General features: G+C 58.8%; 50 protein-coding genes (2 of these 50 cut by a window edge). 19 read left to right on the top strand and 31 right to left on the bottom strand.

The genetic code is table 11. The features are described from left to right. On the top strand, positions 1-909 hold the 3' portion of the coding sequence (locus tag P9292_RS33410; protein ID WP_309963373.1) for a sodium:solute symporter. 330 nt of this gene lie to the left of the window's left edge; only the last 909 of its 1,239 coding nucleotides appear in the window; the start codon falls outside the window, past its left edge; its stop codon occupies positions 907-909. Between the two features lie 8 nt (positions 910-917). On the opposite strand, the gene P9292_RS33405 is transcribed toward P9292_RS33410, so the two are convergent. The 13 genes from P9292_RS33405 to P9292_RS33345 all read right to left on the bottom strand — a co-directional run bounded on the left by P9292_RS33405 (position 918) and on the right by P9292_RS33345 (position 15,287). After that, complete coding sequence (locus P9292_RS33405) at positions 918-1,829, bottom strand: HTH-type transcriptional regulator ArgP (protein WP_309963371.1); 912 nt, start codon at positions 1,827-1,829, stop codon at positions 918-920. A gap of 508 nt (positions 1,830-2,337) precedes the next feature. Beyond that, on the bottom strand, positions 2,338-3,486 hold the full coding sequence (locus P9292_RS33400) for an acyl-CoA dehydrogenase family protein (RefSeq protein WP_309963369.1): 1,149 nt from the start codon (positions 3,484-3,486) through the stop codon (positions 2,338-2,340). A 13-nt stretch (positions 3,487-3,499) separates the two neighbouring features. Further along, positions 3,500-4,696 (bottom strand): acyl-CoA dehydrogenase family protein, encoded by a 1,197-nt coding sequence (locus tag P9292_RS33395; RefSeq protein WP_309963368.1) that lies wholly within the window; start codon positions 4,694-4,696, stop codon positions 3,500-3,502. A gap of 133 nt (positions 4,697-4,829) precedes the next feature. Next, positions 4,830-6,950 carry a 3-hydroxyacyl-CoA dehydrogenase NAD-binding domain-containing protein gene (locus P9292_RS33390; RefSeq protein WP_309963366.1) on the bottom strand — a complete coding sequence of 707 codons (2,121 nt, stop codon included), beginning with the start codon at positions 6,948-6,950 and terminating at the stop codon, positions 4,830-4,832. A gap of 176 nt (positions 6,951-7,126) precedes the next feature. Next, complete coding sequence (locus P9292_RS33385; protein ID WP_309963364.1) at positions 7,127-8,101, bottom strand: nitronate monooxygenase family protein; 975 nt, start codon at positions 8,099-8,101, stop codon at positions 7,127-7,129. Between the two features lie 38 nt (positions 8,102-8,139). After that, positions 8,140-9,078, bottom strand: coding sequence for an FAD-binding protein (locus P9292_RS33380; RefSeq protein ID WP_309963362.1), 939 nt, complete (start codon positions 9,076-9,078; stop codon positions 8,140-8,142). 13 nt (positions 9,079-9,091) lie between these two features. Then, positions 9,092-9,841, bottom strand: a complete 750-nt coding sequence (locus tag P9292_RS33375; RefSeq protein ID WP_309963361.1) for an electron transfer flavoprotein subunit beta/FixA family protein — start codon at positions 9,839-9,841, stop codon at positions 9,092-9,094. Between the two features lie 42 nt (positions 9,842-9,883). After that, entirely contained in the window at positions 9,884-10,660 is a 777-nt protein-coding gene (locus P9292_RS33370) for an enoyl-CoA hydratase (RefSeq protein WP_309963360.1), read from the bottom strand. Positions 10,661-10,668: 8 nt separating this feature from the next. Beyond that, complete coding sequence (locus tag P9292_RS33365) at positions 10,669-11,451, bottom strand: enoyl-CoA hydratase-related protein (RefSeq protein WP_028226342.1); 783 nt, start codon at positions 11,449-11,451, stop codon at positions 10,669-10,671. A gap of 9 nt (positions 11,452-11,460) precedes the next feature. Further along, entirely contained in the window at positions 11,461-12,228 is a 768-nt protein-coding gene (locus tag P9292_RS33360) for a glucose 1-dehydrogenase (RefSeq protein ID WP_309963356.1), read from the bottom strand. A 156-nt stretch (positions 12,229-12,384) separates the two neighbouring features. After that, on the bottom strand, positions 12,385-13,614 hold the full coding sequence (locus P9292_RS33355; protein ID WP_309963352.1) for a CoA transferase: 1,230 nt from the start codon (positions 13,612-13,614) through the stop codon (positions 12,385-12,387). Further along, entirely contained in the window at positions 13,611-14,090 is a 480-nt protein-coding gene (locus P9292_RS33350) for a MaoC/PaaZ C-terminal domain-containing protein (protein WP_309963350.1), read from the bottom strand. Before P9292_RS33350 ends, P9292_RS33355 begins: the two co-directional genes overlap by 4 nt. Before the next feature lie 33 nt (positions 14,091-14,123). Beyond that, complete coding sequence (locus P9292_RS33345; protein WP_309963347.1) at positions 14,124-15,287, bottom strand: acyl-CoA dehydrogenase family protein; 1,164 nt, start codon at positions 15,285-15,287, stop codon at positions 14,124-14,126. Positions 15,288-15,479: 192 nt separating this feature from the next. Here P9292_RS33345 and P9292_RS33340 point away from each other — a divergent pair, with 192 nt between their 5' ends. The 3 genes from P9292_RS33340 to P9292_RS33330 are packed head-to-tail and all read left to right on the top strand — an operon-like array spanning position 15,480 to position 18,321. Next, on the top strand, positions 15,480-16,628 hold the full coding sequence (locus P9292_RS33340) for a CaiB/BaiF CoA-transferase family protein (protein WP_309963344.1): 1,149 nt from the start codon (positions 15,480-15,482) through the stop codon (positions 16,626-16,628). 11 nt (positions 16,629-16,639) lie between these two features. After that, entirely contained in the window at positions 16,640-17,506 is an 867-nt protein-coding gene (locus tag P9292_RS33335; RefSeq protein ID WP_309963342.1) for a MaoC/PaaZ C-terminal domain-containing protein, read from the top strand. Between the two features lie 32 nt (positions 17,507-17,538). Beyond that, positions 17,539-18,321 (top strand): enoyl-CoA hydratase/isomerase family protein, encoded by a 783-nt coding sequence (locus P9292_RS33330; RefSeq protein ID WP_309963340.1) that lies wholly within the window; start codon positions 17,539-17,541, stop codon positions 18,319-18,321. A 259-nt stretch (positions 18,322-18,580) separates the two neighbouring features. On the opposite strand, the gene P9292_RS33325 is transcribed toward P9292_RS33330, so the two are convergent. From P9292_RS33325 to P9292_RS33315, 3 genes are all read right to left on the bottom strand, one after another. Beyond that, a complete protein-coding gene (locus P9292_RS33325; RefSeq protein ID WP_309963338.1) occupies positions 18,581-19,381 on the bottom strand; it encodes a crotonase/enoyl-CoA hydratase family protein in 801 nt (266 codons plus the stop codon). A gap of 59 nt (positions 19,382-19,440) precedes the next feature. Further along, on the bottom strand, positions 19,441-20,253 hold the full coding sequence (locus P9292_RS33320; RefSeq protein WP_309963336.1) for an IclR family transcriptional regulator: 813 nt from the start codon (positions 20,251-20,253) through the stop codon (positions 19,441-19,443). Between the two features lie 175 nt (positions 20,254-20,428). Beyond that, positions 20,429-22,510, bottom strand: coding sequence for an acetate--CoA ligase family protein (locus tag P9292_RS33315; protein WP_309963334.1), 2,082 nt, complete (start codon positions 22,508-22,510; stop codon positions 20,429-20,431). Positions 22,511-22,743: 233 nt separating this feature from the next. Here P9292_RS33315 and P9292_RS33310 point away from each other — a divergent pair, with 233 nt between their 5' ends. Genes P9292_RS33310 through P9292_RS33300 form a run of 3 tightly spaced genes read left to right on the top strand, consistent with a single transcriptional unit; the run spans position 22,744 to position 25,876 of the window. Further along, a complete protein-coding gene (locus tag P9292_RS33310) occupies positions 22,744-23,895 on the top strand; it encodes an acyl-CoA dehydrogenase family protein (protein ID WP_309963332.1) in 1,152 nt (383 codons plus the stop codon). 36 nt (positions 23,896-23,931) lie between these two features. Next, complete coding sequence (locus P9292_RS33305; protein ID WP_309963330.1) at positions 23,932-25,071, top strand: acyl-CoA dehydrogenase family protein; 1,140 nt, start codon at positions 23,932-23,934, stop codon at positions 25,069-25,071. Position 25,072: 1 nt separating this feature from the next. After that, complete coding sequence (locus P9292_RS33300) at positions 25,073-25,876, top strand: enoyl-CoA hydratase-related protein (protein WP_309963328.1); 804 nt, start codon at positions 25,073-25,075, stop codon at positions 25,874-25,876. A gap of 916 nt (positions 25,877-26,792) precedes the next feature. On the opposite strand, the gene P9292_RS33295 is transcribed toward P9292_RS33300, so the two are convergent. Further along, on the bottom strand, positions 26,793-28,016 hold the full coding sequence (locus P9292_RS33295) for an MFS transporter (protein WP_309963326.1): 1,224 nt from the start codon (positions 28,014-28,016) through the stop codon (positions 26,793-26,795). Positions 28,017-28,168: 152 nt separating this feature from the next. Then, positions 28,169-28,516 carry a transposase gene (locus tag P9292_RS43330; RefSeq protein WP_409015438.1) on the bottom strand — a complete coding sequence of 116 codons (348 nt, stop codon included), beginning with the start codon at positions 28,514-28,516 and terminating at the stop codon, positions 28,169-28,171. Positions 28,517-29,112: 596 nt separating this feature from the next. Between P9292_RS43330 and P9292_RS33285 the strand changes: the two genes are divergently transcribed. From P9292_RS33285 to P9292_RS33265, 5 genes are all read left to right on the top strand, one after another. Further along, positions 29,113-30,381, top strand: a complete 1,269-nt coding sequence (locus tag P9292_RS33285) for an FAD-dependent oxidoreductase (RefSeq protein WP_309963324.1) — start codon at positions 29,113-29,115, stop codon at positions 30,379-30,381. Further along, a complete protein-coding gene (locus P9292_RS33280; protein ID WP_309963322.1) occupies positions 30,378-30,695 on the top strand; it encodes a 2Fe-2S iron-sulfur cluster-binding protein in 318 nt (105 codons plus the stop codon). Before P9292_RS33285 ends, P9292_RS33280 begins: the two co-directional genes overlap by 4 nt. A 211-nt stretch (positions 30,696-30,906) precedes the next feature. Further along, positions 30,907-31,461, top strand: coding sequence for a cupin domain-containing protein (locus tag P9292_RS33275; RefSeq protein WP_309963320.1), 555 nt, complete (start codon positions 30,907-30,909; stop codon positions 31,459-31,461). Between the two features lie 389 nt (positions 31,462-31,850). Further along, the gene (locus P9292_RS33270; protein ID WP_309963318.1) at positions 31,851-33,026 is read left to right on the top strand and encodes a porin; all 1,176 of its coding nucleotides are present in this window, start codon (positions 31,851-31,853) and stop codon (positions 33,024-33,026) included. 39 nt (positions 33,027-33,065) lie between these two features. After that, positions 33,066-34,043 carry an NAD(P)-dependent oxidoreductase gene (locus P9292_RS33265; RefSeq protein WP_309964275.1) on the top strand — a complete coding sequence of 326 codons (978 nt, stop codon included), beginning with the start codon at positions 33,066-33,068 and terminating at the stop codon, positions 34,041-34,043. A 703-nt stretch (positions 34,044-34,746) separates the two neighbouring features. Here P9292_RS33265 and P9292_RS33260 read toward each other — a convergent pair. The 9 genes from P9292_RS33260 to P9292_RS33220 form a co-directional block, all read right to left on the bottom strand. Further along, positions 34,747-35,136, bottom strand: a complete 390-nt coding sequence (locus P9292_RS33260) for a PaaI family thioesterase (protein WP_309963316.1) — start codon at positions 35,134-35,136, stop codon at positions 34,747-34,749. 824 nt (positions 35,137-35,960) lie between these two features. Further along, positions 35,961-36,752 carry an SDR family NAD(P)-dependent oxidoreductase gene (locus P9292_RS33255; RefSeq protein ID WP_309963313.1) on the bottom strand — a complete coding sequence of 264 codons (792 nt, stop codon included), beginning with the start codon at positions 36,750-36,752 and terminating at the stop codon, positions 35,961-35,963. Positions 36,753-36,843: 91 nt separating this feature from the next. After that, on the bottom strand, positions 36,844-37,368 hold the full coding sequence (locus P9292_RS33250; RefSeq protein WP_309963311.1) for a VOC family protein: 525 nt from the start codon (positions 37,366-37,368) through the stop codon (positions 36,844-36,846). Between the two features lie 1,216 nt (positions 37,369-38,584). Beyond that, the gene (locus tag P9292_RS33245; protein WP_309963309.1) at positions 38,585-40,603 is read right to left on the bottom strand and encodes an NADPH-dependent 2,4-dienoyl-CoA reductase; all 2,019 of its coding nucleotides are present in this window, start codon (positions 40,601-40,603) and stop codon (positions 38,585-38,587) included. Continuing rightward, positions 40,600-41,967, bottom strand: coding sequence for an MFS transporter (locus P9292_RS33240; RefSeq protein WP_309964272.1), 1,368 nt, complete (start codon positions 41,965-41,967; stop codon positions 40,600-40,602). Before P9292_RS33240 ends, P9292_RS33245 begins: the two co-directional genes overlap by 4 nt. 225 nt (positions 41,968-42,192) lie before the next feature. After that, positions 42,193-43,542: an MFS transporter gene (locus P9292_RS33235; protein WP_309963307.1), complete on the bottom strand. Its 1,350-nt coding sequence runs from the start codon at positions 43,540-43,542 to the stop codon at positions 42,193-42,195. Between the two features lie 89 nt (positions 43,543-43,631). Next, the gene (locus P9292_RS33230; protein WP_309963305.1) at positions 43,632-44,468 is read right to left on the bottom strand and encodes an enoyl-CoA hydratase-related protein; all 837 of its coding nucleotides are present in this window, start codon (positions 44,466-44,468) and stop codon (positions 43,632-43,634) included. A 77-nt stretch (positions 44,469-44,545) separates the two neighbouring features. Continuing rightward, positions 44,546-45,355 carry an enoyl-CoA hydratase/isomerase family protein gene (locus P9292_RS33225; protein ID WP_309963303.1) on the bottom strand — a complete coding sequence of 270 codons (810 nt, stop codon included), beginning with the start codon at positions 45,353-45,355 and terminating at the stop codon, positions 44,546-44,548. Next, complete coding sequence (locus P9292_RS33220; RefSeq protein ID WP_309963301.1) at positions 45,355-46,209, bottom strand: enoyl-CoA hydratase-related protein; 855 nt, start codon at positions 46,207-46,209, stop codon at positions 45,355-45,357. The genes P9292_RS33225 and P9292_RS33220 overlap by 1 nt, the downstream gene beginning before the upstream one ends. A 163-nt stretch (positions 46,210-46,372) precedes the next feature. Between P9292_RS33220 and P9292_RS33215 the strand changes: the two genes are divergently transcribed. The 7 genes from P9292_RS33215 to P9292_RS33185 are packed head-to-tail and all read left to right on the top strand — an operon-like array spanning position 46,373 to position 54,106. After that, the gene (locus tag P9292_RS33215) at positions 46,373-47,173 is read left to right on the top strand and encodes an enoyl-CoA hydratase-related protein (protein ID WP_309963299.1); all 801 of its coding nucleotides are present in this window, start codon (positions 46,373-46,375) and stop codon (positions 47,171-47,173) included. Between the two features lie 38 nt (positions 47,174-47,211). Further along, entirely contained in the window at positions 47,212-47,985 is a 774-nt protein-coding gene (locus P9292_RS33210) for an SDR family oxidoreductase (protein ID WP_309963297.1), read from the top strand. A 15-nt stretch (positions 47,986-48,000) separates the two neighbouring features. After that, the gene (locus tag P9292_RS33205) at positions 48,001-49,149 is read left to right on the top strand and encodes a thiolase domain-containing protein (protein ID WP_309963295.1); all 1,149 of its coding nucleotides are present in this window, start codon (positions 48,001-48,003) and stop codon (positions 49,147-49,149) included. A 2-nt stretch (positions 49,150-49,151) separates the two neighbouring features. After that, the gene (locus P9292_RS33200; protein WP_309963292.1) at positions 49,152-49,559 is read left to right on the top strand and encodes a Zn-ribbon domain-containing OB-fold protein; all 408 of its coding nucleotides are present in this window, start codon (positions 49,152-49,154) and stop codon (positions 49,557-49,559) included. A 7-nt stretch (positions 49,560-49,566) separates the two neighbouring features. Then, on the top strand, positions 49,567-50,715 hold the full coding sequence (locus P9292_RS33195) for an acyl-CoA dehydrogenase family protein (protein WP_309963290.1): 1,149 nt from the start codon (positions 49,567-49,569) through the stop codon (positions 50,713-50,715). A 17-nt stretch (positions 50,716-50,732) separates the two neighbouring features. After that, positions 50,733-51,884: an acyl-CoA dehydrogenase family protein gene (locus P9292_RS33190; RefSeq protein ID WP_309963288.1), complete on the top strand. Its 1,152-nt coding sequence runs from the start codon at positions 50,733-50,735 to the stop codon at positions 51,882-51,884. A gap of 38 nt (positions 51,885-51,922) precedes the next feature. Next, positions 51,923-54,106 carry an acetate--CoA ligase family protein gene (locus P9292_RS33185; protein ID WP_309963284.1) on the top strand — a complete coding sequence of 728 codons (2,184 nt, stop codon included), beginning with the start codon at positions 51,923-51,925 and terminating at the stop codon, positions 54,104-54,106. A 265-nt stretch (positions 54,107-54,371) separates the two neighbouring features. On the opposite strand, the gene P9292_RS33180 is transcribed toward P9292_RS33185, so the two are convergent. The 4 genes from P9292_RS33180 to P9292_RS33165 all read right to left on the bottom strand — a co-directional run. Then, positions 54,372-54,761, bottom strand: a complete 390-nt coding sequence (locus P9292_RS33180; RefSeq protein WP_309963282.1) for a nuclear transport factor 2 family protein — start codon at positions 54,759-54,761, stop codon at positions 54,372-54,374. A 200-nt stretch (positions 54,762-54,961) separates the two neighbouring features. Continuing rightward, positions 54,962-55,738: an SDR family oxidoreductase gene (locus P9292_RS33175; protein WP_309963280.1), complete on the bottom strand. Its 777-nt coding sequence runs from the start codon at positions 55,736-55,738 to the stop codon at positions 54,962-54,964. 248 nt (positions 55,739-55,986) lie between these two features. Then, entirely contained in the window at positions 55,987-56,307 is a 321-nt protein-coding gene (locus P9292_RS33170; protein ID WP_309963278.1) for a 2Fe-2S iron-sulfur cluster-binding protein, read from the bottom strand. Between the two features lie 269 nt (positions 56,308-56,576). Further along, on the bottom strand, positions 56,577-57,671 hold the 3' portion of the coding sequence (locus P9292_RS33165; RefSeq protein WP_309963276.1) for a cytochrome P450. The gene runs 126 nt beyond the window's last position; 1,095 of the gene's 1,221 nt are visible here — the last part of the coding sequence; its start codon lies off the right edge, out of view; it ends in the stop codon at positions 56,577-56,579.

Below are 57,671 nucleotides of genomic sequence, written 5' to 3'. Positions count from 1 at the left end.
CTCCTGACATGCCCAGCAGTGCTAGTCACCGCCGTTGTCTTGCTGGCGGTCTCCTCTGTTAATCTTGGCGTCGCTGCCTGGATTTTCACGGCATGCCTGCTCTGCAGCAATCTGGCGCTGCTGCGTGCTCTCGTCATATCGGACGGCTTGTCGGTCTACATCCATGCGTGGCCATCGTTCATCCACGAAGTACAGACTGGCCCTCCGATTGAAACAGTCGCCACCGTTATCGCCATTGGATTCCTGGTCATCACCGGATCCGACTATCAGCAGTTTGTCATTTCGGCACGTCGTCCGGCAGATGCGTGGCTTGGCTGCATCCTCGCAGGCATCTTTCTCGGCGTTGTCGGATTTCTGCCCGCCGCGACCGTCGTAGCGGCATTGCATAGCGGAGGACTAGCTGGCCTGACTGACTACGCTGGCGCAATTCCCTGGATCATGCTCCGCGCGGGAGGACGTGTCGGCGCACTATGTCTCGGCGTGATCGTGCTGGCGGCACTCGGATCGGGCGCGGCTCTGACACGTGCGATGACAAGTGCCCTGGCGGATCTGCACCCCGTCATCGATCGGCACGCCATCATCTCGCGGTTTCTCATCGTGGCGACCTGCTCTGTCATCGCCGTGGACGGCCGGTCAATTATCTCAACCATCATCTCCCTGAACACGATCTATATATCCGCAGTCGCACTCCTGTTTATTCTTGATCAGACAGAATACCGGGTCACACCGCAGTGCGCATGCGCAACGATGCTTTCGGGCACCGCATCAGCCGTGATCACTGCAATGCTGCCCTGGGCCCACATCGCCGACGTGCCAGCCTGGACTCCACTCGCGGCAGGGCTACTCGCGTCGTCCCTGCCGCCGCTAGCGCGGTATGTCACGTCCAGTCGGCATGGCGTCCGGCCCTAGGCGATGCCTCAGGTACTTTCGCCGGAGGTCGGGATCTCCTGGACAAGGGTACGGCGTGCGTGAGCCATCACCATTGCCGTGATCTTCGCAAGCGGTTCGGGCTCCGATTCCCAGTGGTGCCAGTAAAGCTCGAGTAGAAGGCTGTGCCCTGGCGTAAGATCCACGAGCGCACCCGATTCCAGCAGCGATTCAATCTGCATCTCTGGCACCAGCCCATAACCGAGCCCGTTCAGGATCGCGTTGAGCAATGCCACTGGTGACGGGAAATAATGCTTCCGGTACCGGCCTACGTCTACCTCAAAAAAGGTGGACAGAAATTTATCGTGGATCGCATCCTTGCGATCAAACAGTATTGCTGGAGCGTCCAGTACGGTTGGCAGCGTCATGCCCTTCGGCAGATGGGTCGCAACGAATTCAGGAGTGGCGACACAGCGGTAGCGCATTCCACCAGCGTAATCGGCTTCGAATCCGGTACGCGGCTCTCGCTGGGTAGAGATACAGCCTTTGACGTCACCGCGCACCAATGCGGTTACCGTGTGGTCCTGATCGTCGGCGATAATTTCCAGTCCGATGTGCTGCGCAGCAAGTTGCCACGAAACCGGCTCAAACCACGTTGCAAGCGAGTCTGCATTGACGGCGACAGCAATATTGACTGGCGGAAACCTACCCGGCTTGATCACCTGGAACGCTTCCTCCTCGAGCAGGCGCACTGCCATGATATAGCGGAGAATCGCTTCGCCGGCCTGAGTCGGAATAATAGCTGGTTCGCGTAGTAACAGCGTCGCTCCGATTGCGTTTTCCAGGCTCTTGACCCGTTGGGACACCGCACCGGGGGAGATGTGGAGTATCGACGCCGCCTTTCTGAAATTGTGGCACTCCAGTACTGCGGCAAATGTTTCCAGTTGCTGCCGATCGAGCATGCCGGGGCTCCTTCAAAACCTTCAATCTCGAGAGCCCATATGCCCGTCTTTGGCCTCTGAGCGTTAGCAGCAGACGACCGCTGCACTCCACTTCCTGACGCTCCAGCCAGGTCGAACCAGCCTGAAAGGGCTCATCTGACTGCGCGGCCAAGCGAACTATCATGAGCTTCACTCATTTATCTGATGATAGTACGAGAGCGATCAGGATTGGGACGGGGCAAAGAATTTTTTCTTAAAAGCAATTGATACAGTCGTAGCTTGGGATGGGTGCTTTTGCATCCATGCATTCAATAGCTTCACGTGCGAGCCGTTGGTATGCACGACATGCCGCAGTTGGGCTGCGCGCCCGATTAACTTGCCAAATTGGCTGGTAAATGTTTGGCCGGCTCAAGATCCAGCCGTTGATTTCGCGTGATCGCATGTCGCGCCAGCGCCCTCGCAGCTACCGGAAAGTCGTGGTGTTGTTTGCACTGGCATTCAGAAGGAGGTATGCGCTCTCCGGGCCGGATCAGAGAGACAGTCCTTCCGCGGCGTTCGCGAACGAAATGTACCGCTCCAGATGATGGTCCTGATCACCAAGCTGATGATCGATCATCACTAGGCGCTTTGCGCAGTGCGATAACGGTAGTTCCCACGTCATTCCGATGCCGCCGTGCAGCTGGATCGACTCTTCGGCTACCCGTGCGCCGGTGCGCCCGACTGTGTATTTGGCTGCAGAAAGCCCGCGCTCGCGTTCGATTCGCGGCGCCATGATCATCGCTGCCGCGTTGATAACCGCCGAACGAGCCTGCTCGATCTCAAGCAGCACGTCGGCCATGCGGTGCTGCAGCGCCTGAAAGCTGCCGATGGGTGCACCAAACTGCCTGCGTGTACGGAGATATTCAAGCGTGTAGTCGCGCGTGACGTCCATTGCTCCCACGGCCTCCGCTGCGAGCGCGAGCACCCCGTATCCAGTCGCATGCTCAAGGGTCGGAAATCCGCGGCCCTCCTCACCGACGAGCGCATCCATGCTTATCTGCACATTCTCGAACGTGACATCGGCCGCCCGGCCGCCGTCTATCAAAGGATATCCGCGCACATGGACACCAGGCGCGTCACGGGGTACCAGGAAGAGCGAGATGCCTGCCTCGTCGAAGCTCTTGCCGCTGGTACGCGCGGACACGAGCAGTACATCGGCGTGCTCCGCGTGATGCACGACGCCCTTCGCTCCGTTCAGCACCCAGCCGTTATCGCGCTTTTCAGCGCGCGTCATCACGTGCGACACCTCGTAATGTGAGCCCGGCTCATCGTGCGCGAATGCGGCGAACTGTGAGCCATCGATAAGCGTCGCGATTTGCGCCCGCTGCGCGGCGCTGCCCTGCTGCGAGAGCGCCCGTCCGACGATCAGCGTATCGAGGAAAGGTTCAACCACGAGCCCGCGCCCGAGCGATTCGAACACGACGGCAATATCGAAACCATGGCCACCAAATCCTCCATCCGCTTCGTCAAACAGTGCGCCGATCACGCCAAGTTCCGCAAATTGCAGCCACAGGTCGCGGCTCAGGCCTTTTTCGGACCGCGCAATACGGTCTCGCACCGTGAAGCCGTACTGTTCCGCGATGAAGCGATTCAGCGTATCGACAAGCATCCGGCGGTCTTCAGTGTGCTGGAAGTCCATACGACGTTTTTCCTTACAGACCGAGAATCATCTTGGAAATGATGTTCTTCTGGATTTCGTTGGAGCCACCGAAAATCGACAGCTTGCGGTTATTGAAGTACTGCGCCGCAGCACTTACGGCCCCGTCCGGGCCGACCGCCTCGCCCTCGTAGCCGTCCTCGAGCGCCTCTTCCACGAAGGGCGCTGCGTACGGCCCCATCGCACGACGCAGAAGCGATGAGATTTCCTGCCGGATTTCGGTGCCTCGAATCTTCAGCATCGAACTCTCCGCGCCCGGTGCGCCACCGCCCGCCACGGTCGCGATCACACGCAGGTTCGTGGTCTTCATGTTTTCCAGATCGATCTCGACTCTCGCCAGTCTGGTGGCAAACTGCGGGTCTTCCGTAAGCGGTCGCCCGTTGCGTTGTACCTTCTGCGCGACCCGCTTCAGGCGGGCGAGCGCTGCCACCGAAAAGCCGACGCCAGCGAGATTCGTACGCTCGTAGGTGAGCAGATACTTTGCGTAGGTCCAGCCCTTGTTCTCTTCACCTATCAGGTTATCGAGGGGCACGCGCACGTCGGTGAAGAAAACTTCGTTGACCTCGTGCTCGCCATCGAGCGTGATGATCGGCCGAACCTCGACGCCAGGGGTCCGCATGTCGATCAGCAGGAAGCTGATTCCTTCCTGTTTGCGCACATCGACATTGGTGCGCACAAGACAGAAAATCATATTTGCGTAGTGACCAAGTGTGGTCCACGTCTTCTGGCCGTTCACAACATAATGCTCGCCGTCTCGCACCGCGCGCGTTTTCACGGATGCGAGGTCTGAACCGGCGCCCGGCTCAGAGTAGCCCTGGCACCACCAGTCAGAACCGTCAAGGATGCGTGGCAACCAGTAGCGTCTCTGAGCCTCGCTTCCGTATTTGATCAGGACCGGCCCGAGCATGTTGACGCCGTAAGGCACGATGCGAGGTGCGCCTGCAATTGCGCATTCGTTCTCGAAAATGAACTTCTGTACCGGAGTCCAGCCAGGTCCGCCATACTCCACTGGCCAATGGTTCGCGAGCCAGCCGCGCTCGTTGAGAATCGCATGCCATGTTGCCATGTCTTCACGCGAGACCCGGCGACCACTTTGCACCTTGCTGGCGATGCGCTGAGGCAAGCGTTCGTTTAGAAAATGGAGGACATCGCTGCGGAACGCCTCCTCTTCATCGGTGAATCTGAGATCCATCTTCCATGTTCCTTGCGAGCTTAAGCACCTTCTTCGAGCGGACGTATCCGTTCCTGCGGCCGGCGAACTGGGCAGAGCTATCCGTGCAGGCGTCCCTCACGTCTGGTTTGAGAGATATGACAGCCGCGCAAAATCAATCCATCCCGTTAAGACTGCCGAACTCCGCACCGCGCTCCACCAGTTCCTCAAGCAACGGCGAAGGGCGCCAGAACAGCGGGTCGGCCTTCGCGAACTCCTGGATATCGGCGAGCACGTTAGCGAGGCCGACCGTATCGGCATACTTCATCGGACCGCCGCGGTAGCGCGGAAAGCCATATCCGTAAAGGAAGGTCACGTCCACGTCGAGGGGGCGCAGCGCGATCTTTTCGTACACCACGTTCGCGCCTTCGTTGATCATCGCAGCCATATAGCGACGGATGATTTCCTCGTCGCTGAAGTTGCGCGCCGTGATACCCACGCGCTCGCGCTCGGCCGCGATGATCGCTTCGACTTCGGGGTCGGGCGTGCCTGTCCGTGCGCCTTCTGCGTAGCGATAGAAGCCGCGGCCCGTCTTCTGGCCAAACCAGCCGCGCTCGCAGAGGCGATCGGCAATCTGCACATAGCGCGCCTTCGGATCGCGCGTGGCGGCGCGGCGCTTGCGTGTCGCCCAGCCGATATCGCCGCCCGCTAGGTCGACCACCTGGTAAGGGCCCATCGGAAAGCCGAAGTCGCGCACGGCCTGGTCGATCTGGTACGGCGAAGCGCCGTCTTCCATCATGTGATCGGCGGCTGTGCGATAGACCCCGAGGATGCGGTTGCCGATGAAGCCGTCGCAAACGCCCGCGCGCACTGGCACCTTGCGCAGCTTCTTCGCCAGCCCGAACGCCGTGGCGACAACGTCGGCCGAAACCTGCTTCGGAACCACTATCTCGAGCAGCTTCATGATGTTCGCAGGCGAGAAAAAGTGCAGGCCAACTACGTCCTGCGCTCGCGTGATGCTGGCCGCGATCGCGTCAATGTCGAGATAGGAGGTGTTGGTTGCGAGCACGGCACCCGGCTTGCAGACGCGATCCAGTTCGGCGAACACGGCCTGCTTCACGGCCATATCCTCAAACACCGCCTCGACCACGAGATCGACCTGCGCAAGCGCGTCGTAGGACGTGCTGCCGGAAAAGCGCGCGAGCGTCTTCGCCTTGGCCTCTGGTGTCACGCGACCCTTCGCAATCAGGCTGTCATAGACCTTCTCGACATGCGCGCGGCCGCGCGCGAGCGAAGCATCATCGCGCTCGATCATCGTGACAGGCAGGCCCGAGTCGAGCATCGCGACGGCGATGCCAGCGCCCATTGTGCCGCCGCCGACCACTCCCACGGTCCCGACAGGACGCGGCACCGCGTTCTTTGTCTCCGGTGCTTTCTGCACTTCACGCTCTGCGAAGAATGCGTGAACAAGCCCTGCACATTGAACACTATCGAGACATTCGAGGAACTGGCTGCGTTCAAAACGCATGCCGGTTTCAAACGGCTCATTCACCGCGGCCTCAACGCAATCGACGATCTTCAGCGGCGACAGCAGACCGCGACTTTTCTTCTCGGTATCGGCTCGCGCCGCAGCAACGGCCGCTAGCGCAGCATCGCGATCGGCAAGCCCTTGCGCGTTGCGTGTACGACGCACCGGCGCGCGGCAGGCGAGCAATTCCTGTGCGTAGGCGAGACCCTCGGCAAGCACGTCGTCACTCTGGCCCACACGATCCACTAGCGAGAGTTTTAGCGCTTCCTGCACGTCGACATGACGGCCGCTTAGCATCAACGATAGAGCCGCCTCGGCACCCATTAAACGTGCCGCGCGCTGCGTGCCTCCTGCGCCGGGCAGCAGGCCGAGAGTCACTTCGGGCAGGCCCAGCCTGGCACCTGCGACAGCGAGCCGGTAATGCGCAGCGAGCGCGACCTCCAGCCCGCCGCCGAGCGCCGCACCATGAATGGCTACGATGACAGGCTTGGCACATGCCTCGATACGATTGCATACATCCGGCAGAGCAGGTGGCAACGGCGGTTTTCCGAATTCGCGCATGTCTGCCCCGCCGATAAAGGCGCGGCCCGCACCAACGACAAGAACCGCGTGTGCTGCGTCGTTCGTTCTCGCATGGTCGATTGCAGCAGCAAGGCCACGCCGCACATCCACTCCCAACGCATTTACAGGTGGGTTGTCGATCGTGACCACGAGCACTTTCCCGTGCAGTTGATACGTCACCGTTGGCGCTGCAACATCAAATCCCATTGTCTCCTGCCTCCAGATGTCCCGCTTGCCGGCTGGCCAGGGCCACGTTGCGACGCGCGAGCCCTCGCTTCCCATTGTGAGAATCATCGGGCTGTCCGACCGGTCTTTCTTAAAATCCCGCAGCGAATCCGTTTGGCTGCGGGCAATGTTCATGCACAGCATCGCCCGGCACTGGATCAGTCGTCCATTTCGGCGGTGCGTTTGCGCAGGATGTCCGTGCATTGCGAAACCATGCGCGCCAGCAGTTCTTCACACGTCGGGATGTCGTCGATCAGCCCGACTACCTGACTCGCCCAGACAAGCCCCGCGTCCGGATCACCGCTTTCCAGACCCGCGCGTCCCCTCGCACCCGCGACGAGATGATGGATGTCCTTGAACTCGCAGCCGCCCGGTCGCGTCTCGATCTGCACCACTTCTTCGGATACCGTATTTTTCAGCACGCGCCCCGTATTACGCAGCGTACGGAAGATCAGTTTGGTATCGCGCTCGGAGGCGCGCAGCAGTGCCTGTTTGATGTTCTCGTGGATCGGTGCTTCCCGGGTCGCGCAAAAGCGCGTGCCCATGTTCACCCCTTCCGCTCCCAGAACGAGCGCAGCGGCAAGACCGCGGCCGTCCGCAATACCCCCGGAAGCAATCAGCGGAACCTTGACCTTGCTCGCCGCAGCCGGAAATAGCACAAGTCCGCCGACGTCATCCTCACCAGGGTGTCCGGCGCACTCGAAGCCGTCAATGGAAATGATGTCGACACCATGCCGCTCTGCCGACAGGGCATGACGCACGGACGTGCATTTGTGGATGATGCGGATACCCGCCGCCTTTGCTCGCGCGACAAAACGTTCCGGACTGCTGCCCGCTGTTTCCAGGATGGTCACCTTGCCTTCGATGACGGCGTCCAGAAAGGCATCGTAGGGCGGCGGCGATGCAGTCGGAAGAACCGTAAGATTGACGCCGAAAGGACGGTCGGTCATCGTTCTACAACGATGGATTTCTTTTAGCAATGCTTCAGGCGACGGCTGTGTCAAAGCAGTCAGAATGCCGAGCCCCCCAGCGTTGGAGACCGCCGACGCCAGTTCGGCACGGCCCACCCATTGCATGCCACCCTGAACGATCGGATAGCGGATCCCCAGCAACTCAGTAACCCGGGTTTTCATGACTGCACTCCCATTTTTCGAACAATCTAATACGAGGATCAATCTTCCAATGCAGCGACCAGTTCCGGTATTGCCTGGAAGAGATCTGCCTCCAGGCCATAATCGGCGACGCCGAAGATGGGTGCTTCCGGGTCCTTGTTGATCGCGACGATTACCTTCGAATCCTTCATGCCCGCCAGGTGCTGGATCGCACCAGAGATGCCGACTGCCACATACAGTTGCGGCGCGACGATCTTCCCGGTCTGGCCGACCTGATAGTCGTTCGGAACGAAGCCAGCATCGACTGCCGCCCGAGAGGCGCCGAGCGCAGCACCGAGCTTGTCCGCGAGTGGCTCGAGTACCTTCGTGTAATTCTCGCCGCTACCGAGCCCACGGCCGCCCGAGACGATGATCTGCGCGCTCGTCAACTCCGGTCGGTCAAGCTTCGTCACTTCGCGGCTCACAAACTGCGACAGGCAGCTGTCCGCCGCTGCGTCGATCTTCTCGACAACCGCGCTGCCGCCTTCGGCCGCCACCGCATCGAAGCCGGTCGTGCGCACTGTGATCACCTTGACAGGGTCTGCCGACTGCACCGTTGCAATCGCATTGCCCGCGTAGATCGGGCGCTCGAACGTGTCGGCACTATCGACGGCCGTGATGTCGCTGATCTGCGCGACGTCGAGCCTTGCGGCGATGCGCGGCGTGACGTTCTTGCCCGACGCGGTCGCCGGTGCAAGGATATGCGTGTAGGTTTTGGCGATCTTGAGAACCGTCGCCTCGACATTTTCCGCGAGGCCAGCTTCGAGTTGCGGCGCGTCGGCCAGCAGCACCTTCGCGACGCCCGCGAACTTCGCCGCCTGCTCCGCAGCGCCCTTTGCGTTGTGCCCCGCGATCAGTACATGGACGTCGCCGCCAATCTTTTGCGCGGCGGCGACCGTGTTCAGCGTCGCAGCCTTCACCGAAGCATTGTCGTGTTCGGCAATTACCAGAATCGTCATTTCCAATCGCTCCTTACAGCACCTTGGCTTCGGTTTTCAGCTTCTCGACCAGCGTCTTCACGTCCGGCACCTTCACGCCGGCGCCGCGCTTCGGCGGCTCCGCAACCTTAAGCGTCTTCAGACGCGGAGTCACATCTACACCGAGGTCCTCCGGCTTGATAGTTTCAAGCGGCTTCTTCTTCGCCTTCATGATGTTCGGCAGCGTCACGTAGCGCGGCTCGTTCAGACGCAGATCGGTGGTCACCACCGCCGGCAGCATCAGCGACAGTGTTTCCGCACCGCCGTCGACCTCACGCGCGACCGTCGCCCTGCCGTCCGCAATCGTCACCTTCGAGGCGAACGTTGCCTGCGGCAGATTTGCGAGCGCCGCGAGCATCTGGCCAGTCTGGTTCGAATCGTCGTCGATCGCCTGCTTGCCGAGGATTACGAGCTGCGGCTGCTCCTTGTCGATCAGCGCTTTCAGCAGCTTGGCCACTGCGAGCGGCTGGAGGTCTTCGCCCGTTTCGATCAGGATGGCGCGGTCCGCGCCGATCGCGAGCGCCGTGCGCAGCGTTTCCTGCGATTGCGTGACACCGCAGGAAACGACGATCACTTCCGTCGCGATGCCCGCTTCCTTCAGGCGTACCGCCTCTTCGGTAGCGATTTCGTCGAACGGATTCATCGACATCTTCACATTGGCGAGATCAACGCCCGTGCCGTCTGACTTCACGCGAACCTTGACGTTGTAATCCACGACCCGCTTTACGGGAACAATGATTTTCATAACGAATGCAACAGAAATGTCTGGTCAACCGTACCCGCGCCCTTACCGGCCGCGGAAAACGGGCTTACGCTTTTCCATGAACGCCGCCATGCCCTCTTTCTGGTCTTCAAGGCCGAAGGTGGAATGGAACAGCCGGCGCTCAAAGCGGATACCTTCCGCCAATGTTGTCTCGTACGCTCGCGCCACAGCCTCCTTTGCCATCATGACGACGGGGCGGGAGAACGCCGTTATTCGCGTTGCGGTTGCCACAGCCTCTTCGAGCAACTTCTCCGCAGGAATGACCCGCGAAACGAGGCCGCAGCGTTCCGCCTCGGCGGCATCCATTGTGCGTCCGGAGATAATCATCTCCATGGCCTTCGACTTTCCCACCAGGCGCGTGAGACGTTGAGTGCCGCCCGCTCCTGGTATCGTGCCAATCGTGATTTCCGGCTGTCCGAATTTCGCGTTGTCGGCCGCAAGAATGAAGTCGCACATCATCGCGAGTTCGCAGCCGCCTCCCAGGGCATAGCCAGCCACCGCTGCAATGACCGGCTTGCGAAAGGTAGACAGCCTCTCCCACGTCGTGGTGATGAAGTCCGACGTATAGACGTCCGCGTAGGACCAGTCCTTCATCACGCCGATATCAGCGCCCGCCGCAAATGCTTTTTCGTTCCCGGTGAGAACGACAGCGCCGACAGATGCATCGGCCTCGAGTTCGTCAAGCACATGCTGGAGCTCAGATGTCAACTCCGGCGAAAGCGCATTCAGAACCTCGGGCCGGTTAAGCCTCACGACAACGACCGGGCCCCGGGCTTCCAGCAATAGATGCTTCAGAGTCATCGCACGCCTCACTCCGGACGGAAGCGGGGCTTGCGCTTCTGCATGAATGCCTGCACCCCTTCGTGCGACTCCTCGCTCTCGTAGAACAGCGCGAGCGTCTGCATACCCAGACTGCCGATACCTCGAATCGACTCCGAATCAGCGTTGAATGAACGCTTGGCAATGGCAAGAGCCGTAGGGCTCAGGGCAAGCATCTCCTCGCACCAGCGGTGCACTTCGGCGTCCAGCTCTGCTGCGGGAACTACCGCGTTCACAAGACCCCATTCAAGCGCCTCCCTAGCCGTATACCGCCGGCAAAGGAACCAGATCTCGCGCGCACGCTTTTCACCGATGATGCGAGCCAGATAGGCGGTTCCGAAGCCAGGGTCGACCGATCCCACCTTCGGCCCGACCTGGCCGAACTGGGCGGTTTCAGATGCGATTGCCAGGTCGCAGCATGTGACAAGAACGTTTCCGCCACCGATCGCGTATCCGTTCACGCGGGCGACCACTGGCTTCGGTACATCGCGAATGGTCGTCTGCAACTCTTCGACCGGCAGGCCGATCACGCCTCTCCCGCCGTAGCCGCCGTCGTGCGACGACTGGTCTCCGCCAGTGCAGAAAGCCTTCTCGCCGGCACCCGTCAGCACGATAACCCCGACCGACTTGTTCCAGCCAGCCTCGTTGAGCGCGTGGATCAGTTCCTCACAGGTCTGCGCCCGGAAGGCGTTGTATTTCTCCGGACGATTAATCGTGATGCGGGCAACGCCGCCCGTAACTTCATACAGAATGTCTGAGTATTGACTGGTCATACTGGCTCCTTAGCCATGCATCGTCAGGCCACCGGAGATGCTGATCACCTGTCCGGTTGCAAACACGGAATCGTCGCTCGCGAGGAAGGCGACGATACCTTCCAGGTCCTCGGGGCGCCCGAGGCGCTTGAGAGGGATGGCGCGCTTGAGGCCCTCGTATACCTTTTGACCGTACTCTCCCTCGCCGACGAAAGATTGAAGCAACGGCGTATCGGTCGGACCAGGACAAACCACGTTGAGCCGGATATTGTTTCGCGCACACTCGCGTGCCATCGTTTTGGTGAACGCGATCACTCCACCCTTGCACGCGGAATACACGGCTTCTCCTGACGAACCTACCCGACCGGCATCGGACGCGATATTGACCACGGACCCGCCATCGGCCGCGACCATGTGGGGTAACACCGCCTTATGCAGGTTCAGCGGTCCCTTCAGGTTGATTGCAATAAGCTTGTCCCAAAGCTCGGGGGAAGTCTCCAGGAAGGGCTTGGCAACATCCCAGCCGGCGTTGTTGACCAATGCATCGATCCTGCCGAAGCGCTCAACTGCCCTGGCGACGGACGCCTCGACGACCGACAGGTCCGTGATGTCAGTGACCAGATGCAGAATCGGCCGACCAAGCGGCGCGAGTTCTTCGGAAAGACGGGTGAGCCGGTCCGCATCCAGGTCCAGCGCCACGACCTGGGCGTCCTCTTCCACGAACCGCCTGCACAGTGCACGTCCAATGCCACCCGCCGCGCCCGTTACGATGACAACCTTCTCCTTCAAGCCACGCATGATCCTCTCTCCTCTGTGATTCCATCCTGGTACCTCTCTCGCCCGAACCCCACTAGACGGATATCCCGGTCACAACCGCATGCACATATCAATTCCGGGAGCAGCCCATCGACCTTCCACGCCAGTCTGGCTGCTCATCAGGCGCTTATTCGCAAGTCAGCTCGTCGTTGACGTCGCAGTCCCCGCGATACGCGCAGCCTCTTCAGGTTCGTAACCGACCTCGGACAGGATTTGCTCGGTATGCTCTCCTAACCGGGGCGGAGGCAGCCTATAGGTGCCCGGCGAAGCTGAGAAATGAACCGGAATAGCGGTCATCACGAGCTCGCCTTCGCTGGGATGCTGATATTTCCGGAAGAAACCCGTCTCCTCGAGATACGGATCGGACAACAGGTCCTTCAACGAATTCACCGGACCATGCGGCACGTCAGCTTCGACGAATCGCGCCTCCCAGTACGCCGTCGTTTCGTGCTGCAAGGCATCCGCGAGAACACCGTACAGTTCGTTGATGTGGCGCATACGCACAGTCATGTCCGAGAACTTCGGGTCGTTGAGCAACGCCTCCTGCCCAACGACCCGAAGGAGCTTGCGCCACTGCACATCATTAACTGCGAGTACGCAGATGTACCCATCCTTCGTCGGATAGGGCCTGCGGTGAGGCGAGAACATCCGGCTATAGCCAATACCCTCGTCCTTGCTACCCAGGGCTCCCTCCCAGAGATGCTCGAAGAGGTTAAATTGAAGGAGCGTTTCCAGCATGGGAACCTGGACGTGCTGACCTTGCCCGGTGCGCTCCCGATGCAACAGCGCCATGCTGATCGACGACGCCAGCACATAGCCGCAGAACTTGTCGGCGATCACGGTCGGAAAATAGCGCGGTACTCCGTCCGCACCGGCGTTGACGGAGGCCAGCCCGCTTGCCCCCTGAATCACGTCGTCAAATGCGGGATCGTCACTTTTCGGCCCGGCGGGGTTATAGCCTGGTGCATTGGCGTACACGATGCGCGGATTACGGGCACGAATCTGTTCGTAACCGATTCCGAGTCTCTGTGCTGCCGTGTCGCGCATGCTATGAACGAATACGTCAGCGGTTTCGACGATCCGCAGCAACGCTTCGAGACATTCCGGCCGTTTCAGGTCCAGCACAATGCTGCGCTTGTTGCGATTCATGATAAGGAAGAAGACGGACATTGCCGGATTACGGCTCGGTCCATTACGCCGGTTCTGGTCTCCTATCGGCGCTTCAATTTTTATCACGTCTGCACCCATGTCCCCCAGGATCTGTGTCGCAATGGGGCCAAGCACGTTGATACTGAGATCGACCACCTTCAGCCCGTGCAGAGGGCCGTTGCAGGACGACTGCGCGTTCAGCTCCCGATCGCTCATCATTCGGCCTTATAGTTCTTGCCTTTCACGAGGCGTACAGGCTTGTAGATCTGGACCACCGTCCCGTCCTGCTTGATGATCTTGTTAAGCGAGCGCACCAGGCCCAGGCCGGGCTTGCTCTTGCTCTCGCGACACTCAAGCACTTCACATTCGACGTGAATTGTGTCGCCAGCAAAGACCGGCGCCTTGACTTCCTGCTCCATCGACAGGAACGCAAACCCTACGCCCTGCATGACATACTGCGTCAAAATCCCTTCGGCGAAAGTGTAGACAAGCGCTCCAGGTGCAAGCCGACCCTTGATCCTGGACTCGTGCTTCTGAAACTCGACGTTGGTAAAAAGCACTTCAACCATGCCAGTGCAGTTGACGAAGTTGATGATGTCGGTCTCCGTTACCGTTCGGCCGATCGTCCGGAACTTGCGTCCGACGGGCAGGTCCTCCCAGTGGATGCCGATGCCAACCGTCTCGATCTCTTCCATGGTCACTTCCTGTGGTTTCTGTTGTTTGAATTACTAACGGCGCGCGACGCGCCCGAGCAGGCTGTCGGCAATGATATTGCGCTGGATCTGGTTGGTTCCCTCGATAATCTGGACGACCTTCGCGTCACGGAAGTAGCGATTGATCGGATATTCAGCCGAAATGCCGGCTGCGCCGAACAGTTGGACAGCGTCGGTCGCAACCTGCATGGCGACATCCGAGGCGTGACACTTCGCCATCGCCGCCATAGGAGCCAGTGTTTTGCCGGACACCCCGGCGTCGGCCATGGCGGCCGTTCGGTAGACGAGCTGCCGGGCGGCCTCGGTCTTCATAGCCATGTCGGCTAGCATCCACCGCACGCCTTGGAAATCGGAGACCATTTGACCGAAGGCCATGCGCTCGCGAACAAACTCGATGGAATGATCGATCGCGCCTTGAGCAATGCCTATGGCTCGTGCAGCAATGATCGGCCTGCTGCTGTTCAGCGCTTCCATTGCGACCTTGAATCCCGCCCCGCCTTCGACGCCAAGGCGAGCCGACCCCGGCAAACGGACCGAATCGAAGAACAACGGACATGACGGCACGCCGCGCGCACCCATCTTGTCCTCTTCCTTTCCGATCGTCAGCCCCGGAGTGCCCTTCTCCACGATGAACAGGTTGATCCCGAGCGGCTGACCCGTTTGATCGAGCGTTTTCGCTGCGACCAGAATGAAATCGGCAAGCGGAGAATTCGAGCACCAGATTTTGGAGCCATTCAGGATGTATCCGTCGCCGTCCTTGCGAGCATTCGTCTTGATGCCTGACACATCGGAGCCGCTCTGCGACTCCGTGAGCGCCAGCGCACCGCGTAACTCCCCTTGCGCGAGGCCAGGCAACCAGCGCTGCTTTTGATCCGCAGTTCCTCCGGCAAGAATAGCGCCGAAGGGGACCCACTGCACGACAAGAAGGTAGGCGGTGTTGTAGCAAACACGACCGAATTCCTCGACGGCGATGCACGCCGAAAGCAGGCTACCTGTTCCGCCGTACTCCTCGGGAAACGGCAGTGTGAACATTCCGAGTCCCTTGAGCAACTCGAACATGTCGTGGGGATAAGCCGCCTCGCGGTCAATCTGGGCCGCGCGGGTCGCCACCTTTTCGCGTGCGACCCGGCGCACGAGTTCCTGGATCTGTCGCTGATCTTCGTTGAGTTCGTAAGTCACGGCGCTATCTTTATGTGAACGATGTTCTAAATCATAAACGAGAGGCCGGTTTATGGTCAAGGCAATCAGGGCGGTCACGTATCGGCTGATTCCCTAGGATTCAACGCTACCATCGTTTTAGGTAGAGTGGATCCCGCAGATTGACTACGGCGCCAATGCGTGTTTATTATTCGAACGGAGTTCAGATTGGAAATGAAAGCAATCAACGAAACCAACGATCACGCGGCCAGTACCCGCGGCGGACCGCTGCGCGGGGTGCGGGTCATCGAAATGGCCGGTATCGGCCCCGGCCCGATGTGCGCGATGCTGCTGGCCGATCTGGGCGCGGACGTATTGCGCATTGAAAGGCCCGGTGGACTGAACGTGGGCATCGAAAGACCGTTACAGTACGACCTTCTACGCAGAGGCAGGCCGGCCATAACGGTTGATCTGAAAGACCCTGCAGGAGTCGAAAAGGTATTGCGGCTCGTGGAAAATGCAGACGCGCTGATCGAAGGTTTTCGTCCCGGAGTGATGGAGAAAATCGGACTAGGCCCGGAGGTCTGCGTGGCACGCAATCGCAGGCTGGTCTACGGCCGCATGACGGGTTGGGGCCAGGACGGTCCTCTCTCCAGAGCCGCGGGCCACGACATCAACTACCTTGCAGTGACGGGCATTCTGAATGCGATAGGTCGCGAAAACGATGCACCCGTTGCGCCCTTGAACATCGTCGGCGATTACGCAGGCGGAGCCCTCTACCTCGCTGTTGGTCTGCTCGCAGCGATTCTGCATGCCCGCCGCACCGGCCAGGGCCAAACAGTGGATGCCGCCATTGTGGACGGGGCAGCGCATCTGTCAACGATGTTTCACGGAATGGTAGCTGCGGGGCTCTGGCAAAAGGAGCGAGGCACGAATGTTCTTGATTCTGGCGCCCCCTTTTACGATGTGTATCGCTGCAGCGACGGACTCTGGGTCGCGGTGGGACCTATAGAGCCGAAGTTCTTTGGGCAACTCCTGTTGGGGCTCGGCCTTGATTCAACCTCCGGTATTGGCCAGAGCCCGGAGGACTGGCAGACCACACGGGAGCGCATCGCCGCTCGATTTGCCACCAGGACCCGCGAAGAATTCTGTCGACAGTTCGAGAACACTGACGCCTGCGTTTCGCCGGTGCTTGATTGGCACGAAGCAACCGAACATCCTCACATGCGCGAGCGTGGTACGTATGTCGACGTTGCTGGGGTGCTTCAGCCTGCGGCAGCGCCCCGTTTTTCAGCGACGCCCTGTTCCGTTCCAACGCCTCCACAACCAGTCGATACGGACCACGAAGCCGTGCTTTCTGCATGGCTATCTAGGATTCTTTGAAAGAGGCCATCATGCTGAACTACGAAGCGGTCAAGAACTATGAATTTCCAGAAGTCACCCAGAGTTACACTGAGCGCGACACGATCCTGTATGCGCTCGGCATCGGATTCGGTGACGATCCAGTGCACCCTGGACACCTCCGGCATGTGGTCGAGGGCGAGCTGCGCACTGTCCCGTCAATGGCTACCGTCCTGGCTAAGCCGGATCGCTGGGCGACGGATCCGCGCACCGGCATCGACTTCGTCAAGCTCGTCCACGGCGAACAGGAGATCGTGATGCATCGGCCCATTCCGGCGGCAGGTACGCTGCGGGCGCGCAGCCAGATCGGAGCGATTTGCGACAAGGGCGCTGGAAAAGGAGCCGTAGTGGAGGTGAGCCGCGAACTTCGCGACACCGACGGCGTGCTGTATGCAAACGTACGGCAGACGGTATTCCTGCGCGGCGATGGCGGTTATAGCCAGCACGGCGGCACGAGCGATGAACCGCCGGCGCCACTGCCTGCCGCGCCGACAGCGCCTCCCGATTTAGAGGTCGATCTTGCCACCCTTGAGCAGTCTGCCCTCATCTACCGCCTGTCCGGCGACCTCAATCCGCTGCACAGCAACCCGGAGACGGCACGCAAGGCCGGCTTCCCGCGCCCGATCCTGCACGGCCTGTGCACTTACGGAATGGCTGCGCGCGCCGCAATGCAGGTACTTTGTGAATATGATGGCGCACGCATTCGCCGGCTCGCCGCGCGGTTCAGTAGCCCTGTGTTTCCCGGCGAAACCATCCGCTTCCGGCTCTGGCGTCACACCGACGGTACATTTCAACTCGACGCTTCGGTTCCGGAGCGAAACACCACTGTACTGAGCCACGGTGTTATCGAGCTTGCCTGAGAAAACAGTATTCCCCGATACGGCCGCCCACCATGAATACAAGTCCACTGCTCGTCACGCTGCAGAAGCAGGAACGCATTGCGATCATCGAACTCAATAATCCAGCAAAGCGAAATGCGCTGGGCGCGCAAGTGCGCGAGTTGCTTCATGCCGCAGTTCGAACTGCGGTCGACGACACTGAGGTCAGGGCCATCGTGCTAACTGGAGCGGGCGGTCATTTCAGTGCCGGCGGCGACATCAGCGAAATGCGCGAGCGAAGCATTCTTGAGCACCGTACCCGATGGGATCTACTAAACAGCCTGACTCGCATGATTGCACGCGGCCCCAAGCCCGTCGTCAGCGCAGTCGAAGGAAGCGCTATGGGCGCCGGCTTGTCCTTGGCGGCACTTGCTGACTACGCCATCGCTGCCGAGGGAGCTAAGCTGGGCGCCGCGTTCGTGCGAATGGGACTGGTGCCCGATCTCGGCGCCCTTTGGAGCGTGCAGCGACGGGTTGGCCCCGCGCGAGCGCGGGAAATGCTAGGGCTCGGTCGGATCCTGAGTGCGGAACAAGCGGAGCGTATCGGGCTGGTCAACGAACGATGTGAAACAGGCCACGCCCTGGAAAGGGCGATCGAGGTGGCACGCGAGTATGCCCAGTTGCCTCCACTGGCAGCTGCATTGCTGAAAGCGGCCTTGGCGGAGGGCGCCGACACGCTTGACGCCGCGTTGCGCACCGAGATGGAATGCCAGAGCGTTGCCATGACGACGGCTGACCACCGCGAAGCCGTCACAGCCTTCCTTGAGAAGCGACAAGCGGTGTTCAAAGGTAACTGAGGTCTCCCCGCCGATGCAGTCAGCAGGCTCCTCTCCTTTAGCAGACTGCGCGGCGGCGAAAAATAAGGTGACGCGGGGAGCGGACAATATAGCCGCTAGTACAGATGATTCCACAGGGACACAGTTGCGCAGGATGGTTATCGCTGCCGCGGTACGTACCATGCGGTGACGAGCCCCGCGCCCAGCAGGCCTGGCGCTGCATTTTCGAAGAATATTTCCAGGTCGCACATCAGGCGGCGCCGCGACGTAACCTTTTCCTTCACGCCCCGGTGTACCTCGCCGGCCGCTTCTCGACAAACGCTCGCACCCCTTCCTGCGCGTCAGCGCTGTTGTACAACACCTTCTGTGTGGACTCTACGTGGGCAAGTGCCGCCGTCAAACCGTTCGTCTGAGCGATCCGCGCATTCTCGAGTATGGCACGCACGGCAAGCGGCGCCTGCACGGAGATCACCTGAGCCCATTCCAACGCACGTGCAAATTCAGTCCCGGCCGGTACAACCTCCTGGGCGAAGTTCAGTCTGTATGCTTCTGCTGCACCGAATTCCGTACCGGTCAATAGCAACTTCATCGCATTACCCCACCCAGCGCGCTCCACCATCCGAAACGTTGCTCCGCAACCTGGCATGATCCCGCGCATTGCTTCCAGTTGCGCAAACCTGCAATCCTCGGCACAGATGGCGATATCGACACTCAGCATCAACTCGACCGCCAGTGTAAAACTGATGCCCTTGAATGCTGCCACCACAGGCTTCTTTCTAAAAGGCTCGCGAAGATTGAACGGGTCGACTTCGCCCGGAGGAATCAAGAGCTCGCCGCGCTTGCGCATCTCGGCAACGCTTGGCAGATCCAGCCCCGCAGAAAAGTGATCACCGAAAGCATGGACGAGCCCCGCGCGCAAGTTATCGTCGCACTCAAGACGCGTAAATGCCGTTGCCAGCTCACGAAACATCTTCGGGGTGAAGCCGTTTCGTTTCTCCGGTCGGTCCACGCCGATAAGGAGGACGTGGCCGTTCTCTTCCACCACGATACGTCCGGCCGGGTCGCGACCTGATTCCACCATAAAGCACCTCAAACAGGAACCGGGACACCCCCGCGCAACAAAAACCTCTCCCGGTTTATTTAAAAGAGACTCAGACTCCCCACCATTCCCGACGCCTTGGATGCCACTTCCTTCACTACCGACTTCAGGAAGTCGAACTCCGCACGGAAGCGGTCGGTGGGACCCGCAACGTTGAGCGAAGCAATGCACTTTCCGTTTGCATCGAAAACAGGCGCGGCGACCGAAGCAAGACCCTTCATGTACACATCGAAGGAGGACGCCACACCTTCACCGCGAATGGTTGCGATCTCCCTGGTCAGCATGGGGCGGGTGTACGTCACAGCCATGTTCTGTTTGAAGACCACTGTCGCGAGATATCGCCGGACCCAATCGCGATCCGCATACGCCAGCAGCAGCCGTCCCGCCGAACTGGCGTAAAGCGGCCGCGAAGTGCCGACCGGCACCTGGTAACGTATTGGATGTGGGCTTTCCAGTATCTCCACATAAGTGATGACCTCCGCCTCAGGTACCATCACGCCCAGCATGATCGTCTCTTCAGTTCGTTGTGATAGGTCTTCCATGAACGGCCGGATCTGCTTCGGGAAGTTCCACGCCGTCATGACCCCAGCTGCGAGGCGAAAAATGGACGGACCGAGCCGGTACATCCCTCCCGAGTGCGACAGATAGCCTTCCGCGACTAGTGGCCGAAGCAGGTTAAGCAGACTGCTCTTCGGTGACTCAAGGGCAATGCTCAGTTCAGCTAGGGATAGGCCCTCGCGCGCCTGGGAAAGGACATCGAACATACCGAGGAGACGCGTCAGCGACCGCGGCCCCGAGTTCTCCGTGACGGCAGCGTCGGGGGGGCTTTTTTCAATGGAGGCGGTCCTGGCCATAACGAGGATTTCAGACGTTCGAATAGATTACGGGTAGTGGTCGCTTGCGGCACCGGGATAAACCGGCGTCGGCCGCCAAGCATACCAGAACCCGTCGTCTGTTGCGGGTTTTTGAACGCTGTTCGAAAGGCTCCCGCTGCCATGTATCATTCCCTACCCCGTTATCCCACTCACACTATCGCAGCACAAGCAGATTGTCGACTGCGACACAACCTGCCGGTGACGCTAGCACGGGATTGAGGTCCAGCTCACCCAGCCGCGCGCCCGCCGCCGCACCGAACCGCGATACCGCCGCAATAAAGCCACACAGCGCCTGACGGTCTACGGGCTTTTTGCCGCGCACCCCCGCCAGCACCGCCGCCCCGCGCAGTTCGTCAAGCATGCGTCCCGCTTCGGCCTCGCTCACGGGCGCACGGCGGAACGCCACGTCGCGGAGTACCTCGATCAGGACGCCGCCAAGGCCAACCATCACCACGGGGCCAAAGACCGGATCCTGGTTTAGGCCGACGACAAGTTCTACGGCATCCGGCTGCGAGATCATCTTCTGCACGATGACCCCGTCAACTTGCGCTTTCTGGTCGTATTCGCGAACGTTATCCATGATCCGTCCGAAGGCCGCACGCACCGCATCTGCGTCGCGCAGGTTCAGTTCAACGCCCTTGGCCTCCGTCTTGTGCAGGATTTGCGGTGACTCGATCTTCAGCACGACGGGATACCCGAGTTTCTCGGCGGCCACGGCAGCTTCGTCCGCCGTGGTCGAGAGCGCGAGCGGTGCGACAGACACGCCAGCGGACTCCAGCAATGTAGCAGACGCCTGAGTGCCAACCACGCCGGTAGTTGCAGGCAGTGGGAGGGACAGACGGGCAACTTCCGTGCGGGTCACTTCCCGGGCGGCCTGGTCGGCTTGCCAATGACGACGCATTTCGGCATACCTAACAAGTGCGGCCACCGCATCGACAGCCGGTTCCGGACCGCGGAGCACTGCAACATTCTCGGCCGCAAGGCGCTCTACCGCGTGGTCTTCCGCGCCTACCCATGCGAGCACGAACGGCTTTTGGACGCGCGCCCGAAGGTCTGCAAATGCCTTGACCATAAAATCGACGTCCCGCGTCGATCCCATCCACGCGATCCCGATATCAATGTTCGGATCGTTCAGCACAAGTTCAAAGGCGTCGCATATGAGCCCCGGACTGAACATGCCGACAGCTGTGACATCGACCGGGTTGGCGAACGAGCCAAATTCCGGAAGGATGGCCTTGAGTGCAGCAGTGGTCTCCCCGGTGAGCGAAGAAATCTGCAGCCCCGTTTCCGCGGCGCGATCGACCATAAGAGCGCCCGCCCCTCCTGAACGCGTCAAGATCCCCACCCTGTTTCCGGCGGGCAGCGGACAGTTAGAAAACGCGTTAGCAAAATCGAGAAGTTGCTCGTCACTTCGCGCCCGGATCACCCCGTACTGCCGCGACACTCCGTCGAATATCGCGTCAGAGCCTGCCAACGAACCGGTATGTGATGCGATCGCCCTGGCTCCTGCATCGGTGCGGCCCAGCTTGGTCAGGACGAGCGGCTTCCCTTCCTGCTGCGCCTGCTCGGTCAGTTCGACAAAGCCGGCACCGTCCCGCACGCCCTCTACAAATCCCGCGCAAACCCGGATCCGGGAATCAGCCATGACTTCCTTCATCGCCTCCACGAAGCCAATATCAGCTTCATTTCCGATAGTCACCAGATAACCTACATGGAGGCCGCGCTTTTTCCCAACGCCGATAGTGGAAGAGCCAAGCGCACCCGACTGTGTGACCATACCAATCGGGCCACCCGGTGTTGGCTCCAGCGCGAACTTTGCGAACGATGCCATCACCTTTTCGAAGGCGTTCACCATGCCAAGGCAGTTCGGACCCAACACCCGGACGCCGGTCTCCCGCGCCACTTCGCTCAATTCGCGTTGCAGCGCGATACCTTCCCCGCCCACCTCCGCAAACCCCGATGCGAAAACAACCGCCGCACCCACCCCTTTACGCCCGAGTGCGCGAATGCTCTCAATGACACGCGTATGCGAAACGGTGATGACTGCAAGATCTACCTCTCCAGGAATCGCTTCCACCGTCGGATAGCACTTCAATCCCGCGATTTCCTTGTACTTCGGGTTAACCGGGTAAATCGGCCCGGCGTAGCCCTTGTCAAGGAGCGCCTTCAGCGGTATGCCATTAAGCTTCCTGAAATCCTCAGAGGCTCCCAGGATAGCAATTGAGCGCGGCTTCAAGAGCGCCGCCAGGTTCGCTCGCTTCGTCATCGTTTATCTTTCGCTCCTCTACGTTCCATCGTTCGACAATACAAACTTCGTTCATAATCCTATTCTGCGCCGAACAAAAGGTCAACTGCGAAACGGGCTTCATCCCGGTGCCCACGGGAGCGCACTCTATTGACAGTGATGGGTGCAGCGCCTAGTATCGAACTCGGTCTTCAGAAAACCAACGTTGTTCACATATTCGAACTATGGAAGCACAGCAAAGCAACTCGTCGGACCCAAGCGTCGGTCTCGCAGATACCTCGAATGGAAGTGATGATGTCTCGCGCCTTTTGTTGGAAGCTGGTGAGCGTGCGTTCGGCGGTCTTTGCACGAAGGATCTTCTTGACCGCGCCGAGGCGGGTGAGTGGCCCGTCGCGCTTTGGGAGCAGCTCGATCAGCTTGGATTTTCGAGAGCGGTATTGCCTGAAGATGACGGTGGCGCGGGGCTCAGCCTGGCCGACTCCATGCGGCTCGCTCGCCTTGCGGCGCACTACGCCGTGCCGCTGCCACTTGGGGAAACCTTGGTCGCGGCGTGGTGCCTGCAACAGTCGGGGCTCAGTGTGCCGGAGGGCCCGCTCGCCTTTGGCCCGCTTGGATCAGAGAGCGTACAGTTGGAAGCGGATGGCGAACACTGGCGCCTTGGGGGCACCATTCGGCGCATTCCTTGGGGTGATCGTCTGGCGGCAGTCGTGCTGCTCCTGCCCGCAAAGAATGGCATTAATGTAGCACGGGTAATCCGTGAAAATTACAGCGTGAGAGACCACCGCAACATCGCCGGAGAACCACGATGTGACCTGCACTTCGAGGGGGTACGGCTGACGCATGCCGATGTGCGCCAATGGTATGCAACAGCATTGCCGGTCCGGGACTCGGAGCCTGGAATTGTACTGGGTGCCATGCTGCGTGCTCAGCAGATGGCGGGAGCGCTCGAACGCGTGCGGGATCTTTCCGTCCAGTATGCGTCGGAGCGAGTGCAGTTCGGCAAGCCTCTGAACAGATTGCCGGCCGTACAGCAGAATCTCGCGATCATCGCCGGACAGGCAGCGGCGGCCAAGGTCGCCGCCGACCTGGCGTTGGATGCCCTTGCCTCCCCTGATCGCGACCTCACTGATTCTATTGCCGCCTCGAAGACGCGGACCGGAGAGGCCGTCGGAATTGCCGCCCGGCTCGCACACCAGGTACATGGCGCCATGGGCTTTACCTACGAGCATCAGTTGCATCATTACACCCGGCGACTATGGGCCTGGAGAGATGAATGCGGCAACGAACGTCACTGGGCCGCGTTGCTTGGACGCCATATCATCGCCGCCGGCGCTGATGCCCTTTGGAGCTACGTCACGCGGATCGCCAGGCTCTGACTTGAAAACTACAAAATGATCTCCTGAGGATTTCGCATGACTTATTCCTTCGAGCTTCCACCTCGTTCTGCAAAACTCGACTCCCTGCGCGAGGAGGTTCGTGAATTCCTGAAAAAAAATCTGTCCGGTATCCCAATGCCCATGCGTGCGCATTCGTGGCACGGTTTCGATGCCGAGTTCAGCCGGAAAGTCGGGGAGCGTGGCTGGATCGGTATGACGTGGCCGAAAAAATACGGTGGCCAGGACCGCACCATGCTTGAGCGCTACGTGGTACTCGAAGAAATGGTGGCCGCAGGCGCGCCTGTGAACGCACACTGGACCGGCGACCGACAAAGTGGACATCTTCTGCTGCGATACGGAACCGAGCAGCAGAAAGAATCCATCCTGCCCAAAGTCGCGCGCGGAGAGGCGTTCTTCTGCATCGGAATGAGCGAGCCCGACGCTGGGTCGGATCTCGCAAATATTCGAACTCGCGCTACCCCGACACCCGGCGGGTGGACCGTGAACGGGACCAAGATCTGGACTTCGGGCGCGCACCAGAAGCACTACATGATCATGCTGGCTCGTACTCGCCCCGCCGGCGATGATCGACATGCAGGTATGAGCCAGTTTCTCGTGGATCTGAGTCGGCCAGGCATCGAGATTCGACCTATCCGTAACATGGCTGGCGAACTGCACTTCAATGAAGTTGTTTTCACCGACTGCTTCCTTCCAGACGACTGCCTGCTCGGAACGGAAGGCGAAGGCTGGAAACAGGTAATGAGCGAGCTGTCATTCGAACGAAGCGGACCGGAACGGTTTCTGACCGCGCAGGTCCTGCTCCGCGAGTTCCTGCGAGTCGCTGGTGAGCAGCCCAGTCACGAAGTTGCAGCGGCAATCGGATCACTTGTTAGTCAGCTTGCCACCTTGCGTCGCATGTCGTTTTCGGTCGCGAGCGCGCTGCAGGCTAATCGTGAGGTGGGAACCATCGCTTCGATCGTCAAAGATCTGGGCTCTGTATTCGAGCAGTCAATTCCGGACACTGTCCGGCAGGCACTTCCGATGGAGGAGATCGACGACGACGAGTTCCAAGGCGTGTTCCGCTATGTAATGCTGGCATCTTCCTCCTTTTCCATCTACGGCGGTACACGCGAAATCCTGCGCAGCATCATCGGAAAATCCCTGCAGGCGGCATAACATGAGCACAGACAGCGAATCACCCACCATTCTTTACACCGAGCATGAGCAGGTCGCGCTGCTGACACTTAATCGCCCGGATCGACTGAACGCGTTCACTACGCCTATGGTGCAACTCTGGGCCGCACTACTCGAACGCGCCGAATCTGACCCGAACATTCGCGCAGTGATAATTACCGGAGCCGGACGTGCTTTCTGCAGCGGCGGTGATACTCAGGAGATGGGCACGTCTGATTCCAATACTCCGCTGGCAATCAAGCGGCGATTAACCGACGGCGTACAGAGGATTCCCCTCCAGCTTGAGCGGATGGCCAAGCCTGTCATTGCCGCGGTGAACGGCCTGGCAGTTGGTGCAGGGATGGATCTCGCGCTGATGTGTGACGTCAGATTTGCCGCCGAGAGTGCGAAGATGGCTGAGACATATGCACGCATCGGCCTCGTACCTGGTGCCGGTGGCGCATGGTTTTTGCCGCGCCTCGTTGGCACCGCCAAGGCGTTGGAGCTGTTCTGGAGCGCGGAAAGTATCGAAGCCCCCGAAGCGCTGCGCCTAGGACTCGTCAACAAGGTTTGTCCTGACGATGAGCTGCTGGATCAAACCATGAGCTTCGCGCGGCGTGTGGCCTCCGCACCACCGTTGGCGGTACAACTGATCAAGCGGACCGTATATGAAAGCGGCCGCCTCGAGCTGAAAGCCAGTCTGGATCTGGTGTCGTCGCACATGACAATCGTGCGAAACAGCGAAGACCACGCCGAAGCCTTATCCGCATTGAGGGAAAAGCGTCCTGGTATTTATCACGGCAAGTAATGCGCAGCACCGCGGGTCATAGAGCATGAGGAACCACAAGTCTTGCGGACAATGGGGCGGACCACCTCTTCACGGTGTCAGTATTCCGCGCTTCCTGATATCCGGCCGGCGCAAAAGCCATCGTCAATCAGACGGTTAGTCGGTTCTCAGTATCTGGTCGGCCGTCATTGATAAGGCGCAATTCCCATGCTCGCGACGTCGCGCGCGCGTGCTCCCGCTTTCAAGCGACGCTGCTGGCAATCCCCCGGCATCCCGCACGAGAATTTCCGCTGGCTTACGTAACCCGCCTTGCATCCCGACATATCGTTGACTCGCCCTTTTCGGCAAATCCGATGCGCGGCGCACGCAATGAAGCTGCTCCGCCGCCTCAGGAACATCGGGCAGGAAAGGGCGAACCCGGCTGTTTCGCACTAATGCTCTCCTGTAGCTTGAGATCGGTCCCGTCCGGGTCGCGGCCGCAGGTTGCTATGACAGATCGAAGCGACTGGGGTGGACAACGAATTCGACGCTGGCAGCCTTCAGCTGCTCATACTCGGCATTGATGTCCGTCACGTCTATGCAGATGCGGGCGAGGCGCCCGGCTCACCACCTTCGATGACTGCTCTTTCGTCGATGGTCGCGCCGAAATTGCTACCGTCCAAGCCGAGCAATGGATCACGCAGTCCGGTTTTACAATATTCCGCCTTTTCATGTCTACTGCCCGCCTTCCCTGCCCCCGTCGATGCGAGGTTCGGGATTGCACAATCAGCAGGCATATCACATCATCGCCCTGTCCGCATTCCATGTCAGACCGGCCCGCTGCTATAAGCGCGGGTGGAAAAGCACACGGGAACGAAATAATACGCATCGCGATATAGCGCAAATTGCACTAAACGTTCATAGAGTGACTTACTCGTTTTTCTCCGATAAGTGTGCCTTATCGGAACCTTTGAATTGGCCCTTCCCGGACAGTCAGGATTAAAGCACTTGACAATAGCGGTCCAGCCGCGAGCGATATGAATGACAAGAAAAATGACGACGTCTCGTGGAAAACAATCCCAACAGCCACTGGCATGATTACCGCTGAAATCTGCGTAATAGCGGTACTCAGGCCAACGGCACTCGCAGCGAATTCGACACCAACAAGTTCAGTCATGATGGTCACGATGAGTGCAATCCACCCGAACGAGGTGAAACCAAGTATTGCGGCCACCACCCACATCGGGGGCAACGCCGCAAGCCCACCAAACACCGCCAGACCTAGGGTCATCACAAGAAACACGCCGCCAGCTAACCATTTTCGGGGACGACCAAGCCAATCCGAGCATGTTCCGACCACCGGTGGACCAGCGATTGCCGCAACTCCATAAACCGCTGCTACCGTTCCCGCTTGAACAAGCGTGAAGCCAAGCTGCTTGTGCAACAAAGCGTTAGTCCAAAACAGAAATCCGACGAGTGCCCAGTTCCCACCAAATCCCGCTAGCGATACGATCCAGAAATTGCGATCTCTGAGAAATGCAATGAAAGCTTGAGCCCCACATCCGGCATCCGTCGCCACCAGCTTACTTGGCGCATCGCGAACGAGAAGAAGACAGACCAGCGAAAAAATGACTGTCGCTCCTCCCACCACCCGATAAAGGCTATCCCACTCAAGGTGCAAAAGCATCTCGGGAAACAACATGTTAGCCACTACGATACCGGTCGGCGAGCCCGTACTCACGATACCAACGGCACGACCACGGTTCTCGGGTGGAAACCATGCCGAAACTATCTTGATGGCAGTGGAAAAATCGATTCCCGCCGCAAGTCCCATCAGACACTGGATAACCATACCCGATGGTACAGACTTGACTGCACCGAACATGTACGTCAACACCCCAAGTGAGAACACCGCCCCAGGCAGGATGAAACGTACCCCGAACCGGTCCGCTGCGAAACCGTTGATTGCATTTGCCAAAACGTAGCCAACAAAAAACGCAGTAACGAATCCTCCCAGCGCCGCAATTGGCAAATGAAACGCCTCGCTGGCAACAGACGCAACGTTGGCCCATGCGAGCCTGCACAGGTACGTCATGAACATCGCGACCCATGCAAGCGCCAGGACTACCCATCGATACGGACTGAGCGAGAGGACCACATCCTGTCGGTCGATTGTAGCCATATCCTGTTGCCTCGAAATATTAAGTTTCTCACTTCACATATAACAACGCCATTCACTTAATTGTCTTGCTTGAGTATATATTGCATATTTGACACGGAAGATCGAGGAGTCAACGCCGGACAACACCAATTGACAGACATCCAGCCGGATGGTTACAAAGAACGACATTCATATATACGCACGCGTTTGATGCGGCATCCGGGACGTTCTTCCTTCCCAGAGTCTGGCGCCAGCGTGCATTGCCGGCAACGATCACCTACTGCGCAGCGATAGCACGTCAGCGTCTCGGCAAGGTTGTCTTCCACCCAATCCACGAGCTTCGGATATTTGCCCTGCCACTTGATAATCCACGCCGTGAGATCTGGCAGCGCCTCCTGTAGATCGCGCCGGTCATACGTCCAGAGCAATTCCCGCAGGCAGTCGTCATCGGCCTTCCGGACATTGCTTTTCCAACACCGATTGCGGTTATTTATTCGAGCGCCATGGCCGACAGCTGTCACCCGTGGCTTCAGACCAAACCAAGACGTGCGGCGGCGCGGCAGTATCCGCGCGGCGGAAGAATCACGGCGTGGGCTGCGGCCCGACAACGGGCTCAGAATACCCAACGGTCAATGTGCAGCCGCAAGCGACGGAGAGCTCCAGCAATTAGCAGCCAGCCAGTACGCCCGCTGAAGGCATCATTCCGCTGCTGAACATGAACCGCGTTCAGCTTCAAAAGGGAAATACGCAAAAAATTAACAGCGCCAGGAGGTACGCACGAAGATCCCGCCTGGTACACGATCGTGTCCATGCGACTCAAGCGACCCAACTGAGTCTGGCTTGCGCAAAGTCTGTCGTAGAGACGGGTCGACGAACACTATTGCCTTTTTCCAATGACAATCCGTATTGACAACCTCGGATTTCGAGTCAGTATACGAACATCATTCTAAAAATCGAACCTCGGTATGCGCTCGACGCGACCGGCCAAACGCGCACTATGGGCGGGTCTTGCGCTGGCCGGCTTGCCGACGGACAGCAAAGCTAGCCGGGGCGGTTCTGGTCGTGAAAAGTCAACGTCTGTAGCAGAGCAGTAGACCGTATCAGGGAGGAGACATAGATGAGTTTGAATCTGGCGTCCGGAGCCGATCGCCATGTGCTCATAGTGGGAGCGGGACATGCTGGCGTAAGTGTCGCATCGCTGTTACGTCAATACGGCCATACGGGCAGGATTACAGTAGTCGACGCGGAGGCTGGCCTACCGGTGCAACGACCGCCGCTCTCGAAGGCATATTTGAAGGGCAACGCTGAACCGGCTGCCATACTCATCAAGCCAGCTTCCTTCTTCGACGCCCAGCGCATCGACTTTCGCCCTTCAACGTGCGTTACACGGCTATATCCGGAGCGCAACTCGGTCGCGCTCGGCGCCGAACTCGTCCGATACGACGCTCTGGTGCTAGCCATGGGCGTCACTCCGCGGCGACTGCCAAGCGGTTGTGCATCCGCGGCGAATGTCTTCGAACTCAGGACAATGGCCGATGCCGATACATTGAAGACCGCAATCGGCCCGAACCAGCACATCGTCATAGTGGGCGGCGGTTACGTCGGGCTGGAAGTCGCGGCCTCTGCGCGGGCGATGGGCACACAGGTCACGCTCGTCGAGCGAGAGTCCCGGCTGCTACCCCGTGTCGCGAGCGAGCAACTATCTGCCTACTTTCTCAACGTACACCACCAGCATGGCGTCCACGTACTCCTCAACAGCGAAATCGAGCACGTCGATACGGGGTCGTTGGGCACTGTATGTGGCATATCGTTGCGCAGCGGCCAACATGTGGCGTGCGACGCTGTGTTGGTAGGAATCGGAGCCATTCCAAACGACAAGCTCGCCCGTTCAGTCGGGATAGTTTGCAACAACCGTGGAATCGTGGTCGACAGCCAGGCACACACCTCAGTTTCCAACATCTATGCCGTGGGTGACGTGACCTGTCGTCCGGTCAACCTGTACGGGGGTCTTCAGATGAGACTCGAAAGCATTCAAAGCGCCACGGAACAAGCGCGTCAAGTGGTTCACTCGCTGATGGGTAAACCACCGGCCGAACCGGAAGTACCCTGGTTCTGGTCCGACCAGTACGACCTGAAGCTGCAGATCGCCGGAATCGTTGCGGAGTCCGACACGACAATAGTGCGCGGAGACACGCACGGCGGTCGTGCAGCCTTTTTCCATCTGCGCGACTCCCGCGTTGTTGCGGTGGAGGCAATTAATAGCGCATCGGAATTCATGGCGGCCAAGCAAATGATCAAGGCTTCCTGCCCCGTGGACCCCATAGCACTGGCAGATTCTGGCGTGTCTCTCAAAAACCTCATTTCTGTATCAACGCCGAACAAATGACAACGATCATCTTCAAGTCCCACGGTGGCATGGAATTTCTCGTTAAAGCGGCAAACGGTGCGTCGGTAATGGAAGCCGCAGTGAGCAGCAACGTACCCGGAATTGACGCGGAGTGTGGCGGCGTCTGCGCCTGCGCAACCTGCCATGTGTACGTAGACCCCGAATGGAAGGACAAGCTTGATGCGCCCGGAGAAGCCGAAAAAGCCATGCTTGAGTTTGCCGAAGAGGCCAGAGAAAATTCTCGCCTCACTTGTCAGTTGACCACAAGCGACGCACTCGATGGGCTGGTCCTTTGGTTGCCGGACAGACCGTAGGTATCCAGAACAAGGAAAGAGAGAGACAAGGTCGAAGCAGACGTCCGCTGTCGCCCGTGCACTAGGAACGCGATCGTCGAATCCACCGCGACGCCCGGATCCCGAGAAATCACGAGATGCCGAACCAGAGCCTCTGATAAGCCCCACGTGCAGTGATCATGCAGCGCCATACGCAAGAAGAAGTTGCGTAACCCCCAATCAGGAGATAGACATGAGCAGTCCCGACACCACCGAAAGCAAGTCGACTGAACGCACACGTCGCGGCATCACCATTTTCCGGGAGAAAGAAGCGCCGTTGGTTCACGAGACGGGAATAATGGTCCATCACAGTCCTCCCAATGGGCTAGCGGGAATTCAGAGAATGAGGGCGGCCGGCCTTGACGATGGCAACGTACTGAAGTGCCTGTACAGATCGCCGGACCCCAACGGCTTCACGCTCGTCTACGTGTGGTTCAAGGGAAACTTTCCGCTTCCGGTGCACACCCACGACACGGACTGCCTTTACTACATTATCTCCGGCGAAATTCACCTGGGCAAGAATGTGCTGACGTCAGGCGACGGCTTCTTCCTTCCAGCCGCGACCGCCTATACGTATCAGGTGGGACCACAAGGCGTCGAACTGCTGGAGTTTCGCGGTGCGAATGCGTTCGACATCGTGATCCGTGATGCGCCGGAACGTGCCTGGGAGCGCATGGTGGCCGCATGTACAGAGAATCGTGAAAGTTGGAAGGATCAGCGCCCTCCGATGCGTGAACCAAAAGTCTGACGACCCGAATGGAAGTCGCCAGACTTTCGATCTTTAGAAATTCGCAACTATCGGAAGGAGGCAGCCGACGGAGACGAGGAGACGGAGACATATCGATGATCGAAAAAGGAGACGCACCGCCTGCACTCGAAAGGTGACGGACTCACGCGTGACGAAAGGTGCAGTCCTTCGGCACGTCGTTATCTGGATCAACGGATCGGACTGTCAGTATCATTGCCAACGTCCGTTTCTTGGCCATGCACCCGGACGTCACACGGAAGGGTGACCTCGAGCGTAGTTGACGCATAACAGCATTGGCTGAATTCCCTTCAGTTATGACTGTATTCACCTATTCGTCAGGCGACTGCCATATTAACGGATTCCATTAAATACGATTCGTACTGCAAATTATGTATAAATATATCAATGCGAGATCGGTCGGTGTGCTATTTCTTGGCGCGCTTTCTTCAATAGCCCGTGCTCAAAGCAGCGTTACGATTTATGGCATCATTGATCAAGCGGTCCAGTACACTTCGAACGTGGCCGGAGGCAAGAAAATCGCTTTGGATTCCCTCGCCGGTCAGTTTGGCAGCCGGCTGGGGCTGACTGGAAGCGAAGATCTCGGCAACGGGCTTCACGCGATATTTACGCTTGAAAATGGCTTGAACATCGACAGCGGCTCCATACCTCAAGGTGGAACGCTTTGGGGACGCCAGGCATTCGTCGGGCTTTCGAGCGACCGTTATGGTGCGGTGACGTTCGGCCGACAGTACGACACGATACTGTACTTCGTCTGCCCCCTAACTGCGGCATGCAATGTTGGCGGTGCCGTTTCCGGCCCGCCCGGCGATATCAATAATGTCTATATCGATCTTCGCTGGAACAACTCAGTTCGTTATATGAGCCCGTCGTATCATGGATTTACATTTGGCGCAGAGTATGCCTTCGGAGGAACGCCGGGCGATTTTACCAAAAGCAGCGGTTACTCGCTAGGTGCCGGATACACGATGGGCCCGGTGAAACTCGGCGCAGCATTCGCTTATTTCAAGAATCCCGCGTCGACGCCCGGCTCGGGGCTTTTCACTGGAAATGCAAATGGTTCATCTCCCGTCACCTGGGCATTGAATAAGGCATACGCCAACGCGGGAGCATGGCAATCTGCGAACCTGGCTGCTACCTATACGCTCGGTGCAGTAACATTCGCGGGCTCCTATTCGAATGTTCAATACGCAAACCTAGGGCCAACTTTCTCGACGCAGACTGCGATCTTCAACAACTTTGATGTCGGCGCGAAGTATCAGGTAACACCAGCCTTCTACGTCGCGCTCGCGTACGACTACTTGATCGCAGACGGCGTCGAAACCGCAGGCGGGCACACCGTCGGTAACCAGCACATCAATCAACTCGCGCTCCTCGGAAGCTACTCCTTGACCAAAAGGACTTCCCTGTATCTCGGAGGAAGCTACCAGCGCGCGTCGGGAACATCGTCGCTTGGTACAGCAGCGGTAGCAAATATCGACAACCTTGGCGATTCGTCCAATAATCATCAGTTTCTCGTGCGCGCTGCAATCATGCACAAGTTCTGACGTGCGGCACGGCCCCTTCCGGGCGTGTCCTTTACTTATATGTACTCCACTAAAGATCTGTACTTGTTCACACTCCGACGATGGCTTTCCGTCGACCGCCGTCACTGGAGGACGGCCATGCCGCAGGAACGGGGGACGCTGGCCTCTAGCGACCGGAGTGCGACGCAGTACAGAACGAACAGGCAGATATATATTCACTACTGGAGAAACGGAATGAAATGCGGATTTATTGGCCTTGGTGATCAGGGCGGTGCAATGGCAACCATGATGTTGCGGGCCGGACTGCCGCTGACTGTTTGGACACGCCGTCCGGAGGCCGCAGCACCGTTCGTTTCAGAGGGAGCGAAAGTCGCGAAAAACCCGTCGGCCCTCGCAGCACAGTGCGACCTTCTGAGCCTGTGTGTCACTGACGGCGATGCAGTCCGGCAGATCGTCCACGATATGGGCGTGTTACGGGCACTGCGCCCGGGCGCCGTATTGGCGATTCACTCCACGGTTCTGCCCTCCCTGTCTGAAGAGATCGCCGCAGAAGCACTTCCACTCGGCGTGGAAGTGCTCGATGCACCTGTCTCAGGTTCGTCGCGCGCGGCCTTGAACGGGACATTGCTCGTGATGGTCGGCGGAAGTACCACTGCACTAGACAAGGCTCGACCGGCATTCGAGACCTATGCGGACCCGATCCTTCATGTTGGTAAGCCGGGGACGGCGATGCGGGCCAAATTGATCAATAACCTTGTCTGGGCAGCAAATCTGGGCGCGGCCGTCCGTTCGCTGAATGCAGCTGGAGATGCCGGGCTCGATCACGACGGTGTACGGCGCGTTCTTTTATCGGGTACCGGTCGAAGTGCCGCCCTCGAATTCACCAACGCTCTTACCTCTTCGCGGGCCCACCACGCAGCGCCTCTCGTACTCAAGGATATGGTGCTGGCCCGCGAGGCACTCGCCTCGGAGGAGCTTTTGCCGTTGTTCGACCTCGCAGACGGGGCGATCAGCTGGATGGAAGGACTGACCGATTAAGTGACGCGGTCGAAGAGTTAGCGCAGACCCAATCGGTGATGCGCCCATGCATCTGTGCAGCGGGAGCAGCATGACTGCGTAGCAAATGGCGCTACGCCGAACGACGACAGTAAGTACGCCGGCTGTTCATGATAAGCGTTTCCATACTGGGAACGCTTACCTCTTCACGACCAAAGACGAATGGCACTATTAGAGCATTCCGAGGACACCCAGAAGGCAGCCCGGGAGTGACCTCTACGAACCGAGTGGCTCCATTCATACTTTCTCCGTCTCCGCTGACGCGAAAGAAGCCGCCGAAGGCTTTTTCATAGTTCACGGCGCCAATGTCACCTTCGACCAAGGACAGTATAAAGGCATGCTCGACGCTGGTGCCGTCAAAAAGGTGATCCCGGGTGCGGCGCGATATGGCAGATGTCATTCCGCAATACATTCGCCCTGGCGAATCGTCTCTATCCAACAACCAAATGGAACACGTGAGGCCGTCGTACTAGCGAATTTTGCATGATCTTCCCAACGCCGCCAAGCCGGCGGTCTTCCGCATATCCGCTCTCCGGAATGCGACGTCGAAGCGTCCGCGAGCCCAGCGCCGCCGACCGGCGGCAGGGCCTCGGCTGCACGCAGCAGCGCCAGCCCACGCTACGGACTCGAAAACGACTCGTTGCAAGCACTCGTTCCATCGCAAAACTGGTCGGTTCCGCCGCCGTCAGGCACCTCTTGGACGTATGACACGAAACGTACCTGAAGCGCGAGCGATGATTGTGCCGCTATCGTTGCCTACAGTCGCTTCGGCGATTGCAATCGTCGCGCCCGCTCGGACAACTGAACCGGCTCCTTCTAATGTACCGGTCCCAGGTTCGAGATAGGTAAGATTGAGGCCGATTGTCGCGATGCTGACATCTTCGGGTAATACCGATCGTATTGCCCTCGATAGTGCGATATCGACGATCGACGCAATCGCCCCTCCGTGCACGTTGCCGCGCCGATTTGCCAGAAAATCGCTCCAAATGAGTCTCACCCTTGACTTTCCATCACTGGCCTCCACCACTTGCACCCCGAGATGTTGCTGGTACGCCGTTTCTGGCATTTCGATCATCGTCCCTCCGTTAGAGTCGCGCAGAGATCTCTCACTCGCTGAATGGCGTCCTTCACCAACCGCGTCGTCAGCCGCTTCGAACGCGCCGAACTCGACCTCGTGTCTCGTGTTCGCGACGTCACCGAAGGACATTGCATACGAGCACGGTCACTGCTTCAATATCAAATAGCCGCAGGGCGGAATACTGTTAGCACACGCCACCATCAGCAGGCTAGATGACACCTCCGCAACCGTGCACAAGGGACAACGACTCTGCGTCGATCCACTTAGCTCCATAGCGCAACCTCAGAATAGCTGTCAGCGTACTCTCGTATCGTTCCTCTGCGCGTAGCGGCCCGCTGGCAGCTGCCGCACATAGCTATCCCGCCGAGCGGCCGAGCAGGATTTCAGAACGAACTCAATGCCGCAGACGCTAAACAGGTGCCACTAAACGCCGGCCGACACACTAACGACCTCGAGATTCGACTCGGGGCCGCTCGCCAGTTCACCAGGCTCTTCGACAAGTTTGACAAGGACAGGGGCGCTTCGGCGGTCAGCGCCTTGTCCGCCGCGGAAGCTACGCGATGTCGCCTCCGCCGAAATCCATTTTAGCAATGTCCCGCCAGTGCGAAGGACATACAGTCTCGCGGCAAGTTCGCTTAGACGGAAAGTTCCGACCTCACTGTTCATTACGACCTTCGCAGCCACTCCATACTTCACCGGTCTTGCTCGCTCAGTGCCCGATGCAGTGAGCTATTGACCATATCGATGCGTAAGGCAAGATTCCGACACAACGCCGAATCCTGTGCTCCTAGAACCGATGACGATGTCAAGCCGCGACGATGTCAAGCCGCGGTCAGCCCCCCGTCAATCGTGTAACAGCCCCCATTGCAAAAAGCTGCAACATCCGATGCCAGAAAAGTGACCATCTCTGCGACCTCGGCCGGACGTCCGAAACGTCCCGCTGGAATGCGGGCCTCGATTCGCCGGAGTTCCGCACCTGGATCCTGGCTACGCTGTTCGAGGATGGAAAGCATCATCCGCCCTTCGATTGGCCCGGGGTTGATACAGTTGACCCGCACTCCGTACGAAGCTGCCTCAAGCGCAGCTACGCGAGTGAGGCCCACGACACCGTGCTTGGATGCACAATAAGCGACCATGCCAGCACCTCCGACCAGGCCCGCAGTACTCGATGCGTTAATCACGGCCCCGGACGATTGTCGATACATTACGGGCAGGATGCTCTTAAGGCCAAGGAAACAACCAATGAGATTCACGTCCAGAACGCGTCGAAATTCAGACAGTGAATAGGTGTGTAACGCTCGAACTTCGCCTTCAATTCCCGCATTATTGAAAAACACATCGATTCGTCCCAATGCTGCCTGCGCTTCCTGCACATATTGCGCGACGCCTGCCTCGTCGACTACGTCAGCAACGTAACAGATCAAATCGGCAGCTTGCCGGCCGCGCAACAGCTTCAATCGTGACCAGTCTGCCTGCTCTCGGTCCACTGCAAAAACGCGCGCCCCCTCGGAGAGAAACTTTATGACAGTCGCACAACCAATGGTCCCTGCGGCACCTGTGACAACTGCGGTCTTCCCTGCGAGTGTTCCCCGCTTGGATATCGATTCGGTCATGTCCGTGTCCTCGATACTCGGCTATATCAGTCAGCGCCGACTGCAAGACCAACTGATACCCGCCCTATGCAAATTCCAGGCGCGATTTTTCCTATTCGCGACCCTCAGCACTCGGCTGAGGATTTGAGGGATACCAATAGTCCGGTTCCGGGCGTGTCCAGTCACTTGGGAGATAACAGACTTCTATCGTCGTGGCTAGCGAAGCCTCTGTTCCGTAGTACTCGAATTGCGCACCCAAAAATTTCCCTTCCATAATCGAATGCCATCCCCGCTCCAAAAATTCCTTTGTCACATCGCCGCGAGTCCTTCCTGTGTCGACCATGACATGGTGAATACCTTCACCATGTTCGCGGAGAAATTCCGCATAGATTGAAGGGCCGTCCAGTGGCTGGATCAGCTCCCACATGGTGTCCTGGGTCACTGCAAGTGCGAGCTTCATGCTGAAGGGGACAGGGACTCCGCGCACTTTGGTATCAGTCAGCTTCGGCGGAGCATAGGTATACACCCGCCACGGGCCGATCCCAAGCTTGTCTGCGTACTCGCGGAGGGCCGCATCCAGGTCTCGAACGACTAGTCCAACCTGCGTCACTCTCTTTACCAGCTGCGTGGATTTCATCTGAACTCCTGTAGACGTTTTACCGCTATTCCAAAAGACAACGGCCGCGAGGGAGAGACTCAATGGTCGCGAGCAGATTCAGTACATGGGCCGCCCTTGGCGAACGGCGGATCGGGTGCAATCAGTACTGCTTTCTTGTTAGTATTCCTGATTTATAATCGGTTACCCTATCGCCCCCCACGCCCCATTGTTGGTTCAAGGGCGATATACAACCATTACGGGATGAGCTTATGGGCAGTCTGCACAGCACACCGCCCCCTTGCCTACTGGCTCGCGGCACCCGGTTTCGCTGCTCTTTTCTCAGCGCTCTGCAGATCGTGCGGATAATTTTCGTCGTTCCCAGCGGGCGGGTTGTAGCCAGCGCCTTTCAGCTTCTCCAGTTCAGTATCCCGTTTCGCATGCGCTTGCTTCCGCGCGGCCTTACGTTGCGCCTTGCGCTGTGCCTTGTTTATGCTCGCTGCTGAAGGTACCGACGTCGAAGCGGTGTCCTCCTGCGATTGCACAGCGGATGAAGCCGCGATTGAAACTGAAGTTATTGCGACCACAAGCAGCCCACGTGAGGTGTTTCGCATGATTATTCCCTGTCGTTGCTAATGTCGGCCTCAAACTCGCTTGAATAGCCCGCATCTCTTTCGGCCGCTGGTCCGTGATCGAACGAACGCAACAGAGACTACCCCCAGTGGCCGCACAAGTCACACGGGCAGTCCTAATAAAACAAGGTCTCAGGGAAGATGAACGCCGAGTCGCGCGGCGCGCACCATGATGAAAGGGCGTGCATCAGCGGGTTTCTTCGATGCGTGCTTCCCATGGTATCGCCTTTCTGACGGAACCTTACCGCCTTGACGACATTCCATTGCCAACGGCTTGTCGACCTCGACAGCAAACGACGGGTTCGCAGATGCGAACAACAAGGATGGCGCAATCGTGCCAGACCAACCGAACATCGTCCTTGACGCGGAAACACCGTTCGAACTATGTAGCGTTGCAAACGGTAGATGCGTCGGCGCACATAACCCGTGTTGAGAAACATGCCGATCTCCAACTATGTAGCGTGTTATCCGGAAAACGTCCGCTTCTTCCATTGTGAGCAGTGACAGCCCGTCGATGTACGACTGATCTCACACAAGATGAAATCGGACCTACGCCCGGGTAGCAAATGACTCCCCTCAACGACCCCTCCTAAACACGATGTTTGGTATAAGCATCACCCGTGACGTCACAAAGAAAGCGCCAGGCGGGTTGCCTGTTCGATGGCGCGGCTCGCATCCAACTCGTCTGCAATGTCCGCACCGCCAATTAGCCGCGGCCGCATTCCGCGTACTAGCAATTGGCCGTAGAGGTCGCGGTTGGATTCGTGCCCAGCGCAGATCACCACGTGGTCCACCTGGAGCGTATGAGGCTGTCCACTTATGCTGTAGTGAAGTCCTCCGTCGTCGATTGCATCGTAGGTCACTCCAGCGGTCATCGTAATGTTCGCCCGGCGAAGCTTTGCCTTTGCGATCCAACCAGTCGACTTGCCTAGATGCTTTCCAAACGGTTCATCGCTGCGTTGAAACATATGGACGACGCGTGCGGCCGTGATCTGCTCGTATTCCTTCTCCAGGCCTCCGCGCCGCTTGCTGATGGGATCGACACCCCAAAATCGGAAAAATGCACTCGCGTCGAGCGACTGGTTTGGATCGCCGACGAGGAACTCTGCCACGTCGAATCCGATCCCTCCGGCGCCGATAATCGCGACGCGTGGACCGGCTACCAATCTTCCCGACAGTATGTCGACGTAGGAGACAGTCTTCGGATGTTCGATACCGGGAATTGAAGGCACCCGAGGCCTAACGCCTGTTGCCAGTATGATTTCATCAAATCGGCCTTCACCGAGCCGTTCGGCCGTCACAGCTTCACCCAGACGCAACGTCACCTCCAGCTTTTTGAGCCGTGCATCAAAATAGCGCAACATTTCCTGAAACTCGGCCTTACCAGGCACAATCCTGGCGAGATTGATCTGCCCGCCCAGTCGGCAGTCGGCTTCGAACAAGGTGACTTCATGACCGCGCTCCGCCGCGTTGACTGCGAAAGACATCCCGGCTGGTCCTCCGCCCACAACTGCAATGCGCCTGCTCAGATCGCTCCTCTTCGAACGAGAAAACTCGATTTCCCTTCCCGCCCGCGGATTGACAAGGCATGTCGTCGTCCGTCCGGTGAAAATCCGGTCCAGACATGACTGGTTGCACGCTATGCATGTGTTGATTTCGTCGGCGATACCCAGGCGTGTCTTCCTCGCGAATTCGGGATCTGCCAGCAGAGGCCGCGCCATTGAGACCATATCTGCTACCCCATCCGCTATCAGTTCATCCGCGAGTTGAGGTGTGTTGATCCGGTTGGATACAATGACCGGAATGCCGACGGCACGCTTGACGCGCAAAACCGAATCGCGCCACACTGCGCGGGGTACCGAAGCGGCGATCGTTGGGACTCTGGCTTCATGCCACCCAACGCCAGTGTTGATTGCGTCCGCGCCCGCGCTCTCGATCCATCTGGCGAGCGTCGTAATCTCGTCTCCGGTCAGTCCTCCCTCGACCAGGTCGATCGCTGAGATCCGATAGATCAGTATTGAAGGTGCACCAAGACGTGTTCGTATTGCGCGCACTATTTCCAGCGGGAACCGTACGCGCCCCTCAAAGTCTCCGCCGAACTCGTCGTCGCGCTGGTTTGTGCGCTCTGCGGTAAATTCATTTATGAGATACCCCTCCGATCCCATGACCTCGACTCCGTCGTATCCGGCTTCTATGGCGAGTTCGGCGGTTCTGACAAAGTCAGCAATAGTGGCCCAGACCTGCTCTGTAGTGAGAACCCTGGGAGAAAATGAATTCACTCTCGACATACCGGCAGATGGAGCGACACAGGTCGACACCTTGGCGTATCGCCCGGCATGTAGTATCTGCATTATGATCTTGCCGCCGCATTCGTGGACAGCTCGTGTAATGACGCGATGCCCCTCAAGTTGCGACGTGCTGTTAAGCAGCGGCCCACCCTGCTCCATCACGCCCTCGGCGTTCGGCGAAAAACCACCACTGACAATTAACCCTACCTCTCCCGCCGCTCGCTCCGCGTAGAACGCTGCAAGGCGTTCGTCCGGGCGTGTCAGCGTCTCGATCCGCGTGTGCATCGCACCCATTACCATCCGGTTGCGCAATGGGACTGAACCGACCTTGAGGGGCGCGAGCAGGTGCTCCATCATTGCAGACCGGAGACTACATCAGCAGCCTTCGCCAGAGGCGCCGGTCGACCGGACCGGATAATGCCCAAGAGGAAAAGCGAGCCTGTCGCGATGATCGCGGGTACGGTCAATGTCAGTATGATTTCGCGCAGATGCATACCGATTCCCATTAGTGCACCGCCGGCCATGGACCCTAGGGTCGCACCAATCCTTCCGATCGCATTGGCCCACGAAACGCCGGTCGAACGACTGCTCGTCGGATAGTAATTGGCGACAAGCGCGTATCCTCCGATCTGCCCGCCACTGACGAGAAATCCGAGGGCAAACACAGCCAGCACCAACAGCACCTTGACACTCCCCGAATATGCACACACCACAATCACCGGAACAGCGGTCAGATAGGACCATGCCAGAACGCGCTGAGGGTTGAATCTGTCCATTTTTCGCCCCAGCCAGATACTGCCAAGCGCCGCGCCTACCTGATGCATCATCGATATCAATGCTGCCGCCTGCAACGGAACGCCGGCACCGGCTAGCATCACGGGCATCCAGCTCGTCAGGAGATATATGATCAGCAAGCTCATGAAAAACAATGCCCAAATCAGCAACGTACCCGGCAGTACACCCTGATCGAAGAGGGTTTTGACAGGCGATCTCCTCACCGTTTCGTCTGCACGCAGTGCGGGAACAGGTTCCCCAAGCAAAACTAACTTCGACACGATTTCGCTTGCCCGAAAATCCGCATTGCTCTTTCCAAGCAATAATAGGAACCGGATCGATTCGGGAAGGTAAAGAACAAGAACTGGCAAGAGCACCAGTGGCAGCACACCTCCTGCCGCAAACACGCCCTGCCATCCAATCGTTCCAACCAGTTGCGCCGTCAGCATTCCTCCGGCGGAAGCGCCGATCGTAAAACCACAAAACATCAAGGTCACATATCCGGAGCGTCTTTTGGCCGGGCAGTATTCGGAGGTCAGGGTAATCGAATTCGGCATCGCACCGCCCAAACCGATCCCTGTCAGGAATCGCATCGCGACAAGGAAGCCAACGCCCGGCGACACCGCTGACGCAAGGCTTGCGAGTCCAAAGAGAAGCACCGACGCCACAAGAACGGTTTTGCGTCCGTACCTGTCGGCCACCGGACCCAGCATGATTCCACCCACCATGGTTCCAAACAACCCCGCACCAAAGACCGGCGAAAGCGCCGCGGCAGTTAATTGCCAGTGCGCTCGAATCGCAGGTCCAATGAAACCGACACAGGCCGTATCGAGCCCGTCAAGAGCGGCTACGAGGAAACAGAGGAAAACTATCCTTTTCTGAAATCCCGACATTGGCCTTGAATCTATGAAGTCGTCGATTCGTTGACATTCAGTTTCTAGCGCCATTCTTTCCTCGTTCTGAGTTCCAATACTGCTCGCCAGCCCGTGTATCATTCGCGGCCCAGAGACGTGCGCAGCTTCAAATGCAGCTCGCGCCATGCTTTGTTGGCCCATCGATTCGGCCACCGTCGCGCTCCGAAGATTGGCGCCGAAATCCCGACATTTGACCGCACGAGTTAAACGGTCACATTAAGGCGCCCGCTTCCAGGATGACAAAATAAGCAATCGGACTCATCTTCCACTGTTTTCGATCAGCCCTTCACGTACTGTCATGACCAGGACGGTTGACACGAGAGGCCCCGCTGCGAGCGTCACAAATGCCCAAAAAAACGACGACGTCTCGCGGAACACAATCCCAACCGCGAGTGGCATGATTACGCCGGCGAGTTGTGCGAAGGCATTGTTTATTCCCACAGCACTGGCAGCAAGATCAACTTCGATCAGTTCGGTCAACATCGTTACGACAAGGGTGAAGCACCCAACTGAGCAGAAACCGAGAACACCGGCCACGATCCACATGGAATGCAAATCGGTAAGCCTGCCGAAGACCATCAAACACCCTGTAATCGCCAGGAACACTACGGCGGTGAGCCACTTTCTTGGACGACCAAGCCAGTCCGAACATGCACCGAGTACGGGCGGACCGACAATTGCGACGGCTCCATATACAGCAGCCACCAGTCCCGTCTGCACGGCGGTGTATCCAAGGTGCTTCTGCATAAGCGCATTTGTCCAGAACATAAATCCGGTAAGCGCCCACACTCCTCCGAATCCGGATAGACATACGAGCCAGAAATTCCGGTTGCGGAGGAATGGAACAAACGCTCGGAGCCCGCGTCGCTGCAGTAGAGGTGCGGACGACGTTTGGGGCGCATCCCGCACCACGAGAAAACAGATCAGCGACACGGCCAGGGTTGCGACACCGAAGATGTGGTAGACGTGCTGCCACGTGAAATGGAGAAGCAACGCAGGAACCAGCATGTTTGCAGCAACGATCCCCGCTGGCAGGCCGGTTATCACAATGCCGATCGCACGGGCGCGGTACTTCGGCGAGAACCACCCCGAGACCATCTTGATACCGGTGGCGAAATCGACACCCGCAGCCAGGCCGAGAAGCGCCTGAACCGCCATACCGGTGGGCACAGTCCTTACCTCGCCGAAGAGGTAAGTGAAAATGCCGAGACAAAAGACAGAGCCGGGCAGAATGAATCGCACACCAAAGCGGTCAGTCGCTATACCGTTGACGGCGTTCGCTACGACGTAGCCGATATAGAACGCGGTAACGAAGCCGCCCAGCGCAGCAATTGGTAAATGGAAGTCTCCGGTGGCGGTGGCCGCGACGTTAGCCCAGATCAGCCGGTTCAGTACACTAAGAAACAGAACGCTCCAACCCACGGCCAGCACAATCCAGCGATAGCGTCGCGCAGGAGTGACACTCTGATCTTCCATCAATGTTGACGCGTGCCTTTCTAACATGTCGTCTCCAGAATTTATCTCTTTTAAGTAATACAGTCGTTGAACCGCAACTGAAATCTGTGTGGCGCGAATTGCCACAGCGCCGGCGTCGTGACGACCAGCCAAAGCTTCCCGCCATCGGCCTCTCGCGCTAGGGCAGGGGCACAAACCTTCCGTACCGATGTTAAGAAATTAAGGCAGTCATGTTCCGGGAATCAGTGCTCGTCATATTCTGACCCTCTAGCGATCACCGTACCGGCGGCGGCGTCCCTGGCAGGCAGCGGATGGAATGAAGGCGCGCGCCGTTCGCGCAGGCTGGCTGCACCTTCCGGAAAGTCGGCGCGGTGACCAGGCAAATGCCCAAGTGCCTTCGCCCTGTCCTCCGACTCGACACGAGTCGCAAACCAGTCGGCATGGACCTGTACCTTAGCGTCCGCCATCGCGATGGGCGAACAGTGTGTCGCAAGTTCCCTGGCGTAACTGATTGCGTGGTCCAGTAGTTCCGCATCTGGCAACACACGAGCAACGAGCCCGATCTGAAACGCCTCATTGGCATCGAAGCGGCGACCGGACAAAAGAAGGTCCATTGCGCGTGCATGGCCGACAATGCGCGGCAACAACCATGAGGAGCCGTATTCCGCGTTTAATCCGCGACGAACAAAAGCCGTGGTGAAGATTGCGCTCGCGGCCGCAAATCGCACGTCGAAATGCAGTGCCTGCACGAACCCGAACCCGGCGCAACCCCCATTGATTGCACCGATCAGGGGTTTCCGAAAATTGGCGGCATGCGACATTCGACGCCCTTTGGCGGGCTTTCTCTTTACCCCCGACGCGGAACTGGCAAGCGATTCCGCGTCCAGGCCGGCGCAAAAGCCCCGTCCGGCTCCGGTCACGACAACAGCGCGAACCTGCGGATCCGCGTCGGCCTCATCGAGCAGATCGAAATAGACGTCGCCGAGCGGATATGTCCATGCATTCAGCCTTTCGGGCCTGTTGAGGGTGAGAATCGACACCGGGCCTTCTCGCCGCAGCAAGACCAAATCCTGTTCCATCTAGAACTCCGTGTGTGCAAGGCGCACGGCCGTGAAAGGCGCGCACCGTTAAAATTTTTCAAGGCTAGCTGCCGCGATCATTGGCCAGTCCAGTTTGGCGCCCGCCCTTCCGACTTGGCGCGGATGCCTTCCACGCGGTCTGAGCTTGTATAAGGACTCGGACCGGGATCCAAGGCCAGCGCAGCCTCAGCAGGCAAAGCCGCACCATGTTTCGCAAGCGCCTTGACCCGTCGTACCGACAGCGGCGCGTTAGCGGCGATGGTTCGTGCCAGACAGAGCGTGGTTTCGAGCACTTGATCTGCCTGCACCAGATGGTTAAGGAGCCCGATCTGCGCGGCCCTCTGCGCGTCAACGAGCTCGCCAGTCATCACCATCTCCAACGCAACTGCCGGTGGCACGATGCGAGGCAGTATCACCGACCCGAAATGGGCACCAAGACCTATCCTCGCCTCTGGCAAGCCAAATTTCGCGCCCGGATGCGAAACGCGGACATCGCACGCAAGTGCGAGTTCAAGACCGCCACCCACGGCACTACCATTGAGAGCCGCAAGGACTGGTTTGCGCAACGCGTGCACGATCTCGAACACGCTGCGTTCAATCCTTGCGCGTGGGGGACGAAATCTTTTGCCTTCCTCGTCACCCTCGCGCATCTCCTTGAGATCGGCCCCCGCACAAAACACGCGTGTGCCGGTTGCCGTCAGGACCACCACATCGACCGATGAGTCTTCATCGGCTTCCAGTGCGCGCTGACCGAGTTCGATCATCAACCCGCTGGATAGCGCATTGCTACGTTCCGGGCGATTGATACAGACAATTCGTACCCGCCCGTCGTCGCGAACCTGTAATCCAGACGAAGCGGCCGAATCCGCAGCACTCTGCGTGGGCATCACTGCCACCAGGTCCGCAGAAAGGACAGGTCCCGACTCGGCAAGCTCTTGAACTCCGGCGCACGCTTCTGCACGAAGGACTGCGCCCCCTCGCGCGGATCGCCTAGCTGCATCAGGCCAGTGAGGCCACGCGCTTCAAGCGCAGCAGCCTGCGCGGGATGGTCAGCCGACAGCATGCGCCACATAAGCCGCCGACTGATTGCGACTGCGCTCGCGGAGGTGCTTGATGCGATCTCGTGTCCGAGCGCCAAGGCCCGCGGTAGCAATTCATCTGGCGTGCAGACCGCCGACGTAAATCCTGCTTCCTGCAATTCAGCGGCAGTCAGCATCCGGGCACTCGCCACCCATTCGACCGCGCGGGAAATACCGACAACCCGGGGCAGAAAAAAGCTCGAGCAGCACTCGTTACAAATGCCGCGCCGGGCGTAGATGAAGCCAACCTTCGCACTGTCGGAAATCAGACGGACGTCCATCGCAGCAAGAAAAGAGGCACCAAACCCCACCGCTGCACCGTTGATTGCACCGATTACTGGCTTGTTCATGTCGAACAGCCTGAAGGGAATTTTCGAGGAGTGGTCCAGAGGAACATTCTCACCGCTGGCGGGGTCCCCTTCCCGCGTGGCCCACTTGCTGGATCCGCTGAGGTCGGCCCCCGCGCAAAATGCCCGGCCCGCTCCTGTGACGACGATGGCGCGGACCTGGTCGTCCTCGTCGAGACGCACCAGGACATCATGGATCGCGTCTATCGTATCCCGCGTCACCGCGTTGAGAACCTCTGGCCGGTTCAGGGTGACGAGGGCCACGCCTCGATCAACCGCGACGAGCACCTGCTGGCTTGAAGTATTGGCTTCCATTTTTCCAAAATATGAACGCAGTTCTATAAACCTGAAGCGGACGTCTACCTTATAGCTAAGATACTTGTCGACTTGTCCCGCTGAGTCAACGGCTGAGAACCCGTATTGACAGCTATGACATTCGATGTATTATCCGAATGTCATTCATATACCTGCACCGACAATGTACGAAAACTATCGCAATCTGACAGTGACGCTGGAAGGCAAGGTGGCCACCGTCACACTCAACAGACCGGACGCATATAACGCGGTGGATATTGCGCTGCATGACGAGCTGGAACGGGTGTGGCTTGACCTAGACCGGGACGAACGGGTCGGTGCAATCATCCTGACTGGCGCGGGAAAGGCTTTCTCTGCGGGAGGCGACCTGAAGGGTATGGCGAAACGTGCGGGGACACCGGAAAACTTCCGGCGCTCGCTGGGCATACCTGCGCAGACCCGCCGCCTTTGGCAAAACATGTTGGAGGTGACGCCCCCCATCATCGCCGCAGTCAACGGTGACGCGATGGGCCTCGGCGCGACGCTGGCATTGATGTGCGACATAACAGTGATGTCCGAGACGGCCCGCATCGCGGATTCGCACGTCAAGGTCGGGTTGGTAGCTGGCGACGGAGGTGCAGTGATATGGCCCCTGCTCGTCGGCGCATCCTGCGCCAAGGAAATGCTCATGCGTGGGCGCGCTGTCAATGGCAAGGAAGCCAGGGAAATGCGGCTCGTGAACCACGCCGTTCCAGCCGAGCAGGTGCTTAAAGAAGCGCGTGCGATAGCAGAGGAACTGGTGGCGCTACCCCGCTGGGCTGTAGCCTGGACCAAGCTGGCGGTCAACAAACAGATCAAGGCCCAGTTGAACCAGGTGCTCGACACGTCCATCGCGCTGGAAGTATTGACCCTGGCGACGGACGATCACCGGGAGGCAGCCGCGGCCTTCCTGGAAAAAAGGCGCCCCGACTTCAAGGGCCACTGAAGGCCCGTTCCACCAACTTATCGGATCAAGCCATTCTCATGAAACAACTCGTTGATTTCTCCAGTCGCACCGTCATCGTAACTGGCGCCGGTCAAGGTATTGGCCGCTGCGCAGCACAGCTCTTTCACGATCTCGGCGCCAATCTCGCGCTCATTGAGCGCAACGCGGAGACGGCTGAAGAGCTTCGCGGCAGTTTCGCAAAGGAACGCACCCTGGTCCTCGTTGGCAGTGTTACTGATCGCGAGTTCGTCGAGAAGTCGGTCGCGACGGTCGCGGGTCAGTTCGGAGGGGTGCATGGGCTTCTCAACAACGCCGGAATCACGCGCACAGCGATGACCGACAAGATGACCGCTGACCAGTGGCAGCAGGTGATCGACGTCAATCTCACGGGCGTGTTCAATTGTCTGCAGGCTGTCGGCAAGGAAATGATAGAGCGCAACAAGGCTGGCGACGCCAATCCGGGAGCGATCGTAAACATCTCCTCGGACGCCGGTCGCCGTGGCACGATCGGGCAAATCAACTATGGCGCAGCGAAGGCGGGCGTCCTTGGCCTCACGATGAGTGCCGCCCGCGAGTGGGGTCGTTACGGGATCCGGGTCAACACGGTGAGCTACGGTGTGGTGGAAACCGAAATGACGGAAGTCATCCGCGGCGAGAAATTCCGCGAACGCTCCCTCTCCTCCATCCCTCTCGGCCGTTTCCTGAAACCGGAAGAAGCAGTCAATTCCGTCGCTTTCCTGCTGTCAGAGGCCGCCGTTCACATCACGGGGCAACATCTGTCAGTGAACGGCGGTTCGCACATCGGCTTCTGACTTTCGGAGTACGACTTGAGCATTCGAGGAAAAGCATACATAGCGGGCGCATGGGAACATCCTCTGCGCAAGGCGGATGACAAAACGGTCGCGCAATTACATATGGAGTGTGCGCGTGGCGCCCTCGATGATGCCGGCCTCACGTTCGCAGACGTAGACGGGTACTTCTGCGGCGGTGACGCCGTCGGAATGGGTCCTCTCTCGATGGTGGACTACATGGGGCTCAAAGTGCGCCATGTCGATTCCACCGAAACAGGTGGCTCTTCGTATCTCATTCACGTGTCCCACGCGGCCCAGGCGATTGCGTCGGGCAAGTGCGAGGTCGCCCTGATCACATTGGCCGGGAAGCCGCGTACGGAGAAGCCGAGACCGTCAGCTCCGACGCCCGAGGGGTCTTTCGAACTGCCCTACGGCCCTGTTACCGCCAACATGTACGCGTTAGCTGCCATGCGCTACATGCACGAGTACGGTGTTACGGCGGAGCAACTGGCGTGGGTAAAGGTTGCCGCGTCGCATCATGCGCAGTACAACGAGCACGCGATGCTTCGCGAGGTCGTGACGGTGGAGGATGTCGTCAATTCGCCCCTGATTTCAGACCCGCTTCATCGGCTTGACTGCTGCGTGGTGAGTGACGGTGGTGGCGCGCTGGTAGTAACTCGGCCCGAAATCGCGCGCAACCTGCGTCGACCGCTCGTCAAGGTCATTGGTGCCGGGGAGTCACCACGGGGACAGAATGGAGGTCAAGTCGACCTCACCACCACCGGTGCCGCATGGTCCGGCCCGCGCGCTTTTGAAGAAGCAGCCGTACGGCCCGACGATATCGACTATGCGTCCATCTATGACAGTTTCACGATTACCGTACTCCTGCAACTGGAGGACCTGGGCTTCTGCCCGCGTGGTCAGGCCGGACGCTTCGTCGCCGACGGCGGGCTGATTTCGGGGTCCGGCAGACTTCCATTCAACACCGATGGCGGCGGTCTTTGCAATAACCACCCAGCCAACCGCGGCGGAATTACCAAGGTCATTGAAGCCGTCCGGCAGTTGCGCGGCGAAGCTCATCCGAAGGTGCAGGTTCCAGGTTGCCGACTCGCGCTGGCACAGGGGACCGGCGGTTCACTCGGAACGCGTCACGGAAGCGCTACCCTCATCATGGAGCGGGAATAGCCATGTCTACCCTTTATCAGGATCGGCCCCTTTCGGCACCGCTGCAAACACCCGAGAACCGTCCGTATTTCGAGGCAGCCAGCGCCGGGAAACTGCTCGTCAGGTTCTGTCTTGACTGCGGGAAAGCACATCATTATCCGCGCAGCTTCTGTCCACTCTGCCACTCCTCGCGCGTCGAGTGGAAGGAGACGTCGGGACGCGGAACCATTTATACGTACACAGTGACCCGGCGTGTTGGCCCTGTGCCGTACGCGCTTGCGTATGTGACCCTCGATGAGGGCCCAACGATGATGACCAACATCGTTGACTGCGACCTCGACAGCCTTTCTGTCGGGCAGCCAGTCAAGGTCACATTCAAGGCTTCGGAAGACGGCACCGCCATTCCCATGTTCACCCCTATTCTTTCCTGATACCGGCATGACAAACTGGAATGAGATGAGCGACGAGGATTTTGCGCAGGCTGCCGCAAGCTTCGTCGAACGGGCATGTCCAGCGGAACTCCGCTACCTGCCCCACCGGCCACGTTGGGACAAGTCCAGTGTCTGGTATATCGCCATGTCCCGCGAGGGCTGGCTCGCGCCCGGTTGGCCAGTCGAGTTCGGGGGCATGGGGCTAGATCCGTCCAAGCACCTGACATATCTGGAAGTCTTCGAGCGGCTTGGGACACCTATGGTGGCACCACAAGGCGTCGTCAATGTGGGACCTGCTCTCATCGGCTTCGGCACAGACGAGCAGCGGCAAGAATTTCTGCCGAAAATTCTGTCGGGCGAACGACGCTGGGCTCAGGGTTTTTCAGAGCCCAATGCGGGATCCGATCTTGCCAGCGTGCGCACCGAAGCGAAACCGGATGGCGACGAATATGTCATCAACGGACAGAAGATCTGGTCGACTGGGGCCCTCGACGCGAACTGGATGTATGCATTGGTGCGCACCGACAAGAGCGTCCGGAAACAGGCCGGCCTGAGCTTTGTCATGTTTCCGATGGACCAGCGAGGAGTGACGGTCCGTCCTATCCGCACCATTTCGGGCGGTGAGGAATTTTGCGAAGTGTTTCTGGACAATGTCCGGGCTAAGGCGGAACACGTCGTCGGAGGCGTCAATAACGGCTGGAAGGTCGCTAACGGGCTGTTGGGATTCGAGCGACTGTGGTCCGGCTCCGCGCATCAATGCAAGCAGGCACTCGTCCGCCTCAAGGATGTGGCGCGGATCGCGGGAAAGATGGACGACCCCTCTTTCCGACAACGCTATACGCGGCTTGAGCTCGACGTACTGGATCTCGCGGCGTGCTATACGCGTTCAACGCGCAACCTGCAGGTGACCCGACGCGTGGGTTTCGAGGCATCCATGCTAAAGATCTGGGCGACCGAGACGTGTCAGCGCATCGGGGAACTCATGATGGAGATTGGGGGAGACGCTGCGCTTGTGCAAGGGGGAATGGAAATCGATGACCGCCACCTTGACGCGCTGACACCTTTCCTCGAAGCGCGAGCGCCCACCATATATGGCGGCACGGTGCAGATTCACCGCAACATTCTCGCCAAGAACGTATTGAACCTGCCCACTTGAAGTAATCAGGAAAGTCTATGTCCATGGGTGCGACCCAGTATATTCAAGATCTGGAAAACGACGAGATCCGGATGGTCCGCGACAGCGCGCAGAAATTCACTGCGAGCCGCACGGACCATCTGCGAACGCGCGCACTGCGCGAGTTGACGCCCGGTTATGACGCCCGCCTGCTGGCGGAAATGGCGGAACTTGGCTGGCTGGCGATTACAATTCCAGAAGAACATGGTGGCCTGAATCTGGGCTTTGGTGCGCTCGGCACCGTCCTCGAAGAGACCTCGCGTGGCTTGCTCTCCGAGCCGCTCACACGCGCCGCCCTTGCCGCGCGACTAGTGGCTCTGGGACAAAACGAGGAAGCGGCGGCGGAAATGTTGCCGGCCATCGCGTCTGGCGAGGCGATCGCCTCGCTTGCATGGCAGGAAAGCGCCAGCGGCGACGACCTGCTTCGCATCGGCGATTGCCTGACCCGTGCCGAAGATACCGGAAGCGCCTATCGGCTGAGCGGGTGCAAGCGTTTCGTGGACTTTCCGGCGGACGGCGGATTCATCGTGACCGCGAGCGATGGTGTCGGAATTGGGCTGTTCGCCGTGGACGCAAATGCCCCCGGAGTGGTGGTGGAATCCCATCGGCGCGCAGACGGCGTGACCCAATGCACCCTGGTATTGAATCAGGCGCCGGCTCGTCATTTCCTCGCACGGGGCGAAACGGCAATGTCGTCATTGGAGCAAGCTCTTGACGAAGCGGCCGTCATGACCTGTGCAGAACTCTGCGGCATCATGGGATTCGTTCTTGAAACCACGCTGGAGTTCATGCGCACCCGAGTGCAGTTCGATCGGCCAATTGGTAGCTTTCAGGCGTTGCAGCACCGCGCCGTTGACCTTTATATCCAGCGCGAACTCGCCGTTGCCGCCTACGGCGATGCACTCGAGGCAATTGCAACGACCGCGTCTGTTGCGGAACGCCGGCTTGCAGTTAGTCGAGCAAAAAGCCGCTGCGCAAGTGCCGCAACGCGGATTGCGCTCGACGCTATCCAGTTGCACGGTGCTATCGGCTTCACGGACGAACATGACCTTGGGTTGTATCTAAAGCGCACCATTACGCTGGCCGCACAGTTCGGAACCGCGGACGCGCACCAACAGCGTTGCCAGCAGGCGCTGTTCTCGCAGAACTGAAGAGTTCTTCGCCTTACCGACCGGACATTCACAACAGCATGAATAAAGTACACGAAAGGGTTGTCGTCGCTCAGCCTCCGACTCTCGACGATCGAGGCGTCTATCGCTACAGCGATCTCAGGCGCGTTCTTGCCCCGGGCAGCGTTGCCGTGCTCGGAGCCTCCCCGCGTGCAGGCTCTTTCGGCGAGCGGACACTAAAAAACCTGGCGGCCTTCCAGAAGCCCATCTATGCCGTCAACGCCAAGTATGACGAAATTCTTGGCCAGCGATGCTACGCGTCAGTGGCTGACCTCCCGGAGGTACCGGATTGCGCATTCATCGCGGCCAATCGGGATGTCGTGGAATCACTGGTGCTCGAATGTGCGAACGCTGGAGTAGGCGGTGTCGTCGTCTATGCAGCGGGATATGCGGAAACAGGAAAGGCAGAGCGACAGGCCCAGCAGCAGCGCCTTCGGCTGATAGCGCGCGAACACAACATACGTATCATCGGCCCCAATTGCATCGGAATCTTTAATTTCTTCGATGGGATGATTGGCAGCTTCGCGCCCGGAATCGAACTCGCCGTCCGTCCAGCGGGACACGCAGTCGGGATTGCAAGTCAGTCGGGTGCGATGGGCATCGCCATGCTGCAAGCGGCGCAGACGGGCACTTCGTTCAGTCATATCCTTACATCCGGGAACTCGGTCGATGTCGACGTCGCCGATTACGTCGCGTATCTTGCGGAAGCTCCAGAGTGCCGTGCCATCGGATGCCTCTTTGAAGGCATGGCACAGCCCGCCCGCATGCTGGAAGCCGCACAGATTGCGTGGGAAAACGACAAACCGTTGGTGATATTCAAGATCGCTACGGGCGAGCAGGGAGCGCAAGCCGCGCTGTCTCATACCGGCTCACTCGCGGGTTCGCAGGCAGCCTACAAGGCAGCGTTTGAACGGTCTGGCGTTATCATGGTGGACAATTATGAAGCGCTGGTCGAAACGACCACCTTCTTTGCAAAGGCGCCGCGGCCGCGCGCGCACGGTGTCGCCGTCGCGTCCACCTCGGGTGGCGCTTCCATCATGGCAGCAGACAAGGCGGAAATCCATGGCGTCGCCCTTCCCCAACCTCATGAAGAGAACCGGGCGATCCTCGATGAACACATTCCTGAATTCGGTTCTTCGCGCAACCCATGCGACGTCACCGCACAGGTCGTCAATAATCCATCTTCACTTGGTGCAGTGGGAAACGCGCTGTTGCAGGACGATCACTTTGGCGCACTGATTCACCCGAGCGCCTTCGCTGCGGACTTTAGCGCACAGCGCATGTCCCTCTTCAACGAGATGGCATTGCGACACCGCAAGCCTGTCTGCATTGTCTGGCTACCGCTGTGGCAAGACGGCCCCGGTGCGCTGGATGCAGAACAGCTGCCCGGCACTGCCCTCTTCCGCTCGATGGACCGATGCTTCGCGGCGCTCGCAGCCTGGCACAAACGTGAAGATCTGCGTAATTCCGGTGGCGCAGATGTCGTTCCTTCCTGGGTAGACGAAAACGTCCGACGGGCCGCCGCCGGCAAGCTGGGGGCAAGCGATAACACGGTATTGACCGAACGGGAAACCAAGGAAATTCTGGCAGCTTACGGAGTTCCCGTGGTCGAGGAAGCGTTGGTTCAAAGCGCAGACGACGCTGCCGAGCAAGCCGCGCGGGTTGGCCTACCTGTGGTACTGAAGGTTGAGTCCCCGGATCTTCCGCACAAGACGGAGGCCGGGGTTATCCGGCTTCACCTGAAGACGCAAGACGACGTAAGGACCGCTTACGAAGAAGTCGTCGCCAACGCGATGAAGGTCGTGCCGACGCCACGCATCGGCGGCGTTCTGGTACAACCCATGATTCCCCCTGGCCTGGAAATCATGGTCGGCGCGAAAATCGATCCGCAGTTCGGTCCACTGATCGTGGTCGGGCTTGGCGGTGTATTCGTCGAGCTGATGCGGGACACCGTCGTCGACGTGGCACCCGTGTCGCCCGCCCGAGCCGAGGCAATGCTGGGACGGCTTAAGGGCCAAGCCGCACTGAATGGATTTCGTGGCAGCGAGCCCGTTGATCGGCAACGCCTGGCGGAGATCATCTCTCGGCTCTCAGTGTTCGCGACCAACCACAGTGACATTGTCGCCGAACTGGATGTCAATCCGCTCATCTGTGCAGGTTCCCGCGTCATCGTGGTGGACGGTCTGATAGCACGGAAGAGTTAGCCACAAGTGCACATCGTCGCCCTTCGAATGATGCCGTTCACTGCGCGCCGGGCAGGAGTACGATACGCCCGAAAGTGGTATATGGAGTTCGGGCGCCATGACGCGCGTCGCAGCCTCGACAGCGAGAGATCGAGCACTGAACATCCACTGATGCAGAGTTCAGTGCACGGTTTTGCTGCCGGCGATTCTCGCACTCCATTTACCGCCAGGGAAAGTATGCCGAGAGCTTCGACGGGGCAACTCCGTGCTGACATCCGGTCTCCGCTCAAGGCCGAGGTCCCGATCCGCCAGTGTGGCAATCCATGTAGGTCCTGAGACGAGAAATTCGACCATCATTTGCAACCTGAAAAATCTCGATAACGGACTTGGCGACAACGTTACCGTCGGGTTGAAAAATCCGAACACTCATATACACCGCGGCTTCATTGCCGTTAACGATGATGCGCAGCGGTTTAAGTGCAAGGCGCCGGCCCGATGCCCGAAGGTCATCAAAGATGCCCGCGAAGATCGAGCGCCCCCTGCGGGGCGCGGAGTCGGCAGGTTCAATGACTTCGACACAATCCGTGAATCCTTTCAGCCAGCCTTCACGGTCTCCCGCACTCAAGGTCTGAGCGTAACGATGCGCTGCTTCGGCTACCTGCTCACATGTTGGCATCGCTGCCCCCTTTTATATCCAGTGTGGCGTCTGCTAGCCGTAGTAACCATAATGTGCGGTTCGACGAATTCAAGAAGCGATCGCGGAACGAAAAAGCCCGCACCAGGCTTATTCTTTCGCGAAGACGAAGGACAAGGGTCCAGCCACGCGGACGGGACAGGATATTGAATCTGGATCATAGATGCCTCCTCTGTTACGACTCAGGCTGCCATGTTTTCGCGCAGCAATTGAGAGCCACCATCGATGAAGGGAATCTGCCCGACCATGAAACGATTCTCCGAGCTGGCGAGAAATGCCAGTATCGGTGCGATGTCATCCGGTTCGGCATAATCCGTCACAGCTATCGGCGCTGCGCGGGCAAGCTTCTGCCGCCCTTCGACGGTTGATAGTAGCGGCAGGGCCATCGCCGTTTTAACCGTGCCTGGAGCTATACCGTTCAGAAGTACACCTCGATCTGCCCAGCCAGGCAAGACGGCATTTCTCCGCAACCAGTGTGCCAGCGCCTGTTTTGACGATGCATACGCGAGTGACCCATCCGTCCTCCCAGCTCGCCCAATAGCCTCCAACTCTTGCCCAGCGAGACATAACCGCACTAAGTCGTTATCGGTTGGATACACAGAAGCGATCGAGCCCACCACGACTGCCCGGGGAGACCCGGACGTTTGCAGAAGGGGAAGAAGTTTCGGTAACAACTCCGTCACACCAAAGAAGTTGACGCCGACGATCTTCGCCGGATCTCCAGGAGGTGCCAGCCCAGCACAACACACCACTGCGTCAAGCGTTTGGCAACGGCCCGAAATAGTCTGCGCCAAGGTAGCACGTTCGCCCGGGTCTCCTAAGTCGGCAGACCAGTCGGCGTCGTGCAGGTCAACGGTGAATACCTGCCAACCCAGTGCCTTCGCGCGTCGCACCAAGGCCGCGCCAATGCCACTCGATGCTCCCGTTATCAGGATTTTCCGCGCTTCTTGATTTGTCACGAACGGCTCCCAGTTTCCAGTTAATTGAGGGCACTCCGGCGAGGTAAGCGAACTGGCATAGCCAACGATTTCCGACCCGGCTAGCTCATTTGCAAACCGCGCATACAGTAGTCGATGGAATGCGGGCCGCGGCCGGAGGCCATTCGGGAATTCGCCTGTCTGCAGGTTGGCAAAGGGGTACCCGACGACTTTCTATTAAATCTGGATCTCTCTGGACCGCGGCCGGCATTGCTTTCAAGTCACAAAGATCACGTCTGCGAACGTGGCAACCGGACGATCAGCCCGTCAAGCGCGTCGGTCATCGCAATCTGACAGGTTAGGCGGCTGCTTTCGTCCGAGTCGACGGCGCATTCCAGCATGTCACGTTCGCTCGCATCAGGGGCTGGCACCCGATCTAGCCATACAGGGTCAACATAGGCGTGGCAGGTCGCACAGGCACAACTGCCCCCGCAATCTCCGAGGATACCGCTAACGCCATTTGCAACGGCTACCTGCATCACGGTCTCGCCCGGCGAACAGGAAAGCCTGTGCTCGCGGCCGGAATATTCAATAATAGTTAGTATCAACATTCCTTATCCAAAAATAAAAACCAAGATAGGTTGGTCAAGAGGGTCTTGTTTCGACGACCTAGGCGTCACGAAGCAAACGTGCGCGGCCATGGGAACCGACGTACGCTTTCCGATCGCAGGATGCCAGCAGATACGCGGCGGTGCGTCGCGGCTTGTTGAGTCCCCGCCTTGATGGACCAGCCCAGCCCATTTTCGCTGCCTCCAGCACTGAACGCTCGGCATAGCGGCGTGGCGGCATGGCCGCTGCAGGCTCTACATGGGCGTATGCATCACTGCCGCTTTTCCATGTCGCCTTGACGCCTTTGGCTAGGGGTGAAGTTCACGTGCAGATGACTCATCCCACGGTTCAGACTCGAGAAGCGCGTCACCCCCCCTGGAACAAGTTGATAATCGGGCAGACGTTCGAGCACCTGCTCGATCATGACCTTTAGCTCAACCAGCGCAAGATAACTGCCAAGGCATCGGTGTGGCCCATGTCCGAACCCCAGATGCCGGTCTGCAGCGCGCTCAGGAATGAACCGATGTGGGTCTTCGAACACGGAGGGATCGTGGTTAGCTGCCAACCAGTTAAGCAGGACGACGTCGCCCTTTCGGAATTGCTGCCCTCCCAGCTCGACATCCTCCTTGACTCCCCGTGCATGCTGAGGCACGGGGCTGATTAGCCGGATGAACTCCTTGACTACGCCCGCTATGCGCGACCGGTCGTCGAGAAGAAACTGGCGCAAGTCAGGCTGCTGCCCGATCAATTCAAAAATGTATCCACCAGCGTTCGCCGTCGTATCCAGGCCACCCAGAATGAGCAGCAGCACGAGCCCTCGCCATTCCTGCCTTGTGATTGGCCGCCCCTCGATGGAAAATTCGAGCATCTTGCTGGGAATGTCTTCACCAGGATGCTGACTGCGCAGGGTGTACAAATGCTCCGTCAGCCGGATCAGGTTTTGCATGGCCTCGGGGTCAGCCCTGGCGACCAGTGCGCTGGCCCAGCGCTGGCATTCGCGCCGTTGCTCGCGGGGCAGATCCAGAAGCTCGCCGATCAGCACCGAGGGCAATTCAATGCTGAACTCATCGGATAGATCGGCGGTGCCTCTTTCGATAAATCGATCAATCAGATCGTCGCAGATACCCCGGACTTTCTCTTCCATCGATGCTGCGAATCTCGGCGAAAACAGCTTCTGTAACGGCATCCGGAAATCACGATGCCGTTGCCCATCATCATTGATCATAGGGACCGGCAGTATTTCATGAAGCGTGCCCATGTTCGGGAACCCGACACCCGGGCCGTGAGCCCTAGATGAAGAGAATCGCGAATCCAAGGCTGCGGCCACGCAGTCCTCATAGCGGGTGAGGACGTAAAAGCCGCCAAA

Origin of the sequence: Caballeronia sp. LZ001 (assembly GCF_031450875.1) — a bacterium.
Lineage (GTDB): Bacteria > Pseudomonadota > Gammaproteobacteria > Burkholderiales > Burkholderiaceae > Caballeronia.
Note: the sequence above shows the minus strand (reverse complement) of the source record. Positions and strands in the feature narration are given on the sequence as shown.

Coding starts and splice junctions, on each gene's coding strand:
- P9292_RS33320 (WP_309963336.1), bottom strand. CDS start 20,253: ATGGCCAGGACCGCCTCCATTGAAAAAAGCCCCCCCGACGCTGCCGTC.
- P9292_RS33370 (WP_309963360.1), bottom strand. CDS start 10,660: ATGACTCTGAAGCATCTATTGCTGGAAGCCCGGGGCCCGGTCGTTGTC.
- P9292_RS33305 (WP_309963330.1), top strand. CDS start 23,932: ATGACTTATTCCTTCGAGCTTCCACCTCGTTCTGCAAAACTCGACTCC.
- P9292_RS33245 (WP_309963309.1), bottom strand. CDS start 40,603: ATGATGGAGCACCTGCTCGCGCCCCTCAAGGTCGGTTCAGTCCCATTG.
- P9292_RS33185 (WP_309963284.1), top strand. CDS start 51,923: ATGAATAAAGTACACGAAAGGGTTGTCGTCGCTCAGCCTCCGACTCTC.
- P9292_RS33250 (WP_309963311.1), bottom strand. CDS start 37,368: ATGAAATCCACGCAGCTGGTAAAGAGAGTGACGCAGGTTGGACTAGTC.
- P9292_RS33395 (WP_309963368.1), bottom strand. CDS start 4,696: ATGGATCTCAGATTCACCGATGAAGAGGAGGCGTTCCGCAGCGATGTC.
- P9292_RS33360 (WP_309963356.1), bottom strand. CDS start 12,228: ATGCGTGGCTTGAAGGAGAAGGTTGTCATCGTAACGGGCGCGGCGGGT.
- P9292_RS33405 (WP_309963371.1), bottom strand. CDS start 1,829: ATGCTCGATCGGCAGCAACTGGAAACATTTGCCGCAGTACTGGAGTGC.
- P9292_RS33170 (WP_309963278.1), bottom strand. CDS start 56,307: ATGTTGATACTAACTATTATTGAATATTCCGGCCGCGAGCACAGGCTT.
- P9292_RS33285 (WP_309963324.1), top strand. CDS start 29,113: ATGAGTTTGAATCTGGCGTCCGGAGCCGATCGCCATGTGCTCATAGTG.
- P9292_RS33330 (WP_309963340.1), top strand. CDS start 17,539: ATGAATACAAGTCCACTGCTCGTCACGCTGCAGAAGCAGGAACGCATT.
- P9292_RS33400 (WP_309963369.1), bottom strand. CDS start 3,486: ATGGACTTCCAGCACACTGAAGACCGCCGGATGCTTGTCGATACGCTG.
- P9292_RS33380 (WP_309963362.1), bottom strand. CDS start 9,078: ATGACGATTCTGGTAATTGCCGAACACGACAATGCTTCGGTGAAGGCT.
- P9292_RS33385 (WP_309963364.1), bottom strand. CDS start 8,101: ATGAAAACCCGGGTTACTGAGTTGCTGGGGATCCGCTATCCGATCGTT.
- P9292_RS33260 (WP_309963316.1), bottom strand. CDS start 35,136: ATGATCGAAATGCCAGAAACGGCGTACCAGCAACATCTCGGGGTGCAA.
- P9292_RS33365 (WP_028226342.1), bottom strand. CDS start 11,451: ATGACCAGTCAATACTCAGACATTCTGTATGAAGTTACGGGCGGCGTT.
- P9292_RS33230 (WP_309963305.1), bottom strand. CDS start 44,468: ATGGAACAGGATTTGGTCTTGCTGCGGCGAGAAGGCCCGGTGTCGATT.
- P9292_RS33255 (WP_309963313.1), bottom strand. CDS start 36,752: ATGACCGAATCGATATCCAAGCGGGGAACACTCGCAGGGAAGACCGCA.
- P9292_RS33195 (WP_309963290.1), top strand. CDS start 49,567: ATGACAAACTGGAATGAGATGAGCGACGAGGATTTTGCGCAGGCTGCC.
- P9292_RS33200 (WP_309963292.1), top strand. CDS start 49,152: ATGTCTACCCTTTATCAGGATCGGCCCCTTTCGGCACCGCTGCAAACA.
- P9292_RS33325 (WP_309963338.1), bottom strand. CDS start 19,381: ATGGTGGAATCAGGTCGCGACCCGGCCGGACGTATCGTGGTGGAAGAG.
- P9292_RS33275 (WP_309963320.1), top strand. CDS start 30,907: ATGAGCAGTCCCGACACCACCGAAAGCAAGTCGACTGAACGCACACGT.
- P9292_RS33190 (WP_309963288.1), top strand. CDS start 50,733: ATGTCCATGGGTGCGACCCAGTATATTCAAGATCTGGAAAACGACGAG.
- P9292_RS33225 (WP_309963303.1), bottom strand. CDS start 45,355: ATGCCCACGCAGAGTGCTGCGGATTCGGCCGCTTCGTCTGGATTACAG.
- P9292_RS33280 (WP_309963322.1), top strand. CDS start 30,378: ATGACAACGATCATCTTCAAGTCCCACGGTGGCATGGAATTTCTCGTT.
- P9292_RS33265 (WP_309964275.1), top strand. CDS start 33,066: ATGTACTCCACTAAAGATCTGTACTTGTTCACACTCCGACGATGGCTT.
- P9292_RS33240 (WP_309964272.1), bottom strand. CDS start 41,967: ATGGCGCTAGAAACTGAATGTCAACGAATCGACGACTTCATAGATTCA.
- P9292_RS33210 (WP_309963297.1), top strand. CDS start 47,212: ATGAAACAACTCGTTGATTTCTCCAGTCGCACCGTCATCGTAACTGGC.
- P9292_RS33355 (WP_309963352.1), bottom strand. CDS start 13,614: ATGATGAGCGATCGGGAGCTGAACGCGCAGTCGTCCTGCAACGGCCCT.
- P9292_RS33375 (WP_309963361.1), bottom strand. CDS start 9,841: ATGAAAATCATTGTTCCCGTAAAGCGGGTCGTGGATTACAACGTCAAG.
- P9292_RS33350 (WP_309963350.1), bottom strand. CDS start 14,090: ATGGAAGAGATCGAGACGGTTGGCATCGGCATCCACTGGGAGGACCTG.
- P9292_RS33335 (WP_309963342.1), top strand. CDS start 16,640: ATGCTGAACTACGAAGCGGTCAAGAACTATGAATTTCCAGAAGTCACC.
- P9292_RS33310 (WP_309963332.1), top strand. CDS start 22,744: ATGGAAGCACAGCAAAGCAACTCGTCGGACCCAAGCGTCGGTCTCGCA.
- P9292_RS33215 (WP_309963299.1), top strand. CDS start 46,373: ATGTACGAAAACTATCGCAATCTGACAGTGACGCTGGAAGGCAAGGTG.
- P9292_RS33300 (WP_309963328.1), top strand. CDS start 25,073: ATGAGCACAGACAGCGAATCACCCACCATTCTTTACACCGAGCATGAG.
- P9292_RS33270 (WP_309963318.1), top strand. CDS start 31,851: ATGTATAAATATATCAATGCGAGATCGGTCGGTGTGCTATTTCTTGGC.
- P9292_RS33220 (WP_309963301.1), bottom strand. CDS start 46,209: ATGGAAGCCAATACTTCAAGCCAGCAGGTGCTCGTCGCGGTTGATCGA.
- P9292_RS33180 (WP_309963282.1), bottom strand. CDS start 54,761: ATGCCAACATGTGAGCAGGTAGCCGAAGCAGCGCATCGTTACGCTCAG.
- P9292_RS33340 (WP_309963344.1), top strand. CDS start 15,480: ATGAAAGCAATCAACGAAACCAACGATCACGCGGCCAGTACCCGCGGC.
- P9292_RS33295 (WP_309963326.1), bottom strand. CDS start 28,016: ATGGCTACAATCGACCGACAGGATGTGGTCCTCTCGCTCAGTCCGTAT.
- P9292_RS33390 (WP_309963366.1), bottom strand. CDS start 6,950: ATGGGATTTGATGTTGCAGCGCCAACGGTGACGTATCAACTGCACGGG.